Origin of the sequence: Chelativorans sp. AA-79, from assembly GCF_029457495.1 — a bacterium.
Lineage (GTDB): Bacteria > Pseudomonadota > Alphaproteobacteria > Rhizobiales > Rhizobiaceae > Chelativorans.
In genome coordinates this window covers 1,895,384-1,952,248 of sequence record NZ_CP120361.1, presented here as the reverse complement: position 1 = coordinate 1,952,248, position 56,865 = coordinate 1,895,384, and the positions used below count along the sequence as shown (strand labels likewise).

Here is a 56,865-nt window from a genome sequence, read left to right as displayed (position 1 = left end):
ACCTGACCGGAGCCGAGAGCTACTGGAAAGGCCTGATCGGCACGCCCGGCGCGGACAACCCGGATGCGTTCCAGATGGAGGCCGCAAACGCGCGGGCTTAGTCGACGTGCCGGTCATTTTCTCGACGCATAATCTTCACCCCCACGCTCTGGGAATTCTGAAGCAGGCCGGCGAGTTTGTCCTTGCGAGCGCGCCCGATCAGGGGACCCTGCTTCGCGAAGGCCGCGAGGCCGACATCATCATCGTGAGGGCCCCCCTGCCCGCAGCGCTCTTCGATGATCCGCCGCGGCTGCGTGCAGTGATCCGGCACGGAGCGGGATTGGATATGATCCCGGTCGAGGCCGCGACCGAGGCGGGCGTTCTCGTCGCCAACGTGCCGGCCGTGAATGCGCCGACGGTGGCCGAACACGTGATCATGGTCACCCTGGCGCTGCAGCGGCGGTTCCGTTTGGTCGACCGCGATCTGCGTCAAGCGGGTTGGAATGCGGGACGGGCCCATGCCGACCTGGGCCGCGATCTCGCCGGGCGGACAATGGGCATCGTTGGCATGGGCGCGGTCGGGCGCGCGGTGTGCCAAATCGCCCGATCGGGTTTCGGGCTCAACGTTATCACGGCAACCCGCAGTTCCACCTCGCTTCCCGAAGGCGTTCTCAGGGTCGATCTCGATACCCTGGTCGTTCAGTCCGATGTGATCGTGCTATGCTGCCCGCTGACGGCCGAGACCAGAGGGCTCATCAACCGCGAGCGCATCGGGCGGATGAGGCCCGGGGCCCTGCTGATCAATGTCTCGCGCGGCCCGGTCGTCGACGAGGCAGCTCTTGTGGCAGCCTTGCAGCAGGGATCGATCGCGGGTGCTGCGCTGGACGTGTTCTCAACCCAGCCGCTGCCGGCGGACCATCCTCTGCTTGCACTCGACAATGTGATCCTCACGCCTCACGCGGCCGGAATCACCGACGACTCCATGATGCGAATGGGCACTGGAGCCGCTGAAGAGGCGGTGCGGGTTCTTTCCGGAGAACTTCCCGTGAACTTCTGCAATCCCAAGGCCGAAGCGCGCTACCGTCTGCGGTTTCCTGCAAGCGCCTGATGTCGGGATTTCGTCACGCGGGATAGGCGAGACTCTTGCCCGTCCCCCCGTCGAACAGGATCACCTTGTTGGGATTGCAGGAGAACTGCACGGCCTCGTCGATCCGAAGGTTCTGGTGCGCCGGTGTCGTCAGCCGGATCACGCTGTCACCGGCATGCAAAGTGACGATCTTCTCGACACCGTAATTTTCCACGTCATGCACTCTTGCCTGTGCAGGGGCACCGCTTTCGAGGAACATGTCCTCGGGCCTGATCCCGAAAATCAGGTCACGGCCTTCCATACCGCCGCTGAGCGTCGCGATCGGCAGATTGAAACCAGCCTCCGCCACGGCATTTCCGCCGCTGATTGCGCCGTGGATGAGATTCATCGGCGGGGAGCCCACCGAACGGGCCACGAACGTGTTCTTCGGTCTGGAGTAGATTTCCGAAGGGGTGCCGACCTGGACGAGCCGGCCACGGTCGAGAACGCCGATCCGGTCGCCCATGGACATGGCCTCGATCTGGTCGTGCGTGACGAACAGGAATGTCGCGCCGAGATTCATCTGGAGATTTTTTAGCTCGGTGCGCAGCGCCTCGCGCAGCTTGGCATCGAGCGCCGACAGCGGCTCATCCATGAGAAAGACCCGCGGCTTGCGCACGATGGCCCGTCCTATGGAAACGCGCTGCATCTCGCCGCCGGAAAGGCGGTCGGTCTTGCGGTCGAGCAGGTGGTCGATGCGCAAGGTCTTCGCGACGCGCTCCACGCGCACTTTCATCTCGGCCGGCTCGACGCGGCGGATTTTGGACTTCAAAGGGAATTCGAGGTTCTCGCGCACCGTATAGCGCGGATAGAGCGAATATTGCTGAAGCACGAGCGCGACGTCGCGTTCGGCCGCCCCCCAGCTGCCGACGTCAACCCCGTCGATCAGCACGGTTCCCGCGGTCGGCTTCTCCAGCCCGGCCACGATGCGCAGCGTGGTGGTCTTGCCGGCACCCGTCTCGCCGAGCAGCACGAAGAACTGGCCGTCGGCCACTTCGAGGTCGAGCCCTCGAAGCGCGGTGTTGGCACCGAAGGTCTTCGTGATGTTTTTCAGTTCGATATGCGCCATCGCCTACAGCCTCACTCCGAGCGACTTGCCGCTCGTTGTATCGAAGAAGTGCGCCTGCACGGGATCGATGCGCGCATGCACCTGTTCTCCCGCCCTGGGCACGAAACCTGCCGGCGTGCGCGCCCGCAGCATGCCCTCGCCAACCTTGAGGTCGACGATGTCGTGCGAGCCGAGCGGCTCGATGATCTGCGCTTCGACCGGCAGGTAATCCTCGCGCGGCTCACGCGAGACCAGGACCCCCTCCGGTCGGATGCCGAGGGCGAGAGCGCCCTCGGATGCATGCCCGTTCAGCTTCGACAGAAGTTCGCGCGGAAACGGGAACCCCGCAGTCGTATCATCGAGAACGACACGCACGGCACCCTCTTCCTCCCGCACGCGCGCGGGCATCACGTTCATCACCGGACTGCCGACGAACTGCGCCACGAAAAGGTTCTGCGGGTGGGCATAGACCTCCTCCGGCGTGCCGACCTGCTGGAGCACGCCTTCATGCATGATGACGATCCGGTCGGCGAGGCTCATCGCCTCCACCTGGTCATGCGTGACATAGATGGTGGTCGATCCCTGCTTGACGTGCAGGCGCTTGATCTCGGCGCGCATCTCCTCGCGCAGCTTGGCGTCGAGCGCGCCGATCGGCTCGTCCATCAGCATCGCTTTTGGCTGGCGCACCAACGCGCGGCAAATCGCGACGCGCTGCATGTCGCCGCCCGAAAGCGCCGACGGCCTGCGGTCGAGCAGATGCGTAATGCGCAATGTTCCCGCGACCCGCTTCACCTCGTTGTCGATGTCCGACCGGCTTGTCCGCATGGCGCGCAGCGGAAATGCGATGTTCTCGTACACGGTCATGTGAGGGTAAAGCGAGAAGGACTGGAACACGAAGGCGATGTCGCGGTCCGCGGCCTTGAGATGCTGAACCCGACGCCCATCGATGAGGATGTCGCCCTCGTCGATCGTTTCCAGGCCAGCGATGGCGCGAAGCGTCGTGGTCTTGCCGCAACCCGACTGGCCGAGCATGACGATGAACTCGTTGTCCTCGATCACGAGGTTCATGTCCTTGATGACCTGGAGGTCGCCGAAATATTTCTGGACACCGTTGAGTTCGATATGGGTCATGCCTTGCCCTCGCGATGGTCGGAGACGTCGAACACGTCGTCGGAGACGTCCTCCTCGGTCCCCACCGATCCCGGCCCGATATGCGAGGTGATGATGAATGCGACAAGCCCGATCAGGATGATGGTGACGCCATAGCGGTGCAGGAAGAATATCCAGGGCTGGCAGAGCGCCACGATCCCGAAGATCATGAGCCACATCGAACCTGGCTCGAGATAGCGCCGGTTCATCTCTCGAAAAGTCATTTGCGGATCGCTCCGAAGGACATGCCGCGCAGGAGGTGATTGCGCAGGAGGAAGGTGAAGATCGCGACCGGCAGCAGGAACAGGAACGTGCCCGCGGCGATGACGGTCCAGTCCGGCAGGCCGGAGCCGACCTGGCTTGGAATGAAGGGCGGAGCGGTCTGCGCCCGGCGGTTCGTCATGATCAGCGCGAAGGCGTACTCGTTCCACGCGATGATGAAGCAGAAGACTGCCGTGGCCGCGATGCCGGTGGCGGCTTCGGGCAGCACGACCTTGAAGAAGGCCTGGAGCCGCGTGTAGCCGTCGACAAGTGCGGCTTCCTCATATTCCCTCGGTATCTCGTCGATGAAGCCCTTCATGAGCCAGACGGAGAAGGAGAGGTTGAAGGCGGTGTAGAGGATGATCAGCCCGATATGGGTGTCGTTCAGCCCGAACCAGCGGTACATCAGGAACATCGGTATCGCCACGACCACCGGCGGCAGCATGCGTGTCGACAGGATGAAGAACAGCCAGTCCTGCTCACCGGCCACCTTGAAGCGCGAGAAGCCGTAAGCCGTGAGCGTGCCCATGCCGACCGCGAGGACCGTCGAGGAAATCGCGATGATGATCGAATTCATGAAGCGGTCGGGATAGGCCGACATCTGCACTTCGCCGCGGCCGGACCGGACGATCTTCTCGCCATCGTCGAGAACGATCCGCTCCCACCAGGGCGCGGCTGCGTATTCTTCGGCCGTCGGTGGCTCGCGAAGCTGCGAACGGCGCACCATCAGCTTCACGAACGGCGCGATTTCCGGCTCGAACAGGACCGTCGGCGGAATCGTGGTCGCCAGGTTGCGCGGCTTGAAGGCTGTCGAGGCGATCCAGTAGATCGGCGCCAGGAATATGATCGTCACGATCAGGACGGCGACAATGGCCAGTCTGTTGAGCGCGACTTCGGAGGTTGTCTTGACGGCGGCCACCTCAGCGCTCCTTCACCTTGTTCAGGTATTTGACGTAGATGTTGGTGATGGCGACCACCATGATCAGCATGATGTAGGCGAGTGCGGAGGACATGCCGGTCTGCCATTCCTGGAAAGCCATCTTGTAGAGCCGGATCGAGATGAGTTCCGTGGTCGGCTGGCTGGTCAGGATGTAGGCCAGGTCGAAGGTCTTGAAGGCTTCCATGGTACGGAAGATGATCGCGATCATCAGGATCGGCGCCACCAGCGGCAGCGTGATGCGGAAGAAGGTGTAGAAGGGCCCCGCCCGGTCGATCGCCGCCGCCTCGTAGAGATGCTTCGGTACGGCGGACAGGCCGGCCAGCGACAGGAGCATCACGAAGGGCGACCACATCCAGATGTCGGTGATCGCGACGGCGTAGAGCGCCATGTCCGGATTGGACAGCCATTCGAAGCGGCCGAGACCCAGCGCATAGTTGATGATGCCGAAGGACGGATCGTAAAGCAGCTTCCAGAACAGGCCGACGACCGCCATGGACAGCATCATCGGCAGGAGCAGCAGCGTCGTCAGGAGGCCCTTGAAGGGGATCGCCCGGTTGAGCAGCATGGCGACGCCGAACCCGACCACCACCTGCCCTGTCACCGAGACGACCACATATTTCGCGGTGATCGCGAAATTGGTCCAGATGAAGGGGTCGTTCAGCAGTGCGCGGTAGTTGGCCAGACCAACGAAATTCGCAGGCGCATTGGTGGATGCGCGGAAATCCGTGAAGGAGTAGCCGAGCGAGTATAGCAGCGGAAAGATGTTGAAGATGATCAGGAAAAGGATCGTCGGGATTATGAAAAGGTTCCGGATCGTCAGATCGCTCCAGCCGCGCGCGGCGGCACGCGACTGCGGATCCAGCCGTGTAATAACTTCAGTCGCCAAACTCTCCTCCTCCGAGAGTGCGCCGCACAAGCGGCCCGACAGAATCGGCGGCGAAGGGGGCTGAAAGCCCTCTTCGCCTACTTGCATCACTCGTAGCGATTGTACTTCTCGAACGTCCCCTTCCAGTCCGTCGCAAGCGCGTCGAGCGCTTCCTTGGCCGTGCCTTCCCCACCTACGATGTAGGGGTAGATGCGCTGATTCATCTGGATGAGAAGCTCGGCATATTCCGGCGTCGCCCAGAAGTCCTTCACCTTGAACATGGTCTGGTAGAAGGCCTCGTTGTAAGGGGTCGCATTGCGGAACTCTTCCGATTCCAGCGTCTTGGCATGCGCGGTGTAGCCGCCGAGTTCGGCCCAGCGCTTCTGGACGTCGTCCTGGATGAACCATTCCAGGAACTTCATCGCTTCTTCCTTGTTATCGGAATAGGAGACGATCGAGATCCCCTGCCCGCCGAGCGCGGCGAACTGGTCGCCATCCGGACCCTCCGGATTGGCGAAGAAGCCGGTCACTTCGGCATTGGGGTTCGACGCCTCGTTCACGAGTGCCGGGAAGAAGGCGAAGTAGTTCATGCTCATTGCGGCCAGGTTCTCGGTGATGGCCTGGTTGTTCTCCACGAAGAAGGTCTTGGCCCAGCCCGGAGGCGTATAGCCGTAGAGCTCACGATACATCTCGAGCGCCTTGACGTTCTGCTCGGAGTTGATGATGCCCTCGACCTCGTAGGTCTCGTAGTTTCCCAGCTCGCCGCCATAGGAGAAGATGGCGTTTTCGACACCCATGACGAGGCCGTCATAGGAATTGTCGGTGTAGATGGCGATCCCGTAGCGATTTTCGTCCGGACGGTGGAAGAACTCGGCGATGTCGCGCATCTGAGCCCAGGTCTGCGGCGGGGCGAGGTCGTAGCCATACTTGGCCTTGAACGCCTCCATCTCCTCCGGGTCCTCGAACCAGTCCTTGCGGTAGGCCCAGCCCACCGCGTCGCCCTCGGCCGGAATGGCCCAGTACTTCCCGGAATTGGCCGGATATTCGGCATAGTATTTCACTGTCGCCGGAGCCATCACTTCGTTCAACTTGTGCTTGTTGAAGAACTCCGTGAGGTCCACATAGTGCCCCGCCTCGGAAGCGGCGCCCAGCCACTGGGAGTCGCCGACGACCATGTCGTAGGCGGAGCCTCTCGCATTGAACTCGGTGAAAGCCTTCGTCTGGAAATCCTGCCAGGGCGTCGTCTCGACCGTGACCGCTACACCGGTCTCGGCTTCGTATTCATTGACGAGTTCCTGCAGATAGTTGGCCGGATCCCATTCGGCCCAGAAGATCGTCAGTTCCTGCGCGCTTGCTGATGCCCCGAAGGCAAACAGCGATATGCCCGCAAATAGGCCCTTCATTCCATTGCGCATGATGTTCCTCCCATTCTTGCGCCTGAAACGGTTGCTGGCCACCCCACTTGTGCCGTTGTGGCGACAGGTCTCCTCACCTGTTCGCCAGTTCTCTGCGAGGCGACTTCTCCTCCTTCTTCCCGATAATCTGGTAGTACCAAATTGCAATTTCAGTCAAGCCACTTGTCGCGTCAGGCTACGTGGGGTTGTTTGAAAGGCCCTGCTCCAAAACACCATGGTTTCGGCTGTCTATCAGTCGAACCCAACGCAAGCCCCACAGACGGATGCGCGGCAGCATACAACCACGCAGATACCCGATCTGGTCCAACCAGATTGACCTGTGTTTCTAGCCCCCCTCATCCTTGTGGCGCACTGTCGCCCGCACCAGTTCCAGTGCGGCCCAGGTCGCCACCTTCTCGGATTCCTTGCTGTCGAGGCCCCAGATATCCTTGAGCACCACCAGGGCCTCGATGCCGAAGATCAGCGACAGCGCCTGGGCGAGCCGGTCGACCTCTGCCTCGGGCAATTCCCCACGCAACGGCTCCAGCGCATTGCGCAGGAGTTCCACGCGGTGCCCGCGCATGAACTGCGGCTCGCCCTCCGGCGCCCCCGACTTTCGCTGCGCCCACTGGTCCAGCGAAAGCTTCAACGCGGCCTTGAACGTCGCCTCGAACTCGTCGATGCGCGGCAGCGATGTGCGGAACAGACTCTCGATCCGCTCTGCGGCATCGGACGACCGATCCTTCCATTTCAGAATTGGCCCCAGGGCCTCGTCCACCACGGCATCGACCAGGGCCGCCTGGCTAGGGAAGTAGCGATAGGCGGTTGCCCGCGACACCTCCGCCGCTTCGGCCACGTCGCTGACGGACGGCGTCACACCCGCCTGCATAAGCTTGATTGCCGTCTCGAGCATCAGTCGGCGGGTCCTCGCCCGCGGGCCGCGTTCGCTTTCCTCCAGCAACTCGGTTGATTGACGTGAGATATCCATATCATTATGATACTCGCGTCTCAAAAATTTGCAACAGCCGGCAGAAGCTGCCGCCCCAGGAAGGGCGGAAGAAGAAAACGAGCAGGCAAGGGAGGTTGCTTGAAACGGGTCTATGTCGTCGGCACGGCCGATACGAAAGGGGAGGAGCTGGCATTCCTCGCCGCCCTGGTCGAGGCGCGCGGGCTGCCCGTGGTCCGTGTCGACGTGGGCACGCGTCCGTCCCCTTCGAAGATGGACGTCCCGGCGGCGGAGGTGGCGGCCTTTCATCCCGACGGCCCGGCGGCGGTTCTCGGCCTGGACGACCGCGGAACGGCGGTCGCGGCGATGACCACGGCCTTCAGCCGCTTCATCGCCTCGCGCGGGGATATCGGCGGGGTGGTCGGCATCGGCGGCGGCGGGGGCACCGCGATCATCACCGCCGGAATGCGCATGCTGCCCTACGGCCTCCCGAAGCTGATGGTCTCCACCCTCGCTTCCGGGGACGTGTCGCCTTATGTCGACATTTCCGACATCGTCATGATGCCCGCGGTCACCGACATTGCGGGGCTGAACGGCCTCAGCCGCGTCATCCTGCACAACGCCGCGGAGGCGGTCGCGGGAATGGCCGCGCATCCCGCCGACCGTAGCGAGACCAGGCCGGCGATCGGCCTCACCATGTTCGGCGTGACCACGCCCTGCGTCACCGCGATCGCAGACCGTCTGCGCGACGACTACGACTGCATGGTCTTCCATGCCACGGGCACGGGCGGGCGCACGATGGAGAAGCTGGCCGACAGCGGCATGCTGGCCGGCTTCATCGACATCACGACCACAGAGGTGTGCGACCTGCTCTTCGGCGGCGTCCTCCCGGCTACGGAAGATCGCTTCGGTGCCGTCGCCCGCACGCGCCTTCCTTATGTGGGCTCGGTCGGCGCGCTCGACATGGTGAATTTCTGGGCGCCGGAGACCGTGCCGGAACCGCTGCGGGCCCGCAATCTCTACAAGCACAACCCCAACGTCACGCTGATGCGCACGACGGCGGAGGAGTGCCGCGCCATCGGCGTGTGGATCGGCGCGAAGCTCAACGCATGCGAGGGCGAGGTGCGGTTCCTGATCCCCGAAAGAGGCATTTCCGCGCTCGATATCGAAGGCGGCGCCTTCTTCGATCCGGAGGCCGACGCGGCCCTGTTCCAGGCGATCGAAGCGACCGTCCGGCAGACCGCCCGGCGCAAGATCGTGCGCCTGTCGCTGCACATCAACGATCCCGCCTTCGCCGAGGCCGCAGCCTCCACCTTTCTCGAATCCATCAGCACTGAGAGGCAAGATGCCCGCAATTCCACGTAGCCAGGTCCTCGAGACGTTCCGCAAGATGATTGCCGAGGGCAAGCCCATCGTCGGCGGCGGGGCCGGAACGGGCCTTTCCGCCAAGGCCGAGGAGGCGGGCGGCATCGACCTCATCATCATCTACAATTCGGGCCGCTACCGCATGGCGGGACGGGGCTCGGCCGCCGGCCTGCTCGCCTACGGGAACGCCAACGAGATCGTGAAGGAGATGGCAGTCGAGGTTCTGCCGGTGGTGAAGAAAACGCCGGTGCTTGCCGGCGTCAACGGGACGGACCCCTTCGTGCTGATGCCGCGGTTCCTTGGCGAGCTGAAGGCGATGGGCTTTTCCGGCGTGCAGAATTTTCCGACGATCGGCCTCTTCGACGGGGTGATGCGCCAGAGCTTCGAGGAAACGGGCATGTCCTACGCGCTGGAGGTCGACATGATCGCCGCCGCGCATCAGCTCGATCTGCTGACGACGCCCTATGTCTTCAATCCGCGCGAGGCGGTCGCCATGACGCGCGCCGGCGCGGACATTGTGGTTGCCCATATGGGGGTCACCACCGGTGGCACGATCGGGGCCTCGTCGGCCAAGTCGCTGGACCGGTGCGTGGAGGAGATCGACGCCATCGCGGCCGCGGCCCGGACCGTCCGCGAGGACGTGATCGTGCTTTGCCACGGAGGGCCGATCGCGATGCCCGAGGACGCACGCTATATCCTCGAGCGCTGCACCGGCATCCACGGCTTCTACGGCGCAAGCTCGATGGAGCGCCTGCCGGCGGAGGCGGCGATCCGCGACCAGACGGCAGGCTTCAAGGCTCTGCCGCTGCGCAAAGGCATATGAAAGTCCAGGGAGGAAAGCGAGATGAGTGAGAACGGACGGCAATTCTTCATCCAACCTGGAGAGGTGGATGCCTTCGGCTTCGATTGGGGAAAGCTGGCGCTGACGGTCGGGCCGGAGGTCAACGGCGCCAGGCGGTTCTCCGGCGGCGTGGTGGACGTGAACCCGGGCGAAGGCCATGCGCGCCACAACCATCCGGGCGCCGAAGAGATCATCTTCGTGATTTCGGGCACCGGCGAGCAGATGGTCGAGGACGAGAACGGCAGTCCCGTCACGCGCGAGGTGGGGCCGGGCTGCACGGTCTACGTGCCCGAAAGCCGTTATCACTCGACGCTGAACACCGGCAACGGCCCGATGCAGCTCTTCGTCGTCTATTCACCGGCCGGTCCGGAACAGGCGCTTCGCGATCTGCCCGGCTTCCGCCTGCTGAAAGCCGGCAAGGCGTAAGGCTGCAAGCCTTGGGTGTAGGCAGGCGTGGCCTTTCCAACCCGCTGTCCGCATCCTATGCCGTCGCGCCCCGGTTCCACCCCCTGCCCCGCTCGCCGAACATCTCGTAGCCGTCGGCCGTGACCGCCAACGTATCCTCGAGCTTGATGAACCCCCGGGAAGGGTGAAGCATCGTCGTCTCCACCGAGAGGACCATGCCGGCCTCCAGCGGGCGGTCGGCATCCACACCCTCATAGGTCACCGGGTGATTGGTCATCAGAAACGGTACCTCATGGGTGATGAGCCCCATGCCGTGGGCGAAGAAGTCGGTGAACTCTGCAACCTTCGAGGCTTTGAGCGCACCCTGCCCGTGGGCGATCACATCGCCGCCGCGCACGCCCGCGCGAATCTTCGAGAATGCCGCCTGCTGGATCCGCTCCACCTCGCCCAGCAAATCCTCCAGTTCGGCATCGGGATCACCCAGCACACCCATGCGACACAGATCGCCGATATAGCCGCGACAGTTCCCGCCCGAATCGATGGAGAGCACATCCCCCTCCCGCCAGGCCTGGTCTGACGCAGCCCGGTTGTGGCTCGATCCGAGGGTGAGAAGACAGTATTCGAACTGCAGGCCGCGGTTCGTTTCCTCCCGTCGCAGCCGCTCGATGATCTCGGTCTTTGTCGTTCCCGCACGCGCCCATGCGATTGTCGCGATCATGGCATCGGTGATGAGCTCGGAGGCCCTCCGCAGCTTCTCCAGCTCTTCCGGCGCCTTCACGGCACGCATCCGCTCGAGCACGCCCGTCGCGTCCACGAAGGTCGCGCCCTCCAGCCGTTCGCCAAACAGTTGGTAGGCATCCACCGGCAGGAAAGATGGCTCGATGCCGATGCGTCCGGCGCCCTTTCCGATCTTCCTCAGATGCTCGACCGCACAGGCGGCCGCATCCAGCGCGCCCCAGGCCGCAGGATGAAAAGCTGGCGTCCAGAATGGATGGTTCTGATGCTCGCCACACTCCATCCGGTTCGCCACATAGGCGGAATCTTCGACACGCCCTTTGTTGTAGATGACGATGGGCAGGTACCTGCTATGCCCGATCGCGTCCATCGCCGAAAAGAAAATGAATCTGTAGCCGCCCAGCAAATACTGCGTGTTGTGCTTGGAAGTGGCGAGGAGGACGTCGATGCCGGCCTCTTCCATCAGTGTGTCAAGCCGGCTCGTGTCAAATGGTGTCACGATACGGGTCGTGCGAAGCGCGTCGACATTCATGACAGTTCCTCCTCGGCGGGCCTCCAGCCCTTCTGGTCGGACCAGTTTCGCACATTGAACGTTGGATCGTCCAGAGCTCCATGCGGGCTCCGTTCATGCGTTCGTCCAGGGCTGGACTCATTTCATCCGTCGCGGTTTCGCACGACGACCTGCAAGCTCCGGTCGTCGGAAGCTAGTCGCGCGCGGCCCAGTTCAGGCCGCGGCGCAGGATTGTGCGCATCTCCGGCACACCGAATTCCGCCGCCACGTGGCCGAGCGTGGAGCAGAAGACGCGGCCTCTTCCGTGCCTGCGCTTCCAGACGACAGGCATGACCACGCCCTCGATCCAGGGGGCGTGCTCGCCCGAGAAAGTGGTGGTGGCCAGCACCTCGATCGATGGGTCGACATGCATGTAATACTGCTCCGACCGGTAGGCAAAGCTCCGCAGCCCCTCCATGATAGGGTCGTCCGGCCGGGTGATATCGACACGATAGTCGACGATGCCGCCCGGATGCGCCACCCACTGGCCTCCGACCATGAACTGGTAGTCGACGGCCTCGCGGAACGCGTCCGCCATTCCCCCGTGAAAGCCACCGAGGCCGACGCCCGCCTCAACGGCGGCCGTCAGGTTCGAGACCTCCTCCTTCTCGATCTTGGACATGGTGAAAATCGGCACGATCAGGCTCAGTTCCCTGATCGCCGGATCCGCGAAGGCCTCGGTCGAGTCTTCCGTGTGGACCTCGAAGCCGTCTTCCTCCAGCATTTCGCGGACGATCCCGGCGCACTTTTCGGGCTCGTGCCCGCTCCAGCCGCCCCAAACAATCAAAGCCTCTCGCATGGTATCCTCCCGGATCGGTGGACACGGTGTAATGCGGATCTCGCCCTGGAGCGAGCCACCTCATGGCTGAGGTCGCCCGCTACGAGATGGGCAATGTCTTTGATCCGGCCTACACCATGGCCTACCGTATAGAAGAGCGGATTGTCAGAGCGGAAGACCCACGGACCCCGACGGCGCGGCGACGTCATGTTCCGCCCCCGATAGGCCGGCTGCCTCATCCGCGCCGCAAGCGGTCAGTTGAAGATCGCGTCATATTCGTCCTTCAGCATGGCGATGGCATCGTCGGTCGTCATCGACGGATCGCCCTGGAAGGTGAACATCGTGTTCCAGACGGAGTTGATCCAGTCGGAATCGCTGATGTAGAAGGGATTGAGCACCCAGAAGTCGTCCTTTGCAAGCGAATCCAGGACAAGCCTGTTGCAGGCATCGAGCTTGTCTTCCGGTGCGTCGACACGGACGGGGGTGGAGCCCTTGAAGGAAGCGAATTCTGCGTTTTTGACCGGGTCGACGGCGATCGAAGCCAGTTCGAACTCAGCCTCCATCTGCTCGGGCGACACCGGATCGCCGCCGAGTATGCCCATGGAATCCACCGTCACCGACAGCGCCTTGGTGCCCGGCAGGTTGATGCAGTTGTAGTCCTGGCCCAGCACCTTCCCGCTCGCCTTCCATTGCCCCTTCATCCAGTCGCCGTGGAAGTGCATCAGCGTCTTTCCGGAGATGACCGTGTTGGTGGATTCGTTCCACTGCCGGTTCACCCAGCCCTCGTCGGCCTGGGCCGTAATGCGCCGGAACGCCTCGATGGCGTCGCGCAGGCCCTCGTCCTCGAAGACGGTTTCGTCCGGCTTGCCGCCCTCATCGACCCGGTAGAACTTATTGTACACATCCGGCCCGCCGATGCCGGCCATCAGCGCATGGAACAGGTAGCCCGCCTGAAACGTGTTGCCGCCCATCGCCATGAAGTTGTAGCCGGCCGCCTTCACCGCCTCCATATCGGCGAACATCTCGTCGAAGCTCGTCCATGAGGTCGGATCGACGCCGGCGGCTTTCGCCACCTCCATGTTGTAATAGATCATGCCGTCGATATGGATGCCCGATGGGATCTTGCGCACTTCGCCGTCCACCTTGATGGCCTCGCGGACGGCCGGCGGGAATTTCTCCGTCGCGCCGATCTTGTCGAAATGCTCGCCGACCGTCTGCCCAAGCCCGCGGTCGCGGATGTCGCGATAGACGTCCGCGTTGCCGGTCAGGAAGATGTTGGGCGGCGTTCCCGCGATCACGAGTGCCACGATGGGGCCACCGGCGCCCGACTGCTCGTGCGGGACTGCCAGTTCCTTGATGGTGTGGCCCTTCGCCTTGAGCGCGTCGACGAACACGTTGAGCGCAGAAATCTCGCTTTCGTTGGACCAGGAATGGAACATCGTCAGGTCCGCTGCCTGCGCCGCCGCCGATGCAACGCTCATGGAGAGCGCCAGATACACGCCTTTAAGAACGGATTTCATTGTCATTTCCTCCCTGCTTGTTGGCCAGCGGCCTAGATCCTTTTTCCGGATGTCGCGTCGAAGACGTCGAAACGGTCTTTCGGAAAATGGATTTCGACCATCTCCCCCGTTTTAGGGACGTGATGGTGCTTGTGATCGAAGCGCACGGCGATCAGGTCGCCGTCGCCTGAATCCAGAAAGGCGGTCACGTCGCTGCCGGTCTTCTCCGTGTAGCGGACGGGCAGCGAGAAGCGGGCGCCCGTCTCGCCGGACCCGTTGCACCCGATCGAGAAATGTTCGGGCCTCAAGCCCACGACGATGGAATCGCCGTCCCTCGGCGCTGCGGAGAACGCGTAGGCTGAAAGATTCATGCGCACGTCGGTCGGTCCGTGAACTGCGCTGATCGTCCCGCCGGTGTGTTCGACCCGCGCCTTGAGCGTGTTCATGGCCGGAGAGCCGATGAATTGGGCGACGAAAAGGTTGGCCGGCCGCTCGTAGACCTCGTCGGGTGTTGCGATCTGCTGGATCACGCCGGCGTTCATGACCGCGATCCGCGAAGCCATCGTCATCGCCTCGACCTGGTCATGGGTCACGAAGACGATGGTCTTCGCCAATTCCTGGTGAAGCTGCTTGATCTCGAGCCGCATCTCGGTGCGCAGCTTGGCATCCAGATTGGAGAGCGGCTCGTCGAACAGGAAGACGTCGACGTTCTTCACCAGCGCACGGCCGATGGCGACGCGCTGGCGCTGACCGCCGGAGAGTTGGGCCGGCTTGCGGTCGAGCAGCTTGTCGATCTGCAGCAGGTTCGCCGCCCATGCAACGCGGCGCTCGATCTCGGCACGGTCGAGCTTCTGTGCCGAGAGCCCGAATTTCAGGTTTCCGCGCACCGTCTTCGTTGGGTAGAGCGCATAGGACTGGAAGACCATGGCGAGACCGCGGTCCTTCGGATCGAGGTCGGTGACATCGCGCCCGCCGATCAGGATCGACCCATCGGTCACCTCCTGAAGCCCGGCCAGCATGTTGAGAAGCGTGGTCTTTCCGCAGCCGGACGGCCCCAGGAGCACCAGGAATTCGCCGTCCTCCACGCGGAGGTCGAGATCCTCCAGGACCGTGACCCGGCCGAAGCGCTTGACGATGTTGTTGAATTCGATTTCCGGCACGGCTTACCCCTTGATCGCCCCGGCGGTGATGCCTTGGACGAAGAATTTTCCCAATGCGAAATAGACGACGAGCGGCGGTATGGCCGTCAGCAGCGCGGCTGCCATGTCGACATTGTACTGGACCTCGCCGAAGGAGGTGATCACCGTGTTGGCGAGGATCACCGTCATTGGCTGCGTGCCGACGCCCCCGAAGATCAGGCCGATCAGATAGTCGTTCCAGACGGTCGTGATCATGAGGATCAGGACGACGATCATGATGTTCGCGGACATCGGCAGGATGATCTCGAAGAAGATGCGCCAGAACGAGCCGCAATCCATGATCGCCGCGTTGATGAGTTCCTCCGGCACATCCTTGTAGAAGTTGCGGAAGATGAGGGTGAGCAGCGGCATGGCGAGAATGGAATGCACGATGGCCACCGCCCAGATCGTCCCGAAGATGCCGAGCGAGGAAATCAGCACCACGAGCGGGATCATGATGATCTGGAGGGGTACGAAGGCGCAGAGGAACAGGATGAAGAGGAAGGGTCCGGCCCACCGGATCTTCCACAGCGCCAGCGCGTAACCGGTCACGGACGAGATGCCGATGGAGATCAGCAGGCTTGGGAAAAGGATCTTCATCGATACCCAGAAGCCGCGGCTCACGCCCTCGCAGGTCATGCCCGCGCAAACCTCCGACCACGCTTCTCGCCACGGCTCGAACGTCCACTCCGTCGGCAGGGCGAAGACCTCCCCGAGAGCGATCTGGTCCATCGTCTTGAAGGATGTGACGATCACGACATAGAGCGGCACCGAGACGAAGGCCGCGCACATGGTGAGGAACACCATGATTGCTATAGAGGAGCCGCGAATGCGTTTCCTGCGCCTGGTTCTCGGAGTGGCGGCGGCAAGGCTTGCCGTTTGCGCGGTCATCGTCATCGAGCCATCGCCTCCCGGCGCCGCGCCTGCCAGGCGGTGAGCAAAACGAGCGGAAGGAAGAGAGCCGCCGTGATCAGGAGCATTATGACGGCGGCCGAAGACGCATATCCGATATTGCCTCGTGCCGCGTAGGAATTGATGACGAAGTAAGCGGGGGTCCAGGTGGACGTTCCCGGGCCGCCACCGGTCATCGCCAGCACGATGTCATAGGTCTTGACGACGCCCAGCGACAAAAGGATCGCGCAGGTGAGAAACGTGAATTTCAGCATCGGGATGATGATTTCGATATAGAGCCGCCAGAAGCTCACGCCGTCGAGGCGGGCAGCGCTCCATATCTCGGTATTGATCGACTTCAAGCCTGCCAGCATCAGCGCCATGTAGAAGCCGAGGCCGTGCCAGATGGAGGCGAGGATGATGCCGTACATCGCCGTCTGCGGGTCGGCGAGCCAGTTGAAGTTCGCGCTTTCCCAGCCGAGCCCGCGCAAAAATCCCTGGATGCCTAGGTCCGGGTTGAACATCCATCGCCAGACGATGCCGGTCACGATGAAGGAAACGGCGAGCGGATAGAGAAACAGGGTCCTGAAAAAGCCCTCGCCGCGTTTCTCGCGCTCGATCATCGCCGCGAGGATGAAGCCGAAGACGATTGCCAGTGCGCTGCCGATGGCCAGGATCAAAACGTTCTTGAGTGCCGTTTCCCAGGCATGATCGCGGAAGAGCCGTTCGTATTGACGCGCCCAATCGGCGAAGTCGATGGCATAGTCCGGAAAGCGCCTCGACCTTGTGAATGAGATCCATATCGTCCAGCAGATCGCGCCGAAGAAGGCGACTGCGGTGATTGTCATCGCAGGAATCAGCGCGATCCTGGGCGATGCCCAGTTCCACCGAACTGCCATTTCCTCCTCCCCGGTTACGGCCGCCCTTCCGAGGGCCCCATCACCGTGCGACGCAGCGCATCCTGCGCCTTGTATTAACGTTAATATAAGGGTACAAAGCGAGCATCGTCAATGGCCTTATGGCCGGTGAGCGAAATCGGCCACTGAGGGGCCTGTCATGGAGGATCGGTTTTGCCGGCAGAAAACAGCGACATTCCGAGGATCGGACTGGGGACCTACGGCCTGACCGGAGCCGAGGGGCGTGCGGCGCTCTCATCGGCGATCAACCTCGGTTATCGGCATCTCGACACCGCGCAGACCTACGGTACGGAAGAGAATGTCGGCGAGGCCGTCGCGCGCTCGGGACTCGACCGCGCGGATTTCTTTGTCACGACCAAGGTGACCGCCTCGAATCTCGGCCGGCTTGCCGAGAGCGTCGACGACAGCCTCGAGACGATGCAGCTCGACTACGCCGACCTCGTGCTGATCCACTGGCCGGCCCCGCACGACGATCCGCCGGTGAGCGCTTACATCGGAGCGCTTGCACGGGTTCAGGACGAAGGGAAGACGCGCCTGATCGGCGTTTCGAATTTCACCCGGCGGCACATCGACGAGGCGGTTGCGGAGATCGGCGAAGGCCGGCTCGCGACCAACCAGTTCGAGCAGCACGTTTTCCTGCAGAACCGCGTGCTTGCCGCCCATTGCCGCGAGCGGGGCATCGCGGTGACCGCCTATATGCCGCTCGCGGGCGGCCGTCTGGGCGACGATTCCGTCATCGGCGCGGTCGCCTCGAAGCACGGCGCGACGGCGAGTCAGGTGGCGCTCGCCTATCTCCTTGCGCTCGACTCCATCGTCATTCCGAAATCCGCTTCGCCGGAACGGCAGAGGACCAATCTCGCCGCCGGCGATCTCGTGCTGGACGGGGCGGACATGGGGCGGCTGGCCGGGCTCGAGCGCGGCCAGCGTTACATCAATCCGGCATGGGGTCCGGACTGGTACTGACCAGTCAATCGGAAGAGCCGTCCCCGAAAGGAGCGGCAGAAGGAGGAAGAGGTGGGAATATTCGACGGCTTCGGCCACATGGCTTTGAAGGTGAACGATCTGGAGGTCTCGGTTGATTTCTACGACCGCATCGGCTTCCCCGAGATGCTTCGGCTGCTCGACGCCGAGGGCAAGCCGTGGATCGTCTATCACCGCATCAGTGAGCACCTCTATCTGGAGCTGCTCCCGGGAGGCGACGGTGATCCCGCAGCCGATCAGAAGAGAACCGGCATGAACCACTTCTGCCTCACGGTGAGAAACGCCGACGAAGCCGAGAAGAGGCTCGCAGATGCGGGCGTGAAGCTCAGCCGGCCGCGCAAGACGGTGCGCGGCGTCGACGGCAACTGGGGGATGTGGATCGAGGATCCCGACGGAAATCGCATCGAGATCCAGGAAATGGCGCCGGAGTGCATCCAGTTCGAGGCGGAACGCAATCTGGCGGATGGAGCGCCTCCGCAGGTGCTGACGATCTATTGAGGATAGGAACAGCAATGGTCATGGGAGGAACAGGACGATGATCAAGGTGAAGCAGGTGGCGCATGTGTGCATCTTCGCGCACGACCTGGAAAAGACCCGCACCTTCTACGAGGACGTGCTGGGGATGGGCATCCAGTTCAATTTCCTGCGCGACGGGAAGGTGTTCGGGTTCTATCTGAACTGCGGCGGCCGCAGCCACGTCGAGGTCTTCCAGAAGGACGGGACGTCCTATGGCGACACCAACCAGATCAACCATTTCTGCCTGGAGGTCGAAAACCTCGATGCGGCGATCGAGCACATCAGGTCGAAGGGCGTCGAGATCACCAAGAAGAAATATGCCTGCGACGACACCTATCAGGCATGGATCCGCGATCCGAACAACGTGAAGATCGAGCTCTTCGAATACACCGACAAGAGCGCCCAGTTCGTCGGGCGCGACCGGGTCGCGGACTGGTAATCCGGCCACGGCCCTGATATCGGCTCTGCCGTTCCGGCCGGGGGCCGGAGGGCGAGGGTACGAAATGGCAAGACTGCGCGCGCGTCTGAAGGACATTGCGGAAGCCACCGGCTTTTCGGCGAACACCGTTTCGCTCGCCCTCAGGGGCAGCCCGCGCCTTCCGGAGGAGACGCGCGAGCGGATCCTGGAGGCCGCCGCGCGGCTGAACTACTTCCCCAACCACATCGCCCGCTCGCTCGTGCACAGCGCCACGCGGACGATCGGCCTTGTCATGACCGACATCATGAACCCGACGCTGACGCTCGCCGCGCGCACCATCGAACGCGAGCTGTCGCTGGCCGGCTACGCCATGATGTTCGCCGCCTCGGATTCGAGCGTCGAAAACGAAAAACGCGCCATCGAACTGTTCCTGTCGTATCAGGTCGACGGGATGCTGATCTATCCGGCGAGCCACCGGGAATACGATCACATCAAGGCTGCCGACGAGGCGGGCACCCCGGTGCTGCTGCTGGTGAACCTGCCGGGTTCCGCCCTCGACACCGTGACGATCGACGACCGGGCCGGCGCCTACAAGGCCTTTCGCCATCTCTGCCAAAAAGGCCATCGACGCATCGCCATGCTCGACGGTGGGCGGGCGCTCGGCAATTTCGACAAGATGCACGGCGCGCTGCGTGCAGTGCGGGAAGCAGGGCTCGCCAAAGAGGCGATCACGGTTTTCGAGCCTGAAGGCCACGCGCCGACACATGGCTTCACCGCGATGGAGCGGATCATGCAAAGCGCTCCCCGCCCCACTGCTCTGTTCGCCTCCACCGATTCGCTCGCCGTCGGCGCGCTCCACTGGTGCCGGGAAAACGGCATTGCCGTTCCACAAGACCTGGCCGTCATCGGCTACGACAACACGGAAATTTCGCAATATGGAGCATTGCCGCTGACGACGGTGAACTATGCTGCGGATGAAATCAGCCGGATCGGCGTCGACCGAATTCTAAAACGGATCGAAAGCCGCGGCTCGTGGAACGCGCGCGACATCAGACTAATCGAGCCAGAACTCATCCTCCGCGACAGCGCGTGAATGGAACCATCCGCCAGATGGGCAACCGAAATCCCTAGCACGCGGCCGAACGAGCCTTTCCTCCACCATTCCAGGATACGGTAGCCGGTTTGCCAACAGGCTTCCGGCCCGCATGGCGCAAACGGCCCGTTTTTGGCCAAGTCGGCTCTGCCGCTCCTCCGCCGTTTCTGTGATTACCGCCAAGCCTCAACGGCTCGCGGAGACGCAAGCATGAAAGCCCTGGGGCCGGTCGACCGGGAAGGCGGTGCATTCGCTGCGTCAGGTTCCGGTTGAGATCGAAACGATGAACACAGCTCAAACACTCTCGACCAACACAGAAAGGAAATGCCATGCGTAAAGTCATTCTCACGTCAGCCCTTGCGATCCTTGGGTTCGGTCTCACAGGCGCAAATGCGCTTGAGACTCATTCCGGCCACAACGCTGCCCACCATTTCGGCTTTAGCGAGCAGGACGATCTTCCGGCCTCTCTCGCCAAGAGGCAGTTCAACGGCCTCGATGCCGGGATTGTCACCTCCAGCACGAGCAGGGTGACTGTCGGTTATCCTTCCCGATCGCAGTTCGGCGGCACGAACCGGATTTATAGCGCTGCGGACGCTTTCGGCCCGAGCGACCGAAACGACCTGCCGGCCTCCTTGTCCCGGAGACCGTTCGGGCGCCTCGATGTCGGCAGCGTCACCTCCAGCACCGCGGCGGAGCGGCTGACGAGTGGCTACCCTCGCCGGGCGCAGTTCGGTCGCACCCCGATGTCCCGGGGTTACAACGCCTCCGACGATTTCGCCGTTTCGGACGACTAAGGCGGACCATCGTCAAACAAATAGGCAGCCTCGAACGAGGCTGCCTATTTTCGTGGTCAACCCTCCTATGGTTTTCTCAAACCTCGACTTCTCTGGCCCCCTGCCGAGCATAGTCGGGAATCTTGAAGCGCCTGCGGTACGCGCCCGGCGGCAGGCCCGTGACACGCTTGAAGAGACGGCGGAAGAAGGCCGGCTCTTCGTAGCCGACCTGCCAGCTGATTTCGTCGATCGACGCTTCCGTCCGCTCAAGCCGGCGCTTGGCGTCCTCTATTCTCAGGCGCTGCACATAGGCGATCGGGCTCGATCCCGTCGCGCTCGTAAAGCGGCGCTTGAAAGTGCGCTCGGAGAGGCCCGTGCGCCGGATCATTTCTTCCACGGGATTGACCACCGAAAAATGCGTCGCGACCCATTCCTGGGCCGCCTGGATAGCAAGGTCGCCGTGGTCCTTGCGCCCTTCGAAGACGATGTAAGGGGCCAGACCGTCCTGATGCCACTGCAGGGCGAATGACCGCGCGACGGCTTGGGCCGCGGTCGCTCCGGCATGGCGGGCGATCAGGTACAGCACGAGATCGTGCCAGGTCATCGAAGCGCCGGAAGTGATCAGTTCCTCGTGCCTGCCGGAGACGACCAGGACGCGCTCGGGGTGGATCGGCACCTCCGGAAACGTGGCTGAGAAGGCGTGGGCGTAGCCAAAATGCACCGTCGTATCCACACCGTCGAAAAGCCCCGTTTCAGCCAGCAGGAAGATACCGGAACAGGCGGAACATAGAAGCGCGCCGCGACGATGCATGGCGCAGAACCAATCGACAATTTCCGGATGCAGGCCCTTCTGCCAACCGGCCGGCCCAAGCAGGATCGAGGGGACGATGATGATGTCGGTGTCGTCGACTTCGACGACGCTGCGCTGCACCACGACTGGAACGCGACTGGCAAGCTCCAGCGGGCCGGGTTTCAGCCCGACGATTTCGACCTGAAAAGGTGGTTCCTGCGACGGCAAGCCTGACAGCGGCATCATGGCGAAGGCGTTCATCACGTCGAAAATGCCGGAAAGCGTCGAAACGACGGCTTCGGGAATGGCGACGAGGCTCACATGGAGCGGCTCGGATCTGGTCGCGGCGGCGTGCATGTCAGTTCCCCTCGCGTCGTAGAATAACCCCAACAAGGCCGTCGCGCCACGTTTTGTGGGAGCCGAATGGCACAAATGACCCGATTCTGGACATTCCGGCTCTGCCGCTCTTCTCCGGTCCCTGCGATTTACCGACAGCCTCAGGTTTGCCACTGAGCGCCCGGACAGGAGACACAGAAATGGAACACACCCACCACAACACAATCAATTCCGCGAAGCTCGACGCGCTGGTCGCGCGCGCTTTCGAAGACCTTTCCGCCGGCTATGGCGGTGTCATGATAGGCCTCGGCAACCGGCTCGGCCTCTACAAGGCGATGGCCGGGGCCGGGCCACTCAGCGCACGCGAACTGGCCAGACGCGCCGGATGCGCTGAACGCTACGTGCACGAATGGCTCAATTCGCAGGTCGCGGGCGGCTACGTCACCTATCATGCCATCAGCGGTACCTATGAGATGACGCCGGAGCAGGCCCTCGTGCTCGCCGACGAGGACAGCCCGGCTTTCATCCCAAACGCCTGGGCCGTGCCCGCCTCGATGTGGGCCGACGAGGACAAGGCCGTGGAGGCGTTCCGCACCGGCAAGGGCATTCCCTGGGGCGACCACGACGGACGGCTCTCCTGCGGAGTCGCTGCCTTCTACCGCAACGCCTACAAGGCGAGCCTGGTCGCTGAATGGCTACCGGCTCTCGACGGGGTCATTGAGAAACTGAAGGCCGGCGCGCTCGTGGCCGATATCGGCTGCGGCCACGGCCATTCGACGGTGCTCATGGCGAAGGCCTTTCCGGCGTCCGAGTTCCGCGGCTTCGACAACCACCAGGAATCGCTATCGGAGGCTCGGAAGGTCGCCGCCGAGGCGGGCGTTGCCGAGCGGGCGACCTTCGCGGCGGCGCGGGCCGACGACTATCCCGGCAAGGGCTACGACCTGATCTGCTTCTTCGACGCCCTGCACGATATGGGCGATCCGGTCGCGGCAGCCTCCCACGCCGCCAAGACACTCGCGCCGGACGGCACCGTGATGCTGGTGGAGCCATTCGCCAACGATCGGGTCGAGGATAACATCACGCCGGTGGGAAGATTGTACTACGCAGCCTCCACCACCATCTGCTGCGCCCATGCGATTTCCGACGGTGGTCGCCTGGTGCTCGGCGCGCAGGCCGGCGAGGCTCGGCTTGCGGACGTGTTCCGCCGAGCCGGCTTCACCCGTTTCCGCCGCGCTTTCGAGACCCCGTTCAACCTGATCCTCGAAGCGCGGCTCTGATCCTCGACATCGCCCTGCAGAAGGAGATTTGGACGAATAGACCAGATCAGCCGTGGTGCTCGCACACCACGACTGATCGAGGCGCGTTCCGCGTGTCTGGCATGCCCGGGAGCGCGGCCCGGCAGGGAACCGTCCACGCGGCTGGCAGTTGTGTCGAGAAAGGGAGCCACACATGGGTGATGATAAGACGTTCACAAGCCCGGAGGCACGGGCATCCGGCAGCGACGATCCGGATATCCGCCACTTGGCCGAGCGATATGGAATTACGCTGGAGCAGGCACGCGACTTGCGCGACCGCTGCGGCGATGATCAGCCGTTGCTGGAGCGCGAGGTGCAGGAGTTGAAAGGCGGTCGGCATGCATGAGGTCGAGAGTTGACCGGCGGCAAGGCCCCGGCGGACCAATCAACATGATCCATTATCTGATGGCCTCCGGTTGAAGGACCGGAGGCCCGCTGTCGCTTGGCAACCAGTGTAGCGATCGCCGTCAGCCGGCCTGTCTGGTGACGCGCACGATTGCGCTGGCGCCGTTGTTGTCGCTCTCGGTAAGGGCGTAGACCGCACCATCCGGCCCGACCTTGACATCCTGGACGCGGGCCTCGAGCGGAATGCGCTCCTCGCTCGTCACCCGCCCTTCCTGCAGATGAAGGACGACGAGGCCTTGGCTGACCAGGCCACCGATAAGGACTGCGCCGTCCCAGGCCGGAAACTCCTCGCCCTGGTAGAAGGTCATGCCGGAAGGGGCGATGACCGGATCCCAGTAATAGACCGGCTGTTCCATACCCTCCATCGCGGTGAGGCCGCGGCCGATCGGCGCGCCGCCATAGTCCACGCCGTAAGTGATGACCGGCCAGCCGTAATTCAGGCCCGCTTCCGGCCGGTTCAATTCGTCACCGCCCATGGGCCCATGCTCGACCGTCCAGAGTCGGCCTTCCGGATCCAGCGTGGCTGCCTGGAGATTGCGGTGGCCATAGGACCAGATTTCCGGCTGGATCGAGGCGTGCTGGGCGAACGGATTGTCTTCCGGGGCGGACCCGTCCCGGTTGATCCGGAAAATCTTTCCGAGCCCGGAGGTCAGGTCCTGGGCCTGGTCGCGGATGGGCGTATCGGAGCGCTCGCCCACCGTGACGAAGAGATGGTCGTCGGGGCCGAAAACGAGGCGCGAGCCGAAATGCATGTCCCCGTCATAGGCGGGAGTCTGCCGGAAGATGATTTCCAGATCCTGCAGCGATCCGGTGCCGGATCCGTCGGTTTCCAGACGGGCGCGGGCGACGCTCGTTCCGTTGCCGCCGCCTTCTCGCGGCTCCGAGAAGGAAAGATAGATCATCCCGCTTTCTTCGAAATCGGGAGCGAGCGCGACATCCAGAAGCCCGCCCTGGCCCTCGGACATCACCTCGGGAACACCTTCGATCGGCGCCCCCGCCTCGCCCTCCGAGGAGATGATCATCATGTCGCCTTCCTTGGCGGTCACGAGCATATCGCCGCCGGGGAGGAACTCCATCGACCATAAATTCGGCAGGTCCTCCGCAATCGTCGCGGTCTCGACGGCGGTCTCCTCGGCAGGAAGCGGCGCACGCGTCTGGTTTTCGAAAGCCGGCTCCTGATCGGGTGCGTTGGGCGCGGCGGTCTCGGCCGTCTCACCGCTATCCGTCTGGGCAAATGCGGGACCGCACAGGACCGCTGCCATGGCTATTAGGGACACCAAGCGTGTCATGAAGGCCTCCTATAGGGAACAAGCCGCCAACGGGACATCCTTTTCGCGGGCCAGATAGAGCAGGCCCCCGGCATTTCAATGTAGGCCACGCAATCGGATTCGCGCCTCAAAGCCGCCACGGCTTCTCGCGACCGTCGTCTTCATCATACCCTTTGTCTTCATCATGCTGACGGCGGTGAAGGACCGGGAACAGTCATCACTGCTCGATTTCTCCTGGCCGACCGAGTTCGACGTCTGGGACAATCTCGTGGAGGTGATCACCACGCGAAACTGGATGGTGGTGACGGCCTTCATTACGATCCCGCCGCTGCTCGTCCTCCTCTTCTTCAACCGGCAGATCATCGCCGGCATGACGGCAGGCTCGGTAAAGGGTTAGCGGATCGACATGCGACCGGACCCGGACAGCTCAAAAGGTCACCCGGGGACTATATCCAAACGCCCTTTGCGCCTTGGTGATGCTCAATCCGGACTCCATGCCCCTCAGCTTCGGTCTTATGGAAGTGGTGGGCGAGTATTCCCAGAACAGGTCTGCCGTGGGGCAGCCCACCACGTTGCAGCCACCGGTGAGATTGTAGATGCCGGATTCGACCCTTTCCACCTCAATGGCCTGACGGCAGCCTGTCGCGATGTCCCGCGCATCCGTGCGGGTCCAGAGGAGGAAGCGGTCCGACGCCGGGTTCGCCCGCACGCGCTCGATTTCGGCAGGCAGAGCGTCCGGAATCCTTGCGCCCATGATTCTGAGCGCCAGCACGCTGAGCCCCTTCTTCGCGAAATAGGACGCGGCTTCTTCGCAGGCGATCTTGGAAAGCGCATAGCTGTTGAGCGGCCGTAGTGGGTGACCCTCGTCCACCGGCGCGTAGTCGGGCGCATGGCCGGCAAAGCCGTAGACCTGGGCGCTTGATGCGACGAGCACACGCCGGACCGAAAGGTTGAAGCAGGCGTCCAGCACGTTGAAATTGGCCGAGACATTGTCGCAATAGGTGCGGGTGTCCGCGACGATACCAGGGTCGGACCAGGCGGCCATATGGATCACCGCCTCGGCCTTCGCATAGGCGATCGCGCCAAATATGTCCTCTGCACGGGCGACATTGCCCAGCATAGTCCCCACGCCCGCCACCGGCTCGGGCGGCGGGTTCAAGTCGAGGCTCGTCACCTCATGGCCATGCGAGGCAAGCTCCTGCAGCAGATAGCGACCGATCCGGCCATTGCCTCCGGTAACCAGGACACGCATAGAACCCCTCCCTGCAAGAGCAGCACTTCCAGGCCGCCGAAGTTATCATATGATGTCAGACAAGTATGTGTTAGCTTCCGGAGACGAGTCGGTCAATGTCGGCATCGCGGCAGCGCCCGGCGCCAGCAAACTTTTCCACTCCGACGGGAGCCGACACGTGAAGATCACCGAGCTTAGGACTTTGCCCCTTTCCCTGCCGCTGGAAAAGCCGATCGGCAATGCTACGGCGACGATCCACAGCTTCTCCTGCCTCGCCATCTTCCTTGACACCGACGAAGGTGTGACCGGCGAGAACCTCATCTTCACGATCCGGCCAGAGCAGCTGCCGCTGCTCGATTCCATGGTGAAGCTACTGCGCGAGGCCGTGATCGGGCGCGAGCCCGACGAGACGGAAGCATTCTGGGCCGAGGCGTGGCGGCGCATCAATTTCATCGGCTTCGCCGGCGTTTCGATCATGGGCATCGCAGCGATCGACGGGGCGATGTGGGACCTGCGCGGCAGGGCGGCGGGCCTCTGCATCTCCAAGCTGGTCGGCCGGGCACGAGACGCGGTGCCCGCCTATGCAAGCGGCGGGCTCTGGCTGACGCAATCGGTCTCGGAGCTGGTGGCGGAAGCTGAGGCGTTCCTTGACCGCGGCTTCACCGCCATGAAGCTGCGCCTTGCCGGCCGCGCGGAGATCGACCTGCCGCGCCTGAAAGCCCTGCGCGAAGCCGTCGGCGGGAAGGTCGCGCTGATGGTCGACGCCAACCAGGGGATGACGGCGAAGGACGCCATAGCGCTCGGCCGCGAGATGGAGGCTTTCGACATCGCCTGGTTCGAGGAGCCCCTCCCCGCCCACGATCTCGAGCATCTGGCGGAGGTGCGCGTGGCGCTGCAGACGCCGATCGCCTCGGGCGAGAACGAATACACGCGCTACGGCTTCCGCCGCATGATCGAAGCGAAGGCGGCCGACATCCTCATGCCGGACCTGCAGCGCGTGGGCGGGGTGAGCGAGTTCCTCAAGGTCGGCGCGCTGGCCGCCGCCCACGACCTGCCGGTTTCCTCCCACTTGTTCCCCGAGATGAGCCTCCAGATCATGGGGTCCCTTCCCAATGCGACGCTGCTCGAACATCTCGAGTGGTTCTCGCCTCTTTACCAGGAGCCGATGGAGTTCAAGGACGGCATGGCGCTTGTGCCGGATCGCCCCGGTTGGGGCTTCACCTTCGACCAGAAAGCTTTGGAGCACCACAAAATCTGATCGCTTGCACTTGTCAGTTGTCAGACAAGACGATAGAAGACTCGCACGGCGGACACTGAGCTTAGCGAGAGCATCAGGATTGGCATGAAGATCATCGACGTCAAAGTGCGCGTATTCCTCCATACGACACGTCGGCACCAGGATGCCGCCGGGCATGGGCATCCCGGCGAGCCGCACAAGGTGAAGCAGGGGCTCCTCACCATCACCTGTGACGACGGCTCCGAGGGTCACTGCTTCGGCGCGCCGGAGGTCATCCGCCCGCATGTCATCGACAAATTCGTGAAGACGGTGCTGATCGGTCAGGATCCGTTCGACCGCGAGCGGCTGTGGCAGAAGCTTGCGCACTGGCAGCGCGGCAGCGCGGCGCAACTCACCGACCGCACGCTGGCTGTCGTCGATACGGCGCTTTGGGACCTTGCAGGGCGCGCGCTCGGCGTGCCCGTGCACAAGCTCATCGGCGCTTATCGCGACAAAGTGCCGGCCTACGGCTCCACCATGTGCGGCGACGAGCTCGAAGGCGGCCTCGCCACGCCGGAGGATTACGGTCGCTTTGCGGAAAAGCTGGTGGCGCGCGGCTACAAGGGCATCAAGCTCCACACCTGGATGCCGCCGGTTTCCTGGGCGCCCGACGTGAAGATGGATCTCAGGGCCTGCGCGGCCGTGCGAGAGGCGGTTGGGCCCGACATCGACCTGATGATCGACGCCTTCCATTGGTATTCCCGCGTGGAGGCTTACGAGTTGGGCAAAGGCCTGGAGAAGCTGGGCTTCGCCTGGATAGAGGAGCCGATGGACGAGCAGAGCCTCTCGTCCTACGCCTGGCTTGCGGACAATCTCGCCATCCCGGTGCTGGGGCCGGAGAGTGCTGCCGGCAAGCATTTCGCACGCGCGGAATGGATCAAGGCCGGAGCCTGCGACATCCTGCGGACCGGCGTCCACGATGTCGGCGGCGTCACGCCGGCGCTGAAGACCATGCATCTGGCGGATGCCTTCGGCATGAATTGCGAGGTGCACGGCAACGGCGCGCCGAACCTCGTGGTGACCGCAGCCTGCAAGAATGTACGCTGGTACGAGCGCGGGCTGCTACACCCGTTCCTCGAATACGACGACGGCTTTGAATACCTGAACACGCTCGCCGATCCCATGGACGAGGACGGTTTCGTCCATCTCTCCGATCGGCCGGGCATCGGCGAGGACATCAATTTCGACTTCGTCAATGACAATCTCGTTTCCTGAACGGGGACGACAAGCGGCAGGAAGGGCAAGCAAAGTGAACCACATATCCTCTCGTCCGGCGATGGACCCGCAGGAGCTCAAGACCATTCTTTCGTCCGGCTTGATGTCGTTCCCGATCACGGATTTCGACGAGGCGGGTGATTTCGACGAAGCGAGCTACCGCCGCCGCCTGGAATGGCTCATGCCCTATGGCGCCAGCGTACTGTTCGCCGCGGGCGGCACGGGCGAGGGCTTTTCCCTCACCCCGGCCGAGCACGCGCAGGTCATCCGCACCGCGGTCGAGACCTGCGGCGCGCATACGCCCATCGTCGCCGGCGCGGGCTACGGCACGCGGCTTGCCATCGAGATGGCGCGCAACGCGGAAGCCGCCGGAGCAGCCGGCATCCTGCTCCTGCCTCACTATCTCACCGAGACCAGCCAGAAGGGCCTTGCCGCGCATATTGACGCGGTCTGCAAGGCGGTCGGCATCGGCGTGATCGTCTATAACCGGAATGTCTGCCGGCTCACCGCCGACACGATGGAGAAGCTGGCTGACGACAACGCCAACCTCATCGGCTTCAAGGACGGCGTCGGTGACATCGAGGCGGTTACGATCATGCGAAGCAGGCTTGGCGATCGCGTCAGCTATCTTGGCGGGCTTCCCACGGCCGAGGTGTTCGCGGAGGCCTACAACGCGGCCGGTTTTCCGGTCTACTCGTCGGCAGTATTCAACTTCATCCCGAAGACCGCGAACGAGTTCTATGCTGCCGTGCGCAAAGGCGACCGGAACGTGACCAGCAGGATCCTCAAGGAGTTCTTCCTGCCTTACATCGAGATCCGCAACCGCTCCGCCGGCTACCCGGTCTCGATCATCAAGGCCGGCGCCCGCCTTGTCGGCAAGCCGGCCGGCCCCGTGCGCCCGCCGCTTGCGGACTGCACCGAGGCCGACCACCGCGACCTGCAGGCGCTCATCGAGAAGCTTGGGCCTCAGTAGGCAATAGTGGGCCGCTGCATCCAAGGGCGATCCCAAAGGGAGGAAGGAAGAGATGATTGACTCAACTTGTATGACGTCTAATAACAGACAAGTTTGATTCAGGGAGGAACCAATGAAGAGAAGATTCGCCTTTCTGCTCGCGGCCGCGCTCATCGCCACCGCGCCGGGCGCAACGGCCGCAACGCCCGACGACCAGCTTGTTGTCGGTATGAGCATGAACAACATCACCACGCTCGACCCGGCAGCCATGGCCGGGCGCGAGTCGACGGGCATCGCGACGAATGTCTATGACACCCTGGTGCGTCTCGACCCGATCGAGAAGACCAAGGTTCATCCCGGTCTTGCCGAGAGCTGGGAGATCAGCGACGACGGCAGCAGCATCACCTTCCACCTGCGCGAAGGCGCGAAGTTCGCTTCCGGCAATCCGGTCACGGCAGACGACGTGCTGTGGTCTTACAAGCGTAACGTGGAACTCGGCCTTGTCGGTGCGGGCGTCTGGCTGTCTTTTGGCTTCACGCCGGAAAATTTCGATCAGTATGTGCGCGCCGAGGGCAACGCGATCACCATCACCCTGCCGGAGGAAGGCGATCCGCGGCTGTTGCTTTATATGTTCGGCAAGCCTGATGCGGCCGCCGTCATCGACAGCGAGCTTGCGATGGAGCACGCCTCCGACGGCGACAAGGGGCAGGGATGGCTGACGACCAACACCGCCGGGTCGGGACCCTTCAAGCTCACCAATTTCACCGCCAACGACGTGATCGTGCTCGAGCGGAACGAGAATTACTGGGATGACCCCGCGTCCATGACGCGCGTGATCTTCCGCCATATGCCGGAATCGCAGACCAAGCGCCTGATGCTGGAGCGCGGCGACATCGATGTCGGCTTGGGGCTCTCGGTGCCCGACATCAATGCGCTCTCCTCGAATTCGGATGTGGAGGTGCAACCGGTACCCGGCGCCGGCTTCTACTATCTCGGCGTCAGCATGAAGGACGAGCGCTTTGCCAATCCGAAGGTGCGTGAGGCCCTACGCTACCTCATCGACTATGATGGCATCAACGCCACCATCATGCCGAATTACGGCGTGGAGAGGCAGCGCCCCGTGGCGCTCGGCGTATTGGGCGCGCTGGAAGATCCCGGATACGCCCTCGATGTGGAGAAGGCCAAGGCGCTGCTTGCCGAGGCCGGTTATCCCGATGGCTTCGAGGTGGAACTGCTGGCACTGAACGAAGCGCCATTCCTCGATGCCGCGACCGCCATCCAGGGCACGCTGGCGCAGGCCGGCATCCGCGCGAACATCGTGACGGGCAATGGCAATCAGGTCTACGGCCCGATGCGCGAGCGCAATTTCGAGATGATCGTGGGGCGCGGCGGCGGCGGCCAGGAGCCCCATCCGCATTCCAATCTGCGCGCCATGGTTGTCAACCCCGACAACAGCGACGACGCCGGGCTGTCGGGCGTGATCGTCTGGCGCACTTCCTTCTATGACGAAGAGCTGAACGCCATGGCCGCTGAAGCTCTGACGATCCGCGACACCGAAAAGCAGGCGGATGCCTACGAAGCCATCCAGCAGCGCCTCGAAGAGGTGGTGCCGGCGCTCCTCATCTTCTCGCAGGTCGTCGATACCGTCGTGTTCCGCTCCGACGTAGAGGACTACCAGAACCACTATGGTTGGACCACGCGCCTCGAAGAGGTGCACAAGGACCGCTGACGGAGCCCGCTTCATGAAGGAAGCGATATGATCGGGAGGCGGCCGATGCCGCCTTCTCCTTTCAAGCCAGAGTAAAGAGCATGGACTCCGGAAACTCGGTGCAGACGCGTCTTTGGAATGGCCTGACCTTCTTGGGCTCCATCGCCGTCACGCTCCTCGGCCTGCTGCTTTTGACCTTCGTCATCGGCCGGGTGATGCCGATCGATCCCGTGCTGGCCATCATCGGCGACGAGGCCAGCCAGCAAGCCTATGACAGGGTTTACCAGCAGCTTGGTCTCGACCAGCCGATCTACATACAGTTCCTTCGCTACATGTCCGAGATCCTGCATGGCGATTTCGGCACGGCGCTGCTCACGGGCAAGCCGGTGATCGAGGACATCGCCCGCGTCTTTCCTGCAACCGTCGAGCTCGCCACCCTTTCGATCTTGATCGGCGTCGGTCTCGGCGTCCCGCTGGGCGTGCTCGCGGCAGTCCGCCGAGGCAAGCTCACGGACCACGTGGTACGCTTCCTTTCACTGATCTTCTATTCGACCCCGGTCTTCTGGCTGGGGCTGATCGGCCTCATCGTCTTCTACGCCAAGCTCGGCTGGTCCGGCGGCACGGGCCGGGTGGAGATCTTCTACACGGGCATCGTCCAGCCCATCACCGGTTTCCTCCTGATCGACAGTGCGATCACCAAGAACTGGGACGTCTTCTGGAGCGCAGCGCGCAATATCTGGTTGCCGGCGACCATCCTTGGCCTCTCCTCCATGGCCTATATCAGCCGCATGACGCGCAGCTTCATGCTGGAGCAGCTCGGCCAGGAATACGTGCTCACCGCGCGCATCAAGGGCCTCTCGCGGTCTGAGGTGATCTGGCGCCACGCCTTCCTGAACATCCGCGTGCAGCTCTTGACCATCGTGGCGCTCGCCTATGGCGGACTGCTCGAAGGCGCGGTGCTGATCGAGACCGTCTTCTCCTGGCCGGGCTTCGGCAGCTATCTCACCTCCAGCCTGATGATGGGCGACATGAACGCCGTGATGGCATGCACGCTCCTCGTGGGGCTCATCTTCATGGGGCTCAACCTTCTCTCCGACCTGCTCTACCGGGTTCTCGACCCCAGGACACGTGCGGCATGAGTGACATCTCCAACAGGACTTTCTCCGCATGGATCGCCGCCGAGGAGCCCGCTTCCTCCCGGCAAGCCACCGCACAGCGGTTCTACTGGAGCGCGGTGAACTTTTTCGCCAATCCACTTACGGTGATAGGCCTTCTCATCCTGCTCGTCCTTGCGCTGATGGCCGCCTTGGCACCGCTGATTGCTACGCACGACCCGATCGCGCAGAACCTCACGCAGGCGCTCAAGCCACCAAGCGCGGAACACTGGCTGGGCACGGACGAGCTCGGCCGCGACATCTACAGCCGCATCGTCTTCGGCGCCCGCATCACCCTCTATATCGTCACGCTGGTCTCCGTCATCGTCGGCCCCATCGGGCTCCTGATCGGCATGGCGGCGGGCTATTTCGGCGGCTGGACCGACCGCATCCTGATGCGTATCACCGATCTCTTCCTGTCCTTCCCGAGCCTGATCCTGGCGCTCGCTTTTGCCGCCGCGCTCGGCCCCGGCCTGGAGAACGCGGTGATCGCCATCGCGCTCACCGCCTGGCCGCCGATCGCCCGGCTCGCCCGCGCCGAAACGCTGACGGTGCGCAATACCGACTACATCGCCGCCGCAAAGCTCACCGGAGCCTCGCCCCTGCGCATTCTCGTCGGGCAGATCCTGCCCATGTGCGTGCCCTCGGTTGTCGTTCGCCTTACGCTCAACATGGCCGGCATCATCCTGACGGCGGCGGGTCTCGGCTTCCTTGGTCTGGGCGCGCAGCCGCCTTCGCCCGAATGGGGCGCGATGACCTCGGCCGGCCGCCGCTTCATGATGGAGAGCTGGTGGGTGGTCACGATGCCCGGCTCCGCTATCCTGATCGTCTCGCTCGCCTTCAACCTCTTCGGCGACGGCCTGCGCGACCTTCTCGATCCGAGGCAGAGACAATGACCATGCTCGCCCAAGCTCCCCTCCTCTCGGTCAGGAACCTGAATGTCGTCTACGCCTCCGCACGCCGGCCCATGCATGCGGTGCGCGACGTGAGTTTCGATCTCGGCTGCGAGAAGCTCGCCATCGTCGGCGAGTCCGGCTCCGGCAAGTCGACCGTCGGCCGCGCCATCGTTCGGCTGCTCGCGCCCGCGGCGCGGATCACCGCCGAACACCTGCAATTCGAAGGCCGAGACGTCCTCTCGCTCAGCGAGAAACAGATGCAGGACATCCGCGGGCGGCGCATTTCCATGATCCTGCAGGATCCGAAATACTCTCTGAACCCGGTGATGACCGTCGGCGCGCAGATCGCGGAAGCCTATCGCGCCCATTTCCCGGTAAACGAGGCCGAGGCGAAGAAGCGCGCGATCGCACAGCTCGCAGCAGTCCAGATCCGTGACCCGGAACATGTCTTCGGCCTCTATCCGCATGAGGTGTCGGGCGGCATGGGCCAGCGCGTGATGATCGCGATGATGCTCATCCCCGAACCCGCAGTCATCATCGCCGACGAGCCCACCTCGGCGCTCGACGTGACCGTCCGCCTGCAGATCCTGGCCCTGCTCGACGATCTGGTGCGCGAGCGCGGCATCGGCCTCGTCTTCATCAGCCACGACCTCAATCTCGTGCAGAGTTTCTCCGACCGCGTGCTGATAATGTATGCGGGCCGCGTGGTGGAGACGCTTCGCGGCGACGAGCTCGGCGAGGCACGGCATCCCTACACGCAAGGCCTGCTTGCCTCCCTTCCCAGGATCGGCGAGCGCCGCGCCCGCTTGCCCGTCCTCGAACGCAATCCCGAATGGACGCTCGGCGGAGGGCGGTCATGAGCATGATCCGCGTCGAAGACCTGTCCCTCTTTCTCGGCGAAGGTCACCGCCGCCGCAAGATTCTGGAAGACATCGGCCTAAACGTGGAGCCTGGCCAATCCTTCGGCCTCGTCGGCGAATCCGGCTCGGGCAAGTCCACCGTCCTGCGCTGCATCTCGGGCCTCTTCCGCCACTGGACGGGCCGGATCTCCGTGGACGGCGAGACCTTTGCCGACGCCAATCGGCGGGCGTGGTGCCGCAAGGTCCAGATGGTCTTCCAGGACCCCTACGGCTCGCTCCATCCGAAGCACAAGGTCGAGCGCATCCTGGGTGAGCCGCTGAAGATCCACGGCTTTGCAGACCGCGACGAACGCATCAACCGCATGCTGACGCAAGTGGGGCTCGGGCCGAAATTCCGCTACCGCTATCCGCACCAGCTTTCAGGCGGGCAGCGCCAACGCGTGGCGATCGCCCGCGCCCTGATCCTGGAACCCAAGATCCTGCTGCTCGACGAGCCGACCTCGGCCCTCGACGTCTCGATCCAGGCGGAGATCCTCAACCTCTTTGCCGACCTGAGGCAGGAACTCGGCCTCACCTATCTTCTCGTAAGCCACGACCTCGCGGTGATCGACCATATGTGCTCGCATTTCGCCGTCATGCGCGATGGCAGGATCGTGGAAACGCTCAGCCGCGAAGCGCTGGAGAGCGGCGGCGCCGAAACCCCCTATACCCGAACCCTGCTGCAGGCGAGCGAACGCTATGACCGCGCGCTCGCGCACGAGCAGGCCGCAACTGTCTGAGGAGAATTGGCATGGCGACTTCCGGAAGCTTTCTCACATCCGACGAAGTGAGCTGGAAAGATACGGGCGAGGGCCGCAGGATGCAGATGCTCTGCTATCGCGACGACCTGATGATGCTGCGCTGGTCCTTCGAGAAAGGCGCGGTCGGCGCGCCGCACCGGCATCCTCACACCCAGGCGGCTTATATCGAGAGCGGCGTGTTCGACGTCACCATCGACGGGGAGACGAAACGTCTCGGTCCGGGTTCGAGCTACGTGGTCGCTGGCAATGTGCTCCACGGCGCCGTCTGCATCGAGGCGGGAACGATGGTGGACAGCTTCACCCCGCATAGGGAAGACTACCTCCCGCAGAGCGACCGCCAGGCCGCAGGAGGAACGGATGTTTGAATTTCGGCGGGGAAGCCTTTCCGAACAGATCGTCGAGGTGATGCAGAAGCGCATCCAGGACGGCGAATATGCGGTCGGGGAGAAGCTTCCCTCCGAACACGTGCTGATCGGGGAGTTCGGCGTCAGCCGCACCGTTGTACGCGAGGCGATCGCCAATCTGAGAGCGAGCGGACTGGTCGTTGCCCGGCAAGGCGTCGGCGTTTTCGTGCAGCCCCATTCGCAGCCGCAGTCCTTCCGGATCGAGGGTGCCGACCTTGCAGCCGTCAACGAAGCCGTATCCGTGCTCGAATTGCGCATAGCGCTGGAGGTGGAAACGGCGGCCCTCGCCGCCGCGCGCCGGGAGCAGCCGCATCTCGACGCGATGAAGGAAGCCATGATGACCATGGCGTCCGCAATCTCCAGGGGCGAGGACTCCATCCAGGCGGACCTCTCCTTCCACCGCGCCATAGCCGAAGCGACCGGCAATCAGCACTTCCTCAAGCTTTTCAACTATCTGGGCGAGCTTCTCATCCCGCGCACGAAACTGCGCACCTTCGAACTCACCGGCCAGAGCCTGCAGAATTATCTCGACCGAGTGAACCGTGAGCACGAGCAGATCTATTCCGCCATCGAGCAAAGAGACGGGGAGAGCGCGCGGGGCGCGATGCGGCTTCACCTGATCGGCAGCAAGGAGCGGCTGCAACGCGGCACCGCAACGCCGGCTGAATAACCCTCTTCGTTCCCAGAGCATCAACCAATGGCAACAATCCGCTCCTTCGATTTCCGCGTCTTCAGCTATGTGCTGGAGGGGCTTTCCGTCGATGAAAGCCAGAACACCGTCTACACGCCGGGATCGAGCGTCACCCGCAAAGGCCTGGCAATCGTCGTGACCGACAGCGACGGCAATCGCGGCGAATTCGTCAATCTCGACAGCGACAGCGCGATGACGGCGCAATCGATCGCCATCGCCAACATGCTGGTGGGGCGCGATGTCGACGCGCGCGAACTGATGTATGACGACGCCAAGCGCGTGCACCGCAAACAGGGCGCCTTCGGCTATTCCAATCTGGACATAGCCATCTGGGATCTTGCGGGCAAGCGCGCCAACTTGCCGATTTACAAGCTGCTCGGCGGTTTCCGCAAAAGCCTTCCTGCCTATGTCAGCACCTTCCATGGCGACCGCAACGGCGGCCTTTCGACCAAGGAGGCCTTCGCCGACTATGCCGAAGCCTGCCTGGAACAGGGTTTCAAGGCCTTCAAGATCCATGGCTGGAGCGCCGGCGACCGCCGGGAGGAAGCGGCCAATGTGCTCCATGTCGCCGCGCGCGTCGGCGGCCGCATGGACCTGATGCTGGATCCCGCCTGCGAACTGCGCACCTTCGGCGACGCGCTCTATGTCGGGCGCGCCTGCGACGAGGCGAAGTTCTTCTGGTACGAGGACCCGTTCCGCGACGGCGGCTTCTCACGCCACGCTCATCGCAAGCTCCGGCAGATGCTGAAGACGCCGATCCTGATGGGGGAACATATCCGTGGTCTGGAAGCCAAGGCGGACGCCATCACCGCGGAAGCGACGGACTATGTGCGGGTCAATCCGACACTCGACATGGGCGTTACCGGCGCCATGAAGATCGCACATCTGGCCGAAGCCCATGGCCTGGACGTCGAGTTCCACGGCTGCGGTCCCTCGCAGCGGCAGGTGATGGCGGCCGTCCGAAATGCCAATTATTACGAGCTCACCCTCTGCGCGCCCGGGATCGGCAACCCCAAGCCGCCGATCTACGCCTGCGGCTACAGCGACAGCCCCGAGCATGTCGACGCGGACGGCAATGTGCCGATGCCAGATTTACCCGGCATCGGAGTGGGTTACCACTGGGACTTCATAATTCGCTCGACCACGGAACAGGTGACGGTGGGCCGCTGACGGCCTTCTTGCCGGTACCGCAAGTCCCTGCATCGGCAGGCGACCCGAGGCCCATGTCCGAGCGTGTCAAGCCAGCCGAACCACCAGCGCATCCCGCGGTGGGACAATGAGTTGGCTACCCTCGACGCGGGCGCCCTCACCTGCCCAATGTGTCCTGCCGAAGCGCAGCGTGTCGTGCTGCGAAGCAAGTTCCAGAATGGTCCGCTGCGCTTCGCGCGTCGGATTGACGACCCAAATCACTTTCCCACTCTCACCCGCATGCAACCGAGCCTGTATCGCCCGGTTGGAAAGCCGCACATGCTGCGTCTTGCCGGTCCAGGCGAAGACTTCGGCGAAGTAGTGGCGGCTCTCCTCACTTGAGTTCTTGAAATAACCCACACCCGGATGCGTGCCGACGAGCAGCGTTCGACCGCTGCCATAGGAATGCTCGACCAAAGCGATTCGCTCGTCGTCGAACCGGCCACGCTCGGTCCCGCCCTTGAGCGAATAGCTCTGCAGGAAACCGCCGCCGGTAACTGTCCGGCCTCCATAGGCGAAGCGGATGCGGTCGCCGATGTCAGGCATGAACTCGACCTCATGCTCCCGCACGCCAAAGACCTCGTCGAGCCCGTGGTTCGGCTGGATCGTCCCGACCTTGCCGCGATCGCCGAAATAGCCGATGCAGGCCTCGCTGACGAGCCTGCCGCCCGCCTCCACCCAGCGGGCAAGTTTTTGTGCGTGCGCCGCAGAGAGCATGATCGGATAAGGCGCATAGATCGCGTCATATGCGTCGATATCGTCGATATGCACCCAGTCGGGCTGGATGCCGTTGTCGAAGAAGCCGCGATAGGCGCCCCACATGGCCTCGGCATAGGTCTCCGGGCGGTGGCGGTGGTTGAGCAGGTGGTCCCAGGCTTGCGCCTCGGGGATCACGAGGAGGCCAATGTCGCCCCTCACGGGCCGCGCCTCAAAAAGCTCCCTCTGCTCCGGGGCATTCGCCCATTTGGCAATGGTGCTTTGCATATCCGAGCGCGGCGTGCGCGAGCCATCCATTCCGTAAGAGCCGAAGGCACCGAAGAGCGGCCCGTCGAGCAGCGGCCTCCAGCGCAGGTTCAGAACGCCCGTGGCGCCTGCCGCGAAGGAAGTCATCGTCCATAGCCGGATATCCTCGGGCTCCGCGACGCGGCCGTCCTCCTTGTCGCGGCCGAGTACCTGCGGCTGCAGCCAGAGCGGCCCGCCCTGCCGTTCCGCATGCCACCAGGGCTTTCCGCGGGCGGCGGCGCGCGTGAGGTCGGCGCCATAGAAATTGCGCCAGGGTTGATTCCCCTTGCGTGCCGGAATCCAGGTCATGCCGTAAATCTCGACTTTGGAGGCCGCCAGCCAGTCGTCGCACCCATTCGACGCCATGTTCGGGATAGCACCGGCGATCCCGTGCGCCGCGATCAGGCAATCCTGATCTATGGAACGGATCGTATCGATGCGCCACTGCATCTGGCCGTAGAAATTGTCGCGCCTGAACTCGAGCCAATCGAGCCCTTCCGGATAGGCGGCAATCTCCGCTGGCGGCTCGATGTCCTCCCACTCGGCATAGGAGTAGCGGTACCAGGCCTGCGCGAGCGTTTCGAGATCGCCATATTTCTTCCTCAGCCACTCGCGAAAAGCCGCCTTCGCGTAGTCGGAATAATCGACATCGGCGGCGTAATTCACCTCGTTCCAGACGTCGTAGCCAAGCAGCGCCGGATGTCCTTTGTAGCGGGTCGCGAGCGCCTTCAGGAAATTGCCGGCGGCCTCCTGCACCTCGGCGCAGTTCATAGAGAGCGCCCCTGCCCCGCCGCCATTGTTCGCAAAACCGCCCACGGCCGCGCTCACGCCCATATTCGAGGTGAGCGGACGCCCATCCATGCGCACCTGCCGCGCATGGGCGAATTTCCGGAAAGCCCAGTCGGGGACGGTATGCGTGAGCTCGGCGATGATGGTTTTGATCCCGTTTTTCGCCGCGAGATCCATCTGCCGGTCGAAGTCCTCCCAGTCGTAGAAGCCTGGCCTGCGCTCGATGGCGCTCCACATGAACCAGTGGCGAAAGACGTTGAGCCCGTCCTCCGCGGCCGTCCGGTAATCCCGTTCCCAATCCTCGCGCGGCGGGTTGGATTTCCTGAAATAGACGGCTCCGAATGGGATTTGGGGCACTTTTTCCGTGGGCATGTAGAACAGCTCCTCTCGCGCGATATTTCCCCCGGCGGCCACGCATGCGCCCGCCGCTTGAGCTTCACGAAATGGATGACCTGGGGCTAGCTCTTCTCCCCGGCGAGCGCCTCCAGCGTCAGGATGAGGCCTGAATGATCCTTCTCGCCTTCCCCCATGGCGATCGCCGCATTCATGAGTTGCTGGGTGGTCGCAGTGTTGGGCAGCATGAGGTCGAGCGCCTTGGCAGCGTCCACCGCCAGCGTCAGGTCCTTGCGATGCAGCTTGATGCGGAAGCCCGGATCAAAGGTGCGCTTGATCATGCGCTCCCCGTGCAGCTCCAGGATGCGCGAGGCGGCAAGCCCGCCCATCAGCGCCTGGCGCACCTTGACAACGTCGGCCCCCGCCTTCTTCGCGAATATGAGCCCCTCGGCCACCGCCTGGATGGTCAGGCCGACGATGATCTGGTTGGCCACCTTCGCCGTCTGCCCGTCGCCCGAGCCGCCGACCAGCGTGATGTTCTTGCCCAGCTTCGCGAAAATGGGCTTCGCACGCTCGAAGGCTTCTTCCCTGCCGCCCACCATGATGGTGAGCGAAGCGTTCTTCGCCCCCACCTCGCCGCCGGAAACGGGCGCATCGAGATAGTCGCAGCCGAGCTTCTCGATCCTTCCCGCGAAATCCTTTGTCGCCACCGGCGAGATCGAGCTCATGTCGATGACGAGCTTGCCGGGCTTCAGCCCCGCCGCAACGCCCGCCTCGCCGAACAGCGCCTCGCCGACATCCGGCGTGTCGGGCACCATGAGGATGATCACGTCCGACCGCTCGGCCACGGCCTGCGGGCTTTCCACCGCCTCGCCGCCCTTCTCCACCAGATAGCGCGACGGCTCTTTCACGCGATGAAGGAACAGCGTGTGACCGGCATCGATCAGGTGGCCAGCCATCGGCCTGCCCATCACGCCGAGCCCGATGAATCCGATTTCCATTGGCCTCTCCTCAGATCCTTCCGCCAGCCCAGCCGAGCCCCGCGCCGGAGCCCGCCTTGGGCTTGTATTCGCAGCCCACCCAGCCGTCGTAGCCCAGCCGGTCAAGCGCCTCGAAGATGAAGGGGTAGTTTATCTCGCCCGTGCCCGGCTCGTTGCGGCCGGGATTATCGGCGATCTGCACATGCGCGATGCGGTCCTTCAGCCGCTCGAACGTGGCCACCAGATCGCCCTGCATCACCTGCATGTGGTAGAAATCATACTGGATGAAGAGATTGTCCGAACCGACCTTTTCGAGGACGCGCTCGGCGTGGTCCGTCCGAGAGACGACGAAGCCCGGAATGTCCCGCAAATTGATCGGTTCCAGCAGCAGCCTTATGCCGGCGTCCTTCATCTGCGGGGCGGCGTAGCGGAGATTTCCCACCAGCGTCTCCTCGAGCGCCTCGGCAGCGATCCCCTGCGGCGCGATGCCCGCGAGCACATTGACCCGCTTGCAATCGAGCGCGCGCGCATAGCGGATCGCCGTCTCGACGCCTGCCCGAAACTCCTCCACCCGGCCCGGCAGCGAACCGAGCCCGCGCTCGCCACCGGCCCAGTCGCCGGAGGGCACGTTGAACAGCGCCTGCTCAAGCCCATTCCTTCGAAGAAGTTCCGCGACCTCCTCCGCCGGCAGATCGTAGGGGCCGAGATATTCCACTGCCATGAAGCCGTCCCTCGCCGCAGCGGCGAAACGCTCAGTGAAGGGCAGTTCCGGATAGAGCATGGAAAGATTGGCGGAAAATTTCGGCATGGGCTTCCTCAGGCAATGAATCGTGTGCGATGCATCATGCGCTTGTGGCGCGGATCGGGGCTCGGCACCGCGGAGATCAAGCTTTGCGTGTAGGGCTCGCGCGGGGCGGTGCAGATCCGTTCGGCCGTCCCCATCTCCACCAGCCGCCCGCGATGCATGACCGCCACCCGGTCGCAGAAATAGCGGACGACCGAGATGTCGTGCGAGATGAAGATGAAGCTCAGGCTGAGCCGCCGTTGGATGTCGAGCAGGAGGTCGAGGATCTGCGAGCGGATGGAAACGTCGAGCGCGGCGGTCGCCTCGTCGGCGATGATCACGCGAGGATCGAGCGCGAGCGCGCGGGCGATCCCGATGCGCTGTCTCTGCCCACCCGAAAAAGCGTGCGGATAACGCTCCATGGCGAGCGGATCGAGGCCGACCAGTTCCAGAAGCTCGCCCACGCGCGTTGTCAATGCCGCTCCGCGCGCCGTGCCGCTCACATAGAGCGGATCGCCGATGATCTGCTTCACCGTCATGCGCGGATTGAGCGAGGCGAACGGGTCCTGGAAAATGAGGCGTACGTTGCGATGATATGTCCTGAGCCCCTGCTTGCCGAGCGTCGCAACATCCACCGGCCGGCCTTCGCGATCGAAATAGGTGATATTCCCTTCAGTGGGCTCCACCGTCCTGAGGATAAGCCGGCCAAGTGTTGTCTTGCCGGAGCCGCTTTCGCCCACGATACCCAGGTTCTCGCCGGGGAAGAGGTCGAGGCTCACATCGTCGACGGCCTTCAAGGCGTTGCCGCCGGCGCCGTAGAGCTTGGAAAGGTTGCGCACCGAGAGAACGGGCGTCTTCCCGCCCGCCATCGTTTCCGGTCCCGCACCGCGGTTCTGCTCCAGCTTCACCGTCGCGTCGAGTAACGCGCGCGTATAGGGGTGGCGAGCATCGTGAAAGATGTCGTCGGCGCTGCCCTGCTCGACAATGCGCCCGTAGTGCATCACCGCCACCTCGTCGGCGATCTCGGCCACGAGACCCATGTCATGGGTGATCAGCAGCATCGCCATGCCGCGGCTTTGCTGGAGTCGCCTGATGAGGTCGAGGATCTCGGCCTGCGTCGTTACGTCCAGTGCGGTGGTGGGCTCGTCGGCGATGAGGATATCGGGGTCGCAGGCGAGCGCCATGGCGATCATCGCGCGCTGCCGCATGCCGCCCGAGAACTCGAAGGTGTAGCGGTCGACCATCTTTTCCGGATTGGGAATTTCGACCTGCCGCAGCAGGTCGATGGCGGCCATCCGCGCGGCGCGCTTGCTCAGCTTCCGGTGCAGCCTCAGCGCCTCGACGATCTGGGAGCCGATCGTGTGTACGGGCGAAAGCGAGCTCATCGGCTCCTGAAAAATGAGGCCGATGCGCCCTCCCCGGATCTTCAGGAGCTTCGGGCTGCGTTCGGCAAGGCGCGCGATGTCCGTCTCGCCGCCCTTGCCCTTGAGCAGGATGCGCCCGCCGGCGATGCGGCCGTTCCGGTCGATGATGCGTAAGAGCGCCCGCGCGGTGACACTCTTGCCCGAGCCGCTTTCGCCCACCAGGCAGAGCGTCTTGCCGCGCGTCAACTCAAAGCTCACATCTCGAGCAGCATGAAGGATGTGGGTGCGCAGGTTGAAGTCGAGGCTGAGCTTCTCGACCTTGAGCACCACGTCGGCGTCGCTGCCGGCGGCAATGACGGGTTTTTCCGCGGTCATGATCCCCATTGGTGCTCCCTTATGAATCATAGGGGTCGGCCGCATCGCGCAGGCCGTCGCCGAGGAAGTTGAAGGCGAGCACCGTCAGCACCACCGCACCCGCCGGCCAGACGAGCAGCCATGGGGCAGTGGCGATTGTGCGAACGTTCTGCGCTTCCTGCAAAAGCACGCCCCAGGAGACCACCGGCGGCTTGAGCCCGATGCCGAGGAAGGAAAGCGCCGTCTCCGCCACGATCATGGTGGGGACGGCGAGTGTCACCACCGCGAGGATGTGGCTGGTGAGCGAAGGGAGGATATGCCGGAAGATCAGCCGGCGCTCACCCGACCCGTCGAGCCTCGCGGCGGTTACGAAGTCCTCGCTCCTCAACGCATAGAAGCGTCCGCGCACCTCGCGCGCGAGCCCTGTCCAGCCGAAGAGCGAGACGATCAGCGTGATGACGAAATAAACCTGCAGGGGCGACCAGGTGAGCGGGATCGCCGCCGCCAGCCCCAGCCAGAGCGGGATTGTCGGCATCGAGCTGATGACCTCGATGATGCGCTGGATCACCATGTCCACCGCGCCACCATAAAAGCCCGAGAGACTGCCGAGCGTCACGCCGAGGAGAAGGCTGATGCAGACGCCGACCAGCCCGATCGACATGGAGACGCGCGTGCCATAGATGAGCCGGCTGAGCAGGTCGCGGCCGAGCTTGTCGGTGCCCAGCAGATGCATGGTGTCGCCCGGCCGGATCGGCCCAAGCAGATGCCGGTCCATGGGAATGAGGCCCCACATGCGATAGGCCGGTCCCCTCACGAAGAAGCCGATGGGCACGACCTTCGTCTCGTCCACCACATAGCTGCGGCGGAGCGAGGCCTGATCGACCTGCATGGAATAGCCGGTGACATGCGGCATGAAGCGCGAGCCGCCGTCGGGCTCCGTCACGAAGAGCCTCATTTCCTGCGGCGGCGCATTGGTGAATTGCGGCCGCGCCGCGTTGGGCAGCGCCGGTGCCAGGAATTCCGCAAAGGCGCCGATGAGGTAGAGCATCAGGATGATGATGCCGGAGGCGACCGCCACCTTGTTGCGGGTGAACTTCCGCCAGATCAGCGTCCACTGCCCGGCCGCGGCGATTTCTCCCACCTCCGCTCCAGGCTTCAGCGGGCTGATGGCCGGTCCGGTCTCCGCCGGCCCCTCGAGGAAGATGTGCGTGCTCATCAGGTGAACCGGATCCTTGGGTCAAGCAGGGCGAGCAGGATGTCGGAGACGAGCATGCCCACCAGGGTCAGCACGCCCATGAGCAGAATGAAGCTGCCGGCGAGATACATGTCCTGCGAGATCAGCGCCCTCAGAAGCAGCGGCCCGGCCGTCGGCAGGTTGAGCACGATCGCCGTGATGGTGACGCCCGAGATCAGTTCCGGCAGCACCCAGCCGATGGCCGACACGAACGGGTTGAGCGCGATCCGGACGGGATATTTCACCACCACCTTGTATTCGGGCAGGCCTTTTGCCTTGGCGGTGATCACATAGGGCTTGTTGAGCTCGTCGCTTAAGTTGGCGCGCAGGATGCGGATCAGCGCCGCCGTGCCGCTGGTTCCGATCACGATCACCGGAATCCAGAGATGGGAGAGAAGGTCGAGGAATTTTGCCCAGGACCATGGGGCATCGATATATTCGGGCGAATAGAGCCCGCCCACGCTCTGGCCGAGAAATTTGTAGGAGACGTACATCAGCGTGAGCGCCAGAATGAAATTCGGCACCGCCAGCCCGATGAAGCCGAGGAACGTGAAGGCATAGTCGCCGAAAGAATGCCGGCGCATGGCCGAATAGATGCCGATCGGCAGCGAGACGGCCCAGACGAAGATGAGCGAGACAATTGAAATCGCGAGCGTCGAGCCCATCCGCTCCCAGATGAGGTCGGCCACAGGCCGGTTCCACTCGAAGGAATAGCCGAAGTCGCCGCGCAAGAGGATGCCGCTCATCCACTTCCAGTACTGCAGCCAGATCGGGTCATCGAAGCCGTAGATTTCGCGCAGCCGCGCCACCTGCCCAGGGTCCACGTTCTGGCCGGAGTCCGTCATCATCGCGATCATCGAAGTGAGATAATCGCCCGGCGGAAGCTGGATGATGAGAAACGCGATGATCGACATGCCGAACAGAGTCGGGATCATATAGATCAGACGCTTGATGACGTAGCGCAGCATCTTGCGCTGCCTCCTCCCTGGAGCATGATCCCGGACAGGATCATGCGGCCAATCAAAAGTCCTTCCCTCAGGCCCAGGTGATGTGGACCACCTCGACCAGATCGATGCCGGGCACCCTCGCGGTCACCCGCCCGTCCTCCACCCGCGCATCCGCCTTCGTGCCGGCCACGACGAGCCGCGCGCCCGCGAAGGAGCGGCCCTCGGGGACCGCCACCGAGACATCCTGTGGGCCCACGGGATAGATCTCCCGCGTCGGCCCCTTCATCATCATCGGGTTGGAGAGGTTCTGCATCGCCACCGCGAGTTCATCCTTGCCTTCGCGGACGGCGATGTCCAGCACCGCCTTTCCCGCCACCTCCACATCGGGCCGCTTGCCCAGCGCCCAGCGCACGGCGTTCTCGATGAGCCGCTGATGGTCGGCGGCCAGCACCTCCCAGAAGATGCGGCCGATGTTCCAGGGAACGTAGACGGTGCGCCCTCCGCCCTCGTGCCGGCGCGCCACGACCGCGGCTCCCTTGGGCGCCTCGCGCGGATAGACCTCCTCCATCGGCAGGTCCGGGAAGTCGGGCACGTAAAGGAACGGCGCCTCCGTATCCGCCGCCGCCTCGACGGCGATCAGATGCGTGCCGCCGATGATGCGCTCCGCCCCCTCGTAGCCGCCCGCGATCGGATGATCGCCATTGACCGCCACATAGGTGTTCTGGACCGGCCCGCGCGCGGGGCTCGTCATCCTCACGCCGAGAAGATCGCCAAGCGCCAGCGTCTCGCGCGGGCGGTTGTCCTCGTCGCGTGTCGAGGTCTCGTAGGCCGCCACCACGCTGCCGCCGCGTGCCACATAGGCTTCGAGCATGGCGCATTGCGCGTCCGACAGGCAGGTCGAGTTGGCGAGGATTACGACCTTGAAGCGGTCGAGCTGCTCCGGCGTCATCGCCTGGTCGGACAGCATTTCGAAGGGAAGCTTCGCCTCCACCAGCGCCTGGTAGAAGCCGAGATCGTCGGCCTCCGCCTCCTTGCGTGTCTCCTGCCCGTGGTGACGCAGCGTGGTCGCCGGATCAAGGATGGCGATCTCCGCCGTCGGCGTCGTCGCGGCGAAGACCGGCTCCAGCACGGCATGCAGGCCGAAGCTTTCCACGATGGGTTCCACCCAGCGCCTGTCGGGTACCACGCCGTTGAACTTGGTGAACCAGGGCAGCATGCCCTGCACCGCGCCATCGAGCACCCAGGATTGTATCTCCGGCCCGGTGGTAACGGAATCTTTCCAGCGGTGCTTCTCCTCCGGCCCGATCGAGGTGATGAGGATCGCCGGCCGCTCGCGGAAGGTGGCGCGCATGCGCTTGCCGTTGCGGCCTGACATCCAGATGGGCTCCGTGCCGCGCCGGCCCTGGTCGTCCACCACGAGGAATGGGCAGTGCTTCTCGATCAGCTTCAGGTCGAATTCCGTGAGCGACACGCTGCCCATATTGGGGATGAAGCTGCTGTTCGGCTTGACCGCCTTCATCACCTCGTCCCACTCGACCACGAGCCGGCTCAGCACCGTGCGCCGCCAGGCGGCCCAGGCCATCCAGGCCGGGTCCTCGGGATTGGCGGTGAGAGGCAGGTCGTAGCCCGAGGCGTCGCGGAAATTCCTCCGGCAGGTCTCGCAATAGCAGACCCCGTGCCCCTGCCAGCGATTGGCGAAGATCGCGTCGATATCGTAGTCGCGGGTGATCTCCTCCAGCACCCGCGGCATGAATTTGAAATTGTAGTCGCTGTAGGCGCAGGTGATCCACACGCTCGGATAGGCCCAGTGCCGGCGCTTGTTGCCATCCTTGTCGACGGCGATCCATTCGGGATGCGCATCGGCGGCATCCTGGTGGACCGCATGCGGGTCCACGCGCGCCATCACATGCATGCCGAGGCGCCGCGCCCCCTCCACCAGTCGGCCGAAGGGATCGGTGTCGCCCAGATATTTGCTCACATAGTGGAGCGGCACCTTGGAGGGATAGTAGGCGATGTAGCCGCCGGCGCTCAGGCAGGTCGCGTTCGACTTGGATCGCTTGAAGAGATCGATCCAGAATTCGGGATCGAAACGGATGGGATCGTCCTCTGCCAGCGTAAGCTGCGTCCAGCGCGTCGCCGACCTGTACCAATCGGCGGTCCTGAGATTGTCCGTGGATTGCGCGTTGGTTTGCAGCATCTTTTCTCTCTGTTTTCCGACAAACGAGGTCCCATCGCCGGCCCGCAGCCGGGGCCGGCGCTTTATGTTTTTCAGGCGTTCAAGAGCCCTTTAGGCCTTGAAGAACTGCTCCGGCCTGGCGGGCGCGGGCGTCGGCCAGCCGAATGAATTCGGCATGGTCTTCAGCACGTTCATCATGTCGTTCTTCACGACGCCGTAGCCGTCCGGCGGAAGGCTGACCCCGAACGTCAAGAACAGGTCCGCCGCATTTTCCAGAATCTGCTTCATCAATGCGTTCTGCTGTTCCGGGCCAGCCGTGGCGAGCAGCTTCTTGTAGAGATCCTGCTGCGCCTTCACCTCCGCGGGCGGTTCGATCGCGTCCGGATTTTCCGGGTCGAGATAATAGAGAGACCAGCCCGGCGCGTAGAGCGAGTTGGTCGAGAACGGCACGAAATAGCGCGGATCCAGCATCGCCGCGATACCGCTATTGGCGCCGAACTGATGCGCCGTCGCATCGAAGTCGCGACCGCGGCGCACGCGCGTCTCCCAGAGCGACCGGTCCATGCTCCTCACCTGCGCGTCAACGCCCACCGCCTGGAACATGGGCACGGCGAGCTGGAACATGTCGAGGAAGGTGGTGCGCGTCTGGTCGATCTCGAAGATGATGGACAAGCGCCGTGCGCTCTCGTCAAGCCGGTATCCCTCGCCATCCTTCTCGGGGATGATCTCGTCCAGCATCGCATTGGCGGTGTCCGGGTCGTATTGGGTGAAGTCCTTGGCCAGCCGCTCCACATAGAGCGGATCGTCAGGCCGGATCGAGGCCTGCGCGGGCTCGCCCTGCCCCACGAAGACGGCATCGATCAAGGCCTGCCGGTCGACGGCAAGCGACAGCGCCTGGCGGAACGCCTTCGTGTTGAACAGCTTGTTCTTGACCGGATCGGTGTGGTTCAGGTTGAGCTGGAAGACCATCACATTGGCGGCGGTCTCCTTGAGCGTGTAGAAGCCGTAGCCGCCCGCCTCCTGCCCGTCGAACAGCACAGGCTTGTTGGCGGGCGTGGCGATGTACTGGTCCATCATGTCGATCTCGCCCTGCAGCGTCTTGAGCAGCAGGACCTCCGGATCGGCCACCATCTGGTAGACGACGCGGTCGAAATAGGGCAGCTGCATGCCTCCCGGATCGACCTTGAAGTAATAGGGATTGCGGACCGCGACCGCCTGCTCCGTGTTCTGCCCTGGCGCGATGCCGCCTTCCAGATCGAAAGCCCACGCGTTCAGCGTCGGCCGTTGCGGGTTCTGGAAAAACGTGTTGTCGTCCGCAAAGCCCACCTCGCGCTGGAACAGCGCGATCCAGCTTTCCAGCCCCCGTTCCTTGGCGAGCTTGTCGGCATCCGGATTGTAGCGGATGTGGAACTGCTGCAGATAGTGCTTGGGCATGCGGGTGAGCTGATCCTGCTGGGCCCAGGCGAGATTCTGCACGAAGAAGCCGTTCGGCGATGGGAAGACGACCTTGAAGGTGGTCTCGTCGACGATCTCGACACGGGCCGGCTTGCCGCCGGCATACCACCAGGTGTTGCCGCCGAGATTGGTTTCCTCGTCGTTGAAATAGGCGTCGTACCAGAACTGCACATCCTCGGTTGTGAAGGGATGCCCGTCCGACCATTTGTGACCTTTGCGCAGGCGGAACGTGTATTCCGTCGCCTCCGCATTCACTTCCCAGGACTCGGCCGTGTTCTCGATAAGTCCGGACCACTCCGGATCGAAGCGGACGAGCGGTTCATAGCCCTGATAGCGCACGAGCATTGAGAGCGAGCCGCCGCCAACCAGCGCGTGCTTCCAGTCGCCACCCTGTCCGCCCGCACGCTCGAAAGGCGTGATCACCAGCGGGTTTTCCGGCAGACGCTCGGCGACAGGCGGCAGCGTGCCGCTCTCCACCCTGTCCTTCAGGAAATCCGCTTCCTTGATATCGGCGGCATTGACGAATTTGGGCAATGCCAGGGTTCCGGCCAAAGCGGAACTGGCGGCGATGAACGCCCTGCGGCTCAGTCTCACCATTTCGATTTCCTCCTCCTCGGCCAGGTCGTTTTTGATCAACCGTTAGCCAAAACGAAGGCTTGCATAAACTTCTTTGTTAGGTAAAGCGTTATGTTCCACAAAAGAACAGCCCGAATTCGCCGCAGAAGCGCTCAAGTGCTGGAAGACTGTGAAAATCGGTTGTGGGCGCTTATTTTACGGTGAATAAAGCGCAAAACGCTTTAGGTTACGTTATGCGCCGCAATATGAGCCTTGAAACGGATAGCCGATGGCAAAAGTCACTCTCGCAACGATCGCCCAGCACACCGGGCTTTCCAAATTCGCGGTTTCGCGCTCGCTCTCGGGCAAGGACGGCGTTTCGGAGGAAACGCGCCGCCGCGTGAGGGAGGCGGCAGCGCAGCTCGGCTATAGCCGCGCAGACGCCGAGCCGGAGCAGCTCACCCTCGGCGTGATCTTCCACGACACGGATCTCATCAACAGCGAACTGCATCTCCTGATCCAGAACGGCGCCCAATCGGAGGCGGAAAGGCTCGGCTATCGCCTCAACATGCGCTGGACGCACCAGCCTGAAGAGATCGAGGCAGCCGTGCGCGCCTGCAGCGGCGCCGTCCTCGTGGGCCCGCACAGCCCTGAGAGCCTCGCCCGCGCCTACGCACAGGGCAAGCCGATCGTACGGCAGGGTTGGCTCGATCCGCTCGAACAAGCCGACCATGTCGGCGGCACGGACCATGAGGGCGGGGCCGCCGTCGCCAATTATTTGCTGGCGCTCGGCCATCGCTCGATCGCCTATGTGCACGGGGCGCCGGGCTACCGCGGGCGCATCGAACGCTTTTACGGCGTGCGGGAAGTCCTGGAGAAGCATAGCGATGTCGAGTTCCGCGAGATGAAGTTCCACGCGGAGATGCGGTTTACCGAGCATCTGCTCGCCGTCCACGCGGCGGGCTTCCGTCCGACCGCCTTCTTCTGCGCCCATGATGGGCTGGCGCTGACCGTCGTCTCGGAGCTTCTGCGTCTGGGCTACCGCATACCGGAGGATGCATCCGTGGTGGGTTTCGGCGACTATTCCGCCGCCACGCAGATTTCGCCGCAACTGACGACCGTCAAGGTCTACGGTCATCAGATAGGGGCGGCCTCCGTACGCCTGCTCGACGACCGGATCAACGGCCGCATTCCGCCCGACACCGCCGTACGCATGCATATTGCCAACCGCATCGTCGAGCGCGCCTCCTGCGGCCCGAGAAAGATGTCCGAAGCTTCCGTGGCATCGGCCTTGTAGCAGCGGCTGTCACCGATGCCGTCACGGGCGGCGATCGACCTGGGGGACGCATATACTGACGTAAAGATATAAACATCTCTTTATGTCTTATTGACATTTGTCCCTTTTCGTCCGAGAGTGGGGTCGTCATGGTTCTCCGGCCGTCACCCGCGACGGGCTGGAGCTAAGAGGGAAGCCGGTGCGCAAATGCAAGGCCGGAGCTGCCCCCGCAACTGTATGCGGCGAGCCGATGTCCATTCATGTCACTGAGGCATTTGCCCCGGGAAGACGGATTGAGGCGACAACCCGCGAGCCAGGAGACCTGCCATGGCAGATATCGTCCACGGGCGGGGTGTCCCGGTGTGTCGCAGCAATGGCCGCTGCCACGGCCTTTCTTGCAGGCGTCCGCTGCCCCATGCCCCCAACATCTGGGGTAAAGTCATGACTCGATCCACAGTATCCGTTGCAACGATCGGTGTGCCGCGCATAGGCCGCCGCCGTGAACTGAAATTCGCACTCGAATCCTACTGGTCCGGCAAGTCGCCCGCCGAGCATCTGCTGCAAACGGCAAAGGCCCTGCGCAGAGCCAACTGGACCGAGCAGCGAGACCGCGGCGTCACGATAATCCCGTCCAACGACTTTTCCCTCTACGATCATGTGCTCGACACGGCCGTCATGGTCGGGGCTGTCCCGGCGGCCTATGGCTGGACGGGCGGCGAGGTGCCCTTGGACACCTACTTCGCCATGGCACGCGGCAGCCAGGATGGAGCCGCCTCGGGATGCGGTCATCCCGGCCACGAACACGGCGTGACCGCTCTGGAAATGACGAAGTGGTTCGACACCAACTACCACTACATGGTCCCGGAACTTTCGGACGATCAGGTTTTCGCTCTGTCGTCGACCAAGCCGATCGACCATTTCCTCGAAGCGAAGGAGATCGGGGTCCATACAAGGCCCGTGATCCTCGGTCCCGTCACGTTCCTCAAGGTTGCGAAATCGCATGCCGAAGGGTTCAACCCGATCTCGCTTCTGCCGAAGCTGTTGCCCGTCTATCAGGAACTCCTGCGCGAGCTGGCGGCGGCAGGTGTCGATTGGGTGCAAATCGATGAGCCGGCCCTCGTGCTCGACCTCGTTCCCAACGAACGCGACGCGTTCAAATTCGCCTATGACAAGCTTGCCGCAGCCGCACCGGACTTGAAGGTTATGCTCGCGACCTATTTCGGCGCGCTGGGCGACAATCTCGAGACCGCGCTCTCGCTGCCGGTCGCGGGGCTGCATGTCGATCTCGTGCGCGCACCGCAACAGCTCGAGCCGGTCGCAAGCCTGGCGCGCGAGGATCTCGTGCTGTCGCTCGGCGTGATCGACGGGCGCAATGTCTGGCGCGCCGACCTGCCCTCGATCCTCGACCGGCTCGGACCGGCGGTGGCGGATCGGCCGTCGGAGCATATCGAGGTGGCGCCGTCGTGCTCGCTGCTGCACGTGCCGATCGACCTGGAGCTCGAAACCGCACTCGATGCGGACGTAAAATCCTGGCTCGCTTTCTCGGTGCAGAAGATGGACGAGCTTGTCGTGCTCTCCCGCGCACTGTCGGGAGGCAGGGACGCGGTGCATGCCGAGCTGAAGGCATCGGCCGAAGCCGCCGCGGCACGCGCCGCATCGCCCAAGGTGCACGATCCCCAGGTGGAAGCCCGCACCGCCGGTATCCGTGACGCCATGACACGGCGCCGGAGCGCATTCCTGGAGCGCCGCAAACTGCAGGAGAGCAAGCTCGGCCTGCCGCCGTTCCCGACGACAACCATCGGCTCCTTCCCGCAGACGATGGAGGTGCGCAAAGCGCGCGCGGCCCATGCGAAGGGCGAACTGAGCCAGACCGATTACGAAGCCTTCCTGAAGAAGGAGACCGAAGCCGCCATCCGCTGGCAGGAGGAGGTCGGCCTGGACGTGCTGGTCCATGGTGAGTTCGAGCGCAACGACATGGTGCAGTATTTCGGCGAGCAGCTTTCGGGCTTCGCCTTCACCAAACATGCATGGGTGCAGAGCTACGGCTCGCGCTATGTCCGCCCGCCGATCATCTATGGGGATGTGTCACGGTCGCGTCCCATGACGGTCTCGTGGTGGCGGTATGCCCAATCGCTGACCGGCAGACCCGTGAAAGGCATGCTCACCGGCCCGGTGACCATCCTCAACTGGTCCTTCGTGCGCAACGACATTCCCCGCAGCCAGACCTGCCGCCAGATCGCGCTCGCCATACGCGACGAAGTCCTGGACCTCGAAGAAGCCGGCGCGACGATGATCCAGATCGACGAGGCCGCCCTTCGCGAGGGCCTGCCGCTCCGCCGGTCCGACTGGAAGACCTATCTCGACTGGGCGGTCGAGAGCTTCCGGCTCGCCTCCTCGGGCGTGGACGACGCCACCCAGATCCACACCCATATGTGCTATTCGGAGTTCAACGACATCATAGACGCCATCGCCGCGATGGATGCCGACGTCATCTCCATCGAGACCTCGCGCTCGAAGATGGAGCTTCTCGATGCGTTCCGGAACTACAAATACCCCAACGAGATCGGCCCGGGCGTCTACGACATCCACTCACCGCGCGTGCCGGAGGCGGAGGAGATGGTGCACCTCGTCAAGCTTGCCCGCGAACGCCTGTCCGATGCCCAGCTCTGGATCAACCCTGACTGCGGGCTCAAGACTCGCAAATGGGAAGAGGTCCGCCCCGCCCTGGTCAATATGGTGGCCGCAGCGAAGCAGTTGCGGGTAGCAGCCTGATTGAACAGGCCCCGGCGCCACGGCCGGGGCCGCCGCCTGCTAGTTCGCCATATCCCGTCTCAATCGCGCTCGCATGAGAGTCGTTGGACGGATCAAGAACGCACCATCAGGGATGGAATGCAGCCATCGAACTATAGACTTGCGCTTTCAATATATTTTCAAAACGACCGATATTTCATTTTCCTCTGGCTGATCGATCACTTTCTTGCAAACTATGAGAAAGAGCCTTTTTCGTTCGAATCGATTACTGCAGCAATGAATTGTCGAATCTCGTTCACCAAAGCTTACTGGATCCCGTTGCTGATTTCCGTCACGATGCTGGCGGGCGTCCTCGGGCAGGCCGGTGCACAGGAAAGCAGTCCCCCATCTGCTGCGGCAGGACGGGCCGTCACCGTGGGGGTCCGGGTCAGCCCTCCCTTCGTGATGAGGACGGACGACGGTTTTACCGGGCTTGCGGTGGAGCTTTGGGAAGCGCTGGCACCTCGCCTCGGGCTCGCGTGGGAATATGAGGGATACGATACGGTACGCGATCTTGTGGCCGCCGCGGCCGCAGGAGAAGTCGACGTAGCGGTCACGAACCTGACCGTGACGGAAAACCGGGCCCGGCGCATCGATTTCACCCAACCCTGGTTTGATGGCGGGCTGCGCATCCTTACAAACTCCGATCGGGGAACCGGTTTCCAGGCGGTCTTTGCAGGACTGCGCGATAGCGGTTTTCTGCGGGCATACGCATGGATCGGCCTTATCATCCTTGCCGCCACCGTACTGATGACGCTCTTTTATCGCCGCTTCGACAGCGATTTTCCGACGCGGTGGCGGGACGGATTTGCTGAAAGCTTCTACAACGTCATGGTGATCGCAACATCGGGAAGAATGGCGCCGGGCCGGAATTTCTTCGGTTGGATCGGCCGCATCTTCCAAGGCATCTGGCTTTTCGCCGGCATCGCCTTGATCGCCTATGTCACGTCGACCGTGACGAGCGTGATGACGACACTCTCGCTCACCAACCAGATTCACGGCGTCGACGATCTGGCGGGAAAGACGGTCGGCGTACTGGAAGGGAGCGTGAGCGAGGACTTCGCACGCGAAGCCGGGCTGAGATATCAGGCCTTTCTTCAGATCGACGAGGCCGCCGAGGCTCTCCTGCGCGGCAGGATTGCTGCCGTTATCGAGGATACGGGCGTTATCGAGTACTACGCCAAGACACATCCGGACCTGCCTCTCGACGTGGTCGGCCGCATATTCGAGCCGGACAAATATGCATTCGGCCTGCCGCGGAACAGCGACCTTGTGCGTCCGCTCACCATCGAGATTCTGAGATCGCACGAGCAGGATGAGATTCAGGATTTGCGGACAAAGTATTTCGGTGACGATTCGTGATACGGGTGTCCGCTCGAGCGATTGCAGCCGACCATCTTCGGCCTGTCCGCTTCCTTGCGTTCGAACAGCACGCGCCGGAAAAAGGTGCCGCCGGCCGGCCGTTCGCCGTCAGTCCGCGAAGGCTGCCCTCCTATCGTTGGTTCGGTTGATTACCGCCCAGATCGCAATCGCCGGTTCGTCGCCGATTGCCCAAAGCCGGTGCGGCGTCTGCGCACTGAAGGAGACCGAATCTCCCGGTCCGAGCTCGTACTTCTCGAAGCCGATCTGCAGCCCGAGCCGCCCCGAGATCACATACGCATATTCCTTGCCCCCGTGCCGGAAGAGCGAGTCGGCGGGGCAGGATTCGGCACCCGGCTCATAGACGACATGAAGGAATTCCACCTCCTCGTCCGGATTGGCCGTCAGCCGCTCCCAGACGACACCGCCCGACAGGCGGATGCTCTTGCGATCGTGGCTGCGCTGGACCGGGCTGCCTCGTGATTCCTCACCGGCCTTCCGCTCGGACGACGCCGGTCGTTCAGAAACACTAAACAGCTCGTCGATCGTCAGGCCAAGCTCCGTGGCCAGGGACCAGAGCGTGCTCACCGAAGGCATCACCAAGCCGCGTTCGACTTGCGAGATCAGGCTGGGAGAAACGCTGATCCTGCGCGCCAGCTCGCGCAGGCTGATGTTTCTGCGGTCCCTCTCGATCCGGAGGCGGTTGCCGACCGCATGAAGATCAAGCTGGTTAGCGTCCTCGCCGGCGCGGCCCTCCTCGGGCGAGGTGCCGGAACGGGACTGCTCGGGCGCAAAGTCATTCGTCATCTGATTGGATTCTGCCTCTCCGGTGTCGGACACTTGACACCTAGTTCGTTAATGTTCATGAAACAAGTTCATTGTTACTAAACACTGCTTCGGCGGAAGGTGCCATATGGTCCATTACGTCGCGCGCGCGGCCGATATCAAGCTCGCCCCCGCCTATTCGGGACACAGCAATCGTTACAAGCGCTGCTCCGTCATCGATCGCGCAGTCGGTGCGGTTCATACCGGCCTCGGTCTTTGCGAGCTCGATGCCGGAGGGCATATCGACCGTCATGTCCAGTCCTTCGAGGAGCAGTTCTATATCACCGAGGGCGCGCCGACGCTCGTGCTGGAGGATCGCGGATACCCTTTGATGCCCGGTGCCTGTGGGGTCATCCCCGTGGGCACGCCGCATGCCTGGATCGGGCCGGAGGCCGGCATTGCCAGGTGGATCGACCTGATGACGCCGATCCCGCGTGAGGGACAAGGCCCGAGCGACATCTTCTTCCTCGGCGCGCCGAAGGGCGTTCCGGTCGAGCCGCTCGATATACGCGATCCGCGCACGCGCCATTTCTTCCGCATGTCGGAGGACGACATCACGCTCGACAAGCTCAAGGCCGGCGCACGGGTGGATGCACCCACCGTTTCGGCCAGCATGGCGACGGCCCTGCTCGCCTATAGCGGCATCGCCGTGAAGATGCTGGTGGACCAGCGCCTCTCCGCCGCCCTCGGCACCATGTTCATGGTGGAGTACCAGCCGGGCGGCGTGGCCCACCTGCACGACCATCCGCTGGAGGAGGCCTATGTGTTCCTGGAAGGCGAGGTCGAGGCCACCGCGGACGGCGAGGAATATCTTCTGAAGACGGGCGACGTGCTGTGGACCGGCGTCGGCTGCATCCATTCCTTCGCGAACAGGAGCAACGGCACGGTGCGCTGGCTGGAGACCCAGTCGCCGCAGCCGCCCGCGCGGCACTCCTACCGCTTCAACCGCGATTGGGACTATCTGGAAAATAAAATCAGGGAGGGCTGAGGGCATGGCGGACAACGCGATCATCGTGGGTGGCACCCAGGGGATCGGCCTCGATATCGCGCGCCGGCTCATCGCGCGCGGCGACAAGGTCGTCATCACCGGCCGCGACCGGACGCGTGCCGAAACCATCGCCGCCGAACTGGGACACGGCACACGAGGGCTTGCGGTCGACCTTTCACAACCCCGGGGGATCGCGGCCGCGCTCGCCGACATGCCCTCGCTGCGCCATGTGGTCATCACGGCGATCCTGCGGGATGCGAATTCCGTGCGCGAATACGATGTCGACCGGGCGATCAACCTCGTCACGCTCAAACTCGTCGGCTACACCGAGACGATCCACACACTTCTGCCCAAACTGGAGCCGAACGCCTCCATCGTGCTTTTCGGCGGCCTCGCCAAGGAACGCCCCTATCCCGGTTCCACCACCGTGACAACGGTGAATGGCGGCGTGACGACCATGGTGCATACGCTGGCCGTCGAGTTGGCGCCGATACGTGTGAACGCCATCCATCCCGGCATCATCGGCGACAGCCCGGC

The 56,865-nt window shown here is 63.3% G+C and carries 54 protein-coding genes and 1 riboswitch (2 of these 55 only partly in view); of the genes, 29 read left to right on the top strand and 25 right to left on the bottom strand.

What is annotated here, in order from left to right; genetic code table 11:
- Together PVE73_RS09435 and PVE73_RS09430 are read left to right on the top strand one after the other, a co-directional pair.
- A protein-coding gene (locus PVE73_RS09435) for a FadR/GntR family transcriptional regulator (protein WP_277366691.1) crosses the window boundary here: on the top strand, positions 1-101 show its 3' portion. It extends 631 nt beyond the left edge of the window; 101 of the gene's 732 nt are visible here — the last part of the coding sequence; its start codon lies beyond the left edge, outside the window; the stop codon is at positions 99-101.
- A gap of 5 nt (positions 102-106) precedes the next feature.
- Positions 107-1,087 (top strand): hydroxyacid dehydrogenase, encoded by a 981-nt coding sequence (locus PVE73_RS09430; RefSeq protein WP_277366690.1) that lies wholly within the window; start codon positions 107-109, stop codon positions 1,085-1,087.
- A gap of 13 nt (positions 1,088-1,100) precedes the next feature.
- Here PVE73_RS09430 and PVE73_RS09425 read toward each other — a convergent pair whose 3' ends face one another.
- The 7 genes from PVE73_RS09425 to PVE73_RS09395 form a co-directional block, all read right to left on the bottom strand.
- A complete protein-coding gene (locus PVE73_RS09425) occupies positions 1,101-2,174 on the bottom strand; it encodes an ABC transporter ATP-binding protein (RefSeq protein WP_277366689.1) in 1,074 nt (357 codons plus the stop codon).
- Between the two features lie 3 nt (positions 2,175-2,177).
- Positions 2,178-3,284 carry an ABC transporter ATP-binding protein gene (locus PVE73_RS09420; protein WP_277366688.1) on the bottom strand — a complete coding sequence of 369 codons (1,107 nt, stop codon included), beginning with the start codon at positions 3,282-3,284 and terminating at the stop codon, positions 2,178-2,180.
- On the bottom strand, positions 3,281-3,526 hold the full coding sequence (locus tag PVE73_RS09415) for a hypothetical protein (protein ID WP_277366687.1): 246 nt from the start codon (positions 3,524-3,526) through the stop codon (positions 3,281-3,283). The genes PVE73_RS09420 and PVE73_RS09415 overlap by 4 nt, the downstream gene beginning before the upstream one ends.
- Positions 3,523-4,482 carry a carbohydrate ABC transporter permease gene (locus PVE73_RS09410; protein WP_277366686.1) on the bottom strand — a complete coding sequence of 320 codons (960 nt, stop codon included), beginning with the start codon at positions 4,480-4,482 and terminating at the stop codon, positions 3,523-3,525. Before PVE73_RS09410 ends, PVE73_RS09415 begins: the two co-directional genes overlap by 4 nt.
- Position 4,483: 1 nt before the next feature.
- Positions 4,484-5,389: a sugar ABC transporter permease gene (locus PVE73_RS09405; RefSeq protein ID WP_277366685.1), complete on the bottom strand. Its 906-nt coding sequence runs from the start codon at positions 5,387-5,389 to the stop codon at positions 4,484-4,486.
- 86 nt (positions 5,390-5,475) lie between these two features.
- On the bottom strand, positions 5,476-6,783 hold the full coding sequence (locus PVE73_RS09400) for an extracellular solute-binding protein (protein ID WP_277366684.1): 1,308 nt from the start codon (positions 6,781-6,783) through the stop codon (positions 5,476-5,478).
- 325 nt (positions 6,784-7,108) lie between these two features.
- On the bottom strand, positions 7,109-7,750 hold the full coding sequence (locus tag PVE73_RS09395; RefSeq protein ID WP_277366683.1) for a TetR/AcrR family transcriptional regulator: 642 nt from the start codon (positions 7,748-7,750) through the stop codon (positions 7,109-7,111).
- A gap of 99 nt (positions 7,751-7,849) precedes the next feature.
- Here PVE73_RS09395 and PVE73_RS09390 point away from each other — a divergent pair, with 99 nt between their 5' ends.
- Genes PVE73_RS09390 through PVE73_RS09380 form a run of 3 tightly spaced genes read left to right on the top strand, consistent with a single transcriptional unit; the run spans position 7,850 to position 10,340 of the window.
- Positions 7,850-9,073: a Tm-1-like ATP-binding domain-containing protein gene (locus PVE73_RS09390; RefSeq protein ID WP_277366682.1), complete on the top strand. Its 1,224-nt coding sequence runs from the start codon at positions 7,850-7,852 to the stop codon at positions 9,071-9,073.
- A complete protein-coding gene (locus PVE73_RS09385; protein WP_277366681.1) occupies positions 9,054-9,896 on the top strand; it encodes a phosphoenolpyruvate hydrolase family protein in 843 nt (280 codons plus the stop codon). The genes PVE73_RS09390 and PVE73_RS09385 overlap by 20 nt, the downstream gene beginning before the upstream one ends.
- Before the next feature lie 21 nt (positions 9,897-9,917).
- Positions 9,918-10,340: a cupin domain-containing protein gene (locus PVE73_RS09380; protein ID WP_277366680.1), complete on the top strand. Its 423-nt coding sequence runs from the start codon at positions 9,918-9,920 to the stop codon at positions 10,338-10,340.
- Positions 10,341-10,395: 55 nt separating this feature from the next.
- Here the strand turns inward: PVE73_RS09380 and PVE73_RS09375 are convergent, their stop codons facing one another.
- The 6 genes from PVE73_RS09375 to PVE73_RS09350 form a co-directional block, all read right to left on the bottom strand.
- Positions 10,396-11,586: a Xaa-Pro peptidase family protein gene (locus PVE73_RS09375; RefSeq protein WP_277366679.1), complete on the bottom strand. Its 1,191-nt coding sequence runs from the start codon at positions 11,584-11,586 to the stop codon at positions 10,396-10,398.
- Positions 11,587-11,758: 172 nt separating this feature from the next.
- On the bottom strand, positions 11,759-12,403 hold the full coding sequence (locus tag PVE73_RS09370) for a ThuA domain-containing protein (protein ID WP_277366678.1): 645 nt from the start codon (positions 12,401-12,403) through the stop codon (positions 11,759-11,761).
- A 233-nt stretch (positions 12,404-12,636) separates the two neighbouring features.
- On the bottom strand, positions 12,637-13,902 hold the full coding sequence (locus PVE73_RS09365) for an ABC transporter substrate-binding protein (RefSeq protein WP_277366677.1): 1,266 nt from the start codon (positions 13,900-13,902) through the stop codon (positions 12,637-12,639).
- A 32-nt stretch (positions 13,903-13,934) separates the two neighbouring features.
- Positions 13,935-15,041 (bottom strand): ABC transporter ATP-binding protein, encoded by a 1,107-nt coding sequence (locus tag PVE73_RS09360; RefSeq protein WP_277366676.1) that lies wholly within the window; start codon positions 15,039-15,041, stop codon positions 13,935-13,937.
- A 3-nt stretch (positions 15,042-15,044) separates the two neighbouring features.
- Positions 15,045-15,956, bottom strand: coding sequence for a carbohydrate ABC transporter permease (locus tag PVE73_RS09355; protein WP_277366675.1), 912 nt, complete (start codon positions 15,954-15,956; stop codon positions 15,045-15,047).
- Positions 15,953-16,849: a sugar ABC transporter permease gene (locus PVE73_RS09350; protein ID WP_277366674.1), complete on the bottom strand. Its 897-nt coding sequence runs from the start codon at positions 16,847-16,849 to the stop codon at positions 15,953-15,955. The genes PVE73_RS09355 and PVE73_RS09350 overlap by 4 nt, the downstream gene beginning before the upstream one ends.
- A 171-nt stretch (positions 16,850-17,020) precedes the next feature.
- Between PVE73_RS09350 and PVE73_RS09345 the strand changes: the two genes are divergently transcribed.
- The 5 genes from PVE73_RS09345 to PVE73_RS09325 all read left to right on the top strand — a co-directional run bounded on the left by PVE73_RS09345 (position 17,021) and on the right by PVE73_RS09325 (position 20,669).
- Positions 17,021-17,830, top strand: a complete 810-nt coding sequence (locus PVE73_RS09345; RefSeq protein ID WP_277366673.1) for an aldo/keto reductase — start codon at positions 17,021-17,023, stop codon at positions 17,828-17,830.
- Positions 17,831-17,881: 51 nt separating this feature from the next.
- Positions 17,882-18,346: a VOC family protein gene (locus tag PVE73_RS09340; protein WP_277366672.1), complete on the top strand. Its 465-nt coding sequence runs from the start codon at positions 17,882-17,884 to the stop codon at positions 18,344-18,346.
- Between the two features lie 37 nt (positions 18,347-18,383).
- On the top strand, positions 18,384-18,803 hold the full coding sequence (locus PVE73_RS09335; protein ID WP_277366671.1) for a VOC family protein: 420 nt from the start codon (positions 18,384-18,386) through the stop codon (positions 18,801-18,803).
- Positions 18,804-18,867: 64 nt separating this feature from the next.
- The gene (locus tag PVE73_RS09330; RefSeq protein ID WP_277366670.1) at positions 18,868-19,875 is read left to right on the top strand and encodes a LacI family DNA-binding transcriptional regulator; all 1,008 of its coding nucleotides are present in this window, start codon (positions 18,868-18,870) and stop codon (positions 19,873-19,875) included.
- A gap of 329 nt (positions 19,876-20,204) precedes the next feature.
- Entirely contained in the window at positions 20,205-20,669 is a 465-nt protein-coding gene (locus PVE73_RS09325; RefSeq protein ID WP_277366669.1) for a hypothetical protein, read from the top strand.
- Positions 20,670-20,745: 76 nt separating this feature from the next.
- Here the strand turns inward: PVE73_RS09325 and PVE73_RS09320 are convergent, their stop codons facing one another.
- Positions 20,746-21,795, bottom strand: coding sequence for a helix-turn-helix domain-containing protein (locus PVE73_RS09320; protein ID WP_277366668.1), 1,050 nt, complete (start codon positions 21,793-21,795; stop codon positions 20,746-20,748).
- A gap of 179 nt (positions 21,796-21,974) precedes the next feature.
- Here PVE73_RS09320 and PVE73_RS09315 point away from each other — a divergent pair, with 179 nt between their 5' ends.
- Together PVE73_RS09315 and PVE73_RS09310 are read left to right on the top strand one after the other, a co-directional pair.
- On the top strand, positions 21,975-23,051 hold the full coding sequence (locus PVE73_RS09315) for a class I SAM-dependent methyltransferase (protein ID WP_277366667.1): 1,077 nt from the start codon (positions 21,975-21,977) through the stop codon (positions 23,049-23,051).
- Between the two features lie 172 nt (positions 23,052-23,223).
- The gene (locus PVE73_RS09310) at positions 23,224-23,415 is read left to right on the top strand and encodes a DUF3606 domain-containing protein (protein ID WP_277366666.1); all 192 of its coding nucleotides are present in this window, start codon (positions 23,224-23,226) and stop codon (positions 23,413-23,415) included.
- A 121-nt stretch (positions 23,416-23,536) separates the two neighbouring features.
- On the opposite strand, the gene PVE73_RS09305 is transcribed toward PVE73_RS09310, so the two are convergent.
- Complete coding sequence (locus PVE73_RS09305; protein WP_277367397.1) at positions 23,537-24,736, bottom strand: PQQ-dependent sugar dehydrogenase; 1,200 nt, start codon at positions 24,734-24,736, stop codon at positions 23,537-23,539.
- A gap of 190 nt (positions 24,737-24,926) precedes the next feature.
- Here PVE73_RS09305 and PVE73_RS09300 point away from each other — a divergent pair, with 190 nt between their 5' ends.
- Positions 24,927-25,139 (top strand): hypothetical protein, encoded by a 213-nt coding sequence (locus PVE73_RS09300; RefSeq protein ID WP_277366665.1) that lies wholly within the window; start codon positions 24,927-24,929, stop codon positions 25,137-25,139.
- Between the two features lie 30 nt (positions 25,140-25,169).
- Here PVE73_RS09300 and PVE73_RS09295 read toward each other — a convergent pair whose 3' ends face one another.
- Entirely contained in the window at positions 25,170-25,994 is an 825-nt protein-coding gene (locus PVE73_RS09295; RefSeq protein ID WP_277366664.1) for an NAD(P)-dependent oxidoreductase, read from the bottom strand.
- A 49-nt stretch (positions 25,995-26,043) separates the two neighbouring features.
- Between PVE73_RS09295 and PVE73_RS09290 the strand changes: the two genes are divergently transcribed.
- The 11 genes from PVE73_RS09290 (at position 26,044) to PVE73_RS09240 (ending at position 37,099) form a co-directional block, all read left to right on the top strand.
- Positions 26,044-27,231, top strand: coding sequence for a mandelate racemase/muconate lactonizing enzyme family protein (locus PVE73_RS09290; protein WP_277366663.1), 1,188 nt, complete (start codon positions 26,044-26,046; stop codon positions 27,229-27,231).
- An 84-nt stretch (positions 27,232-27,315) separates the two neighbouring features.
- Positions 27,316-28,464, top strand: coding sequence for a mandelate racemase family protein (locus PVE73_RS09285; protein ID WP_277366662.1), 1,149 nt, complete (start codon positions 27,316-27,318; stop codon positions 28,462-28,464).
- Positions 28,465-28,525: 61 nt separating this feature from the next.
- Positions 28,526-29,437: a 5-dehydro-4-deoxyglucarate dehydratase gene (gene kdgD / locus PVE73_RS09280; protein ID WP_277367396.1), complete on the top strand. Its 912-nt coding sequence runs from the start codon at positions 28,526-28,528 to the stop codon at positions 29,435-29,437.
- 112 nt (positions 29,438-29,549) lie between these two features.
- Complete coding sequence (locus tag PVE73_RS09275) at positions 29,550-31,145, top strand: ABC transporter substrate-binding protein (RefSeq protein ID WP_277366661.1); 1,596 nt, start codon at positions 29,550-29,552, stop codon at positions 31,143-31,145.
- A 98-nt stretch (positions 31,146-31,243) separates the two neighbouring features.
- Positions 31,244-32,263, top strand: a complete 1,020-nt coding sequence (locus PVE73_RS09270; RefSeq protein WP_277366660.1) for an ABC transporter permease — start codon at positions 31,244-31,246, stop codon at positions 32,261-32,263.
- Entirely contained in the window at positions 32,260-33,174 is a 915-nt protein-coding gene (gene nikC, locus PVE73_RS09265) for a nickel transporter permease (protein WP_277366659.1), read from the top strand. Before PVE73_RS09270 ends, nikC begins: the two co-directional genes overlap by 4 nt.
- A complete protein-coding gene (locus tag PVE73_RS09260) occupies positions 33,171-34,034 on the top strand; it encodes an ABC transporter ATP-binding protein (RefSeq protein ID WP_277366658.1) in 864 nt (287 codons plus the stop codon). The genes nikC and PVE73_RS09260 overlap by 4 nt, the downstream gene beginning before the upstream one ends.
- A complete protein-coding gene (locus tag PVE73_RS09255; protein ID WP_277366657.1) occupies positions 34,031-34,813 on the top strand; it encodes an ABC transporter ATP-binding protein in 783 nt (260 codons plus the stop codon). The genes PVE73_RS09260 and PVE73_RS09255 overlap by 4 nt, the downstream gene beginning before the upstream one ends.
- An 11-nt stretch (positions 34,814-34,824) precedes the next feature.
- Positions 34,825-35,199 (top strand): cupin domain-containing protein, encoded by a 375-nt coding sequence (locus tag PVE73_RS09250; protein ID WP_277366656.1) that lies wholly within the window; start codon positions 34,825-34,827, stop codon positions 35,197-35,199.
- Complete coding sequence (locus tag PVE73_RS09245) at positions 35,192-35,908, top strand: FadR/GntR family transcriptional regulator (protein WP_277366655.1); 717 nt, start codon at positions 35,192-35,194, stop codon at positions 35,906-35,908. Before PVE73_RS09250 ends, PVE73_RS09245 begins: the two co-directional genes overlap by 8 nt.
- Positions 35,909-35,935: 27 nt before the next feature.
- Positions 35,936-37,099 (top strand): enolase C-terminal domain-like protein, encoded by a 1,164-nt coding sequence (locus tag PVE73_RS09240; RefSeq protein WP_277366654.1) that lies wholly within the window; start codon positions 35,936-35,938, stop codon positions 37,097-37,099.
- A gap of 66 nt (positions 37,100-37,165) precedes the next feature.
- Here the strand turns inward: PVE73_RS09240 and PVE73_RS09235 are convergent, their stop codons facing one another.
- From PVE73_RS09235 to PVE73_RS09200, 8 genes are all read right to left on the bottom strand, one after another.
- Positions 37,166-39,280: a beta-galactosidase gene (locus tag PVE73_RS09235; RefSeq protein ID WP_277366653.1), complete on the bottom strand. Its 2,115-nt coding sequence runs from the start codon at positions 39,278-39,280 to the stop codon at positions 37,166-37,168.
- An 86-nt stretch (positions 39,281-39,366) separates the two neighbouring features.
- Complete coding sequence (locus PVE73_RS09230) at positions 39,367-40,242, bottom strand: 2-hydroxy-3-oxopropionate reductase (RefSeq protein ID WP_277366652.1); 876 nt, start codon at positions 40,240-40,242, stop codon at positions 39,367-39,369.
- A 10-nt stretch (positions 40,243-40,252) separates the two neighbouring features.
- On the bottom strand, positions 40,253-41,029 hold the full coding sequence (gene otnI, locus PVE73_RS09225; protein ID WP_277366651.1) for a 2-oxo-tetronate isomerase: 777 nt from the start codon (positions 41,027-41,029) through the stop codon (positions 40,253-40,255).
- 8 nt (positions 41,030-41,037) lie between these two features.
- Positions 41,038-42,753, bottom strand: coding sequence for an ABC transporter ATP-binding protein (locus tag PVE73_RS09220; protein WP_277366650.1), 1,716 nt, complete (start codon positions 42,751-42,753; stop codon positions 41,038-41,040).
- 10 nt (positions 42,754-42,763) lie between these two features.
- Complete coding sequence (locus tag PVE73_RS09215) at positions 42,764-43,939, bottom strand: ABC transporter permease (RefSeq protein WP_277366649.1); 1,176 nt, start codon at positions 43,937-43,939, stop codon at positions 42,764-42,766.
- Positions 43,939-44,925, bottom strand: coding sequence for an ABC transporter permease (locus PVE73_RS09210; RefSeq protein ID WP_277366648.1), 987 nt, complete (start codon positions 44,923-44,925; stop codon positions 43,939-43,941). The genes PVE73_RS09215 and PVE73_RS09210 overlap by 1 nt, the downstream gene beginning before the upstream one ends.
- Positions 44,926-44,992: 67 nt before the next feature.
- Positions 44,993-47,101: an alpha-amylase family protein gene (locus tag PVE73_RS09205; protein ID WP_277366647.1), complete on the bottom strand. Its 2,109-nt coding sequence runs from the start codon at positions 47,099-47,101 to the stop codon at positions 44,993-44,995.
- A gap of 90 nt (positions 47,102-47,191) precedes the next feature.
- On the bottom strand, positions 47,192-49,132 hold the full coding sequence (locus tag PVE73_RS09200; protein WP_277366646.1) for an ABC transporter substrate-binding protein: 1,941 nt from the start codon (positions 49,130-49,132) through the stop codon (positions 47,192-47,194).
- A gap of 247 nt (positions 49,133-49,379) precedes the next feature.
- Between PVE73_RS09200 and PVE73_RS09195 the strand changes: the two genes are divergently transcribed.
- The 3 genes from PVE73_RS09195 to PVE73_RS09185 all read left to right on the top strand — a co-directional run bounded on the left by PVE73_RS09195 (position 49,380) and on the right by PVE73_RS09185 (position 54,518).
- Positions 49,380-50,387, top strand: coding sequence for a LacI family DNA-binding transcriptional regulator (locus tag PVE73_RS09195; RefSeq protein WP_277366645.1), 1,008 nt, complete (start codon positions 49,380-49,382; stop codon positions 50,385-50,387).
- Between the two features lie 112 nt (positions 50,388-50,499).
- Positions 50,500-50,711: riboswitch (cobalamin riboswitch) on the top strand.
- Positions 50,712-50,807: 96 nt separating this feature from the next.
- Positions 50,808-53,138, top strand: a complete 2,331-nt coding sequence (metE, locus tag PVE73_RS09190; protein ID WP_277366644.1) for a 5-methyltetrahydropteroyltriglutamate--homocysteine S-methyltransferase — start codon at positions 50,808-50,810, stop codon at positions 53,136-53,138.
- A 297-nt stretch (positions 53,139-53,435) separates the two neighbouring features.
- Positions 53,436-54,518: a transporter substrate-binding domain-containing protein gene (locus PVE73_RS09185; protein WP_277366643.1), complete on the top strand. Its 1,083-nt coding sequence runs from the start codon at positions 53,436-53,438 to the stop codon at positions 54,516-54,518.
- 108 nt (positions 54,519-54,626) lie between these two features.
- Here PVE73_RS09185 and PVE73_RS09180 read toward each other — a convergent pair whose 3' ends face one another.
- A complete protein-coding gene (locus PVE73_RS09180; protein WP_277366642.1) occupies positions 54,627-55,322 on the bottom strand; it encodes a cupin domain-containing protein in 696 nt (231 codons plus the stop codon).
- 106 nt (positions 55,323-55,428) lie between these two features.
- Here PVE73_RS09180 and PVE73_RS09175 point away from each other — a divergent pair, with 106 nt between their 5' ends.
- Positions 55,429-56,328, top strand: coding sequence for a cupin domain-containing protein (locus PVE73_RS09175; protein ID WP_277366641.1), 900 nt, complete (start codon positions 55,429-55,431; stop codon positions 56,326-56,328).
- A gap of 4 nt (positions 56,329-56,332) precedes the next feature.
- Positions 56,333-56,865: the 5' portion of an SDR family oxidoreductase gene (locus tag PVE73_RS09170; RefSeq protein WP_277366640.1), read on the top strand. The gene runs 157 nt beyond the window's last position; 533 of the gene's 690 nt are visible here — the first part of the coding sequence; the start codon lies at positions 56,333-56,335; its stop codon lies beyond the right edge, outside the window.

Bases quoted from the DNA above. Each gene is read 5' to 3' on its own strand.
- PVE73_RS09415 (WP_277366687.1), bottom strand. From the start codon at position 3,526: ATGACTTTTCGAGAGATGAACCGGCGCTATCTCGAGCCAGGTTCGATG.
- PVE73_RS09315 (WP_277366667.1), top strand. From the start codon at position 21,975: ATGGAACACACCCACCACAACACAATCAATTCCGCGAAGCTCGACGCG.
- PVE73_RS09275 (WP_277366661.1), top strand. From the start codon at position 29,550: ATGAAGAGAAGATTCGCCTTTCTGCTCGCGGCCGCGCTCATCGCCACC.
- PVE73_RS09215 (WP_277366649.1), bottom strand. From the start codon at position 43,939: ATGAGCACGCACATCTTCCTCGAGGGGCCGGCGGAGACCGGACCGGCC.
- PVE73_RS09235 (WP_277366653.1), bottom strand. From the start codon at position 39,280: ATGCCCACGGAAAAAGTGCCCCAAATCCCATTCGGAGCCGTCTATTTC.
- metE (WP_277366644.1), top strand. From the start codon at position 50,808: ATGACTCGATCCACAGTATCCGTTGCAACGATCGGTGTGCCGCGCATA.
- PVE73_RS09350 (WP_277366674.1), bottom strand. From the start codon at position 16,849: ATGGCAGTTCGGTGGAACTGGGCATCGCCCAGGATCGCGCTGATTCCT.
- PVE73_RS09210 (WP_277366648.1), bottom strand. From the start codon at position 44,925: ATGCTGCGCTACGTCATCAAGCGTCTGATCTATATGATCCCGACTCTG.
- PVE73_RS09290 (WP_277366663.1), top strand. From the start codon at position 26,044: ATGATGTCAGACAAGTATGTGTTAGCTTCCGGAGACGAGTCGGTCAAT.
- PVE73_RS09320 (WP_277366668.1), bottom strand. From the start codon at position 21,795: ATGCACGCCGCCGCGACCAGATCCGAGCCGCTCCATGTGAGCCTCGTC.
- PVE73_RS09425 (WP_277366689.1), bottom strand. From the start codon at position 2,174: ATGGCGCATATCGAACTGAAAAACATCACGAAGACCTTCGGTGCCAAC.
- PVE73_RS09355 (WP_277366675.1), bottom strand. From the start codon at position 15,956: ATGACGATGACCGCGCAAACGGCAAGCCTTGCCGCCGCCACTCCGAGA.
- PVE73_RS09375 (WP_277366679.1), bottom strand. From the start codon at position 11,586: ATGAATGTCGACGCGCTTCGCACGACCCGTATCGTGACACCATTTGAC.
- PVE73_RS09370 (WP_277366678.1), bottom strand. From the start codon at position 12,403: ATGCGAGAGGCTTTGATTGTTTGGGGCGGCTGGAGCGGGCACGAGCCC.
- PVE73_RS09305 (WP_277367397.1), bottom strand. From the start codon at position 24,736: ATGGCAGCGGTCCTGTGCGGTCCCGCATTTGCCCAGACGGATAGCGGT.
- PVE73_RS09310 (WP_277366666.1), top strand. From the start codon at position 23,224: ATGGGTGATGATAAGACGTTCACAAGCCCGGAGGCACGGGCATCCGGC.
- PVE73_RS09395 (WP_277366683.1), bottom strand. From the start codon at position 7,750: ATGGATATCTCACGTCAATCAACCGAGTTGCTGGAGGAAAGCGAACGC.
- PVE73_RS09420 (WP_277366688.1), bottom strand. From the start codon at position 3,284: ATGACCCATATCGAACTCAACGGTGTCCAGAAATATTTCGGCGACCTC.
- PVE73_RS09325 (WP_277366669.1), top strand. From the start codon at position 20,205: ATGCGTAAAGTCATTCTCACGTCAGCCCTTGCGATCCTTGGGTTCGGT.
- PVE73_RS09385 (WP_277366681.1), top strand. From the start codon at position 9,054: ATGCCCGCAATTCCACGTAGCCAGGTCCTCGAGACGTTCCGCAAGATG.
- PVE73_RS09285 (WP_277366662.1), top strand. From the start codon at position 27,316: ATGAAGATCATCGACGTCAAAGTGCGCGTATTCCTCCATACGACACGT.
- PVE73_RS09260 (WP_277366658.1), top strand. From the start codon at position 33,171: ATGACCATGCTCGCCCAAGCTCCCCTCCTCTCGGTCAGGAACCTGAAT.
- PVE73_RS09255 (WP_277366657.1), top strand. From the start codon at position 34,031: ATGAGCATGATCCGCGTCGAAGACCTGTCCCTCTTTCTCGGCGAAGGT.
- PVE73_RS09175 (WP_277366641.1), top strand. From the start codon at position 55,429: ATGGTCCATTACGTCGCGCGCGCGGCCGATATCAAGCTCGCCCCCGCC.
- PVE73_RS09180 (WP_277366642.1), bottom strand. From the start codon at position 55,322: ATGACGAATGACTTTGCGCCCGAGCAGTCCCGTTCCGGCACCTCGCCC.
- PVE73_RS09205 (WP_277366647.1), bottom strand. From the start codon at position 47,101: ATGCTGCAAACCAACGCGCAATCCACGGACAATCTCAGGACCGCCGAT.
- PVE73_RS09330 (WP_277366670.1), top strand. From the start codon at position 18,868: ATGGCAAGACTGCGCGCGCGTCTGAAGGACATTGCGGAAGCCACCGGC.
- PVE73_RS09230 (WP_277366652.1), bottom strand. From the start codon at position 40,242: ATGGAAATCGGATTCATCGGGCTCGGCGTGATGGGCAGGCCGATGGCT.
- PVE73_RS09200 (WP_277366646.1), bottom strand. From the start codon at position 49,132: ATGGTGAGACTGAGCCGCAGGGCGTTCATCGCCGCCAGTTCCGCTTTG.
- kdgD (WP_277367396.1), top strand. From the start codon at position 28,526: ATGGACCCGCAGGAGCTCAAGACCATTCTTTCGTCCGGCTTGATGTCG.
- nikC (WP_277366659.1), top strand. From the start codon at position 32,260: ATGAGTGACATCTCCAACAGGACTTTCTCCGCATGGATCGCCGCCGAG.
- PVE73_RS09380 (WP_277366680.1), top strand. From the start codon at position 9,918: ATGAGTGAGAACGGACGGCAATTCTTCATCCAACCTGGAGAGGTGGAT.
- PVE73_RS09300 (WP_277366665.1), top strand. From the start codon at position 24,927: ATGCTGACGGCGGTGAAGGACCGGGAACAGTCATCACTGCTCGATTTC.
- PVE73_RS09195 (WP_277366645.1), top strand. From the start codon at position 49,380: ATGGCAAAAGTCACTCTCGCAACGATCGCCCAGCACACCGGGCTTTCC.
- PVE73_RS09250 (WP_277366656.1), top strand. From the start codon at position 34,825: ATGGCGACTTCCGGAAGCTTTCTCACATCCGACGAAGTGAGCTGGAAA.
- PVE73_RS09365 (WP_277366677.1), bottom strand. From the start codon at position 13,902: ATGAAATCCGTTCTTAAAGGCGTGTATCTGGCGCTCTCCATGAGCGTT.
- PVE73_RS09245 (WP_277366655.1), top strand. From the start codon at position 35,192: ATGTTTGAATTTCGGCGGGGAAGCCTTTCCGAACAGATCGTCGAGGTG.
- otnI (WP_277366651.1), bottom strand. From the start codon at position 41,029: ATGCCGAAATTTTCCGCCAATCTTTCCATGCTCTATCCGGAACTGCCC.
- PVE73_RS09295 (WP_277366664.1), bottom strand. From the start codon at position 25,994: ATGCGTGTCCTGGTTACCGGAGGCAATGGCCGGATCGGTCGCTATCTG.
- PVE73_RS09400 (WP_277366684.1), bottom strand. From the start codon at position 6,783: ATGCGCAATGGAATGAAGGGCCTATTTGCGGGCATATCGCTGTTTGCC.
- PVE73_RS09220 (WP_277366650.1), bottom strand. From the start codon at position 42,753: ATGGGGATCATGACCGCGGAAAAACCCGTCATTGCCGCCGGCAGCGAC.
- PVE73_RS09335 (WP_277366671.1), top strand. From the start codon at position 18,384: ATGATCAAGGTGAAGCAGGTGGCGCATGTGTGCATCTTCGCGCACGAC.
- PVE73_RS09240 (WP_277366654.1), top strand. From the start codon at position 35,936: ATGGCAACAATCCGCTCCTTCGATTTCCGCGTCTTCAGCTATGTGCTG.